The following is a 57671-nucleotide window of genomic DNA, read 5'->3' on the forward strand; positions in this document are numbered from 1 at the left end:
CGAGCCTTGGGGGTCGAGCGCTTCGGGCAAACCGGCACCATTGCGGATCTCTACCGACACTACGGCATCGACGCTCAAGGGATCATAGCGGCAGCGCAGGCGATAAGCGTTGGCAAACCAATCCGATATTTGCAGGCGCAGTGATTGTTGCGGGCGCTGGCCGACGAAGGCCGGCCGGTTGGCGGCCTTCATCGGCCCGCGCTTGGATGGCGGACTGAACGAGCTCGAAGCGCGTGGCGACTGGTCACGGGCCAAAGGCTCTCGCGGCAAGGCTGGATTTGCGGCCTAATGCATGTCGCCCAGAAGTGTGCAGCGGTTCTGGGACAACGACATGCATCAAAACAAAAGCTTAAAGCGCGTCGCTTGAATCCGTTTCAGCGCGACGCGCTTTAGCTTCTTGCGAGTGATTGGTCTTCCAGGGCGTAGCCACCAAGTCGAACAGTGCGGATCACGTCAGCGTGCAGGAACTGCCTGAAGCATCGTCGCAGTCGGCTGATATGAACGTCCACCGTTCGCGGCCCGACAAAGACGTTGCGCGGCCAGGCGATTTTGATCAGCTCTTCGCGGCTGATCACTTTTTCCGGATTCTCGAGCATGTAGCGCAGGAGTTTGAATTCGATCGGCCCGAGAAGAATTTCCTCGCCCTTGCATCGCACGTGATGGGTATCGATCTGCATTTCAATTCCGCCGTAGCTGAGTGACAGACCGGCCTCGGAGCGAACCGGATTTCCCAACCGTGAGCGTAGGTAGATCAGCAGTTTCGCCGGCGCCGTTGGCCTTACGAAACACTCGTCGATCCCTGCCTTCAGCAGACCGATGTGCTGGTTTTGCGCGTCGGGTGCTATGAGCGCGATGACCGGCAGGCTCTCGGTCCGCGGATCCTGCCTCAGCCGTCCGCAGGTGACCGCCATCTGGTTGGCGGCACGGCAATCCAAAATCCATGCCTGGACGGTGGTCGCCTCTGCCAGCTCAAGCGTTTCGTCATCGGTGCTGGCCAGTGTGCTGGAGAAGCCGTCCACCTCCAGAATATGGCTCAGCATAAGGTAAAATTCGACGTCCTGGGAGCATATTGCAACAAGAGGCTTCAACGGCGCTGTCGTGGCCTCGCTGGGTAATATCGCACAATTCATAATCCTCGCCCGTTTGCTGTTCTCGCCGCTTGCCCGCCGCCGCTGGAAAAACGCCTGTGAACAAACATTGTCCGACAATGCAAGAAAGTGTCAGGTTAAATTACGAACGCCAAAGCTTACAAAATGCCACGGTCCCGGCTAGTTTATCACCGGGATTTGCTCTGGAGACAGATCACTCAAGAATTCGATTCCCTTGTCACCGACATAAATTACCTCTTCAAACTGAAAGACCGCCCCGTCTTTCTCCAACTTGGGCTCGAGATGGAGTATCATTCCGGATGTTAAGACCTCGGGATTGTCTTTTGAAATAGACGGCGGCTCCGTCACGTCCAGGCCACCGCCGTGTCCGATGCGCGAGACAAGTCCATATGCCGGTGGCAGGCCCGCATCGCGCCAGAGCCGCTCGAAATCCCCGAACAGGTCCCCGCACGTCATTCCAGCCTTCACGCCTTCGGCTAGCGCGATCGTCAGCGCGCGGGTGTTTGTGTAGGCTTCGATCTCCCAGGACTCGGGCTCGCCGCCACGGGCGATCCGGTTTCTGTCCGCCGGGTATCCGCCATAGGTGGACCGAAAATCCGTCCAGGCATATTCGCCAACTTCCAGCGGCCGCATCGCGGGCGGCCGCGCGTAATTGAACTGTCCTCGACAAAACGTCATGGCGATGGGGTCGGCACGCTCAGCGCCGTATTCGAATATCCGGGACTGGATCCGGCGGCAGAGCTCGACCTCGGTGATGCCAAGCCTGGCATCAGCGACAGCGTCGTCGAACGCGGCGTTGACGATCGCAAACGAGACGCGTTTCAGCTCCGCCTCGAAAGGCGATTTGATCATACGGGTGCGCCACAGCAGATTGGTCGCGGGGCCGAGCTGTGATTGCCCGCCACGGGAGCGTATGCCGTCTACGAGCTCCAGGGAGCCGCGGCCATGCATATCCTGGCCGTAGTCGATTGCCGTCTTTGCCTTCGCGGCCGGGTCGCGGAGCCAAAGCAGTTGAACGATCGCGCGTGCCCCCTCAGCCAGGTAGCCGTCGTAGTAGGAAATGGAAAAATCGCGCGATCGCGATTCGAGATTGCGCGATTCGATCCGGTTGGCGACGGCTGTGATGTCTTTGTGGTCTATGAGCAAGAACAGCGGCCGAGAGTGATACCCCCAGGACAACGTGCGATAGTCGGTGAAATATTCGACATTCTTCTGATCGGTAAGAACCAGGAATTGCGCATCTTGCGCACTCATTTCACGCCGGACGGCGGCGAGGCGCCGGCAGAGTTCGTCCTGGGGGACGTCCGGTGACGGCGGGGCTGGAAGCATGGTTCCTCCTGGATGGTCGCGGCGCTTGTTGCCGTTCCGCAGTGTTGGCGCGTCGGCCTAGCTCGCCTCGAGCTCAACCGTGCATGCCAACCTGTCAAAGGGAGATTCCGTTACACCGAAGATCGAAAACGAGCTGTCGGCTGTGCTGAGGCGATAAAGGCGCCGCAACACTGGATAACCGTTGGGAATGGAAAAAATCTGCTGCGCCTGCTCGGACGCCGGCGCGGCGTCGATGAGGAGCTTTGTCTTGGTAAATTGCGTTCCGCGCTCACGCAGTGCGTCACCGATGAATTTGTCCCCGAAATCATTGATGACCTCGTCATCGATCGAGCGGGGCAAGTAGGAGGTGTCATACATGACCGCAATGTCGTCGGCCGAAATAACCTTGCGCACACAAAGCATGAAACCAGCTGGGGGATCGAGCACCTCGAACGCGGGATCGGCAATCTTCTCCTGGGTGAACGACTGGAGCCGGATCGAGGGTTTTAGACCAAGACGCAACGCGTCCGCGTGCGAGGTCAAGGAATAGTCGAGATCACGAATGAACCGCCGCTGCTCGCGAACGAATGTACCGAGCCCCGGCACCGAGCGTAGAACGCCAGCCGGCTGCAGGTCGCGCAACGCGCGCTTTATGGTGATTGAGCTTACACCAAACTCTTCGGCCAAAGCGGCAGCGGAGGGCAAAGCTTGGCCGGCTGCGTACTCCCCCGTGTTCACTCTGCGCATGATTTCCTGCCTCACTGTCTCGTGAAGTGCATTCGCGCTTTGTCCAACCATTGACCCGCTCAACTTCTGGTATACTAGGGATACCTACATGACCGAACCCGGATTGTCCATCCCTGGGCCGCATTTCACAAAACCGGAATATGAACTTAACAAAAATTTGACATACCTGTTATACTTGGTCTACCTTATAGGCCACGACAAACGTCACAGGAGGAGAAATCGATGCGGAGCAGAGCGCGCGTTTGTAGCCGAACAGCGGTTCTGGCGTTCGTGGCGGTTTTGACAGTCGCAGCGGCCGGCCGCGCCGAAACCACGCGAGAACGGGTCCTGCGAGAAGGCACTATCGTGATCGGAATTTCGAATGGCGCCCCATGGGGCTTTCGCGGCAAGGATGGCGAGCCAATCGGCTTTCACCCGGATCTCGTCAGGGCCGCTTTCGCCCGATTGGGGGTATCAAAGGTCAACATGGTAATTGCGGAATTCGGCGCCTTGATACCAGCGCTAAACGCCAACCGCTTCGACGCGATCGCTGCCGGTCTTTATATCTCTCCAGAACGCTGCAAGCTCGTCGCGTTCAGCGACCCGGACCTCAAGCTCGCCGATGCGGCGCTCGTGATGAAGGGAAATCCCAAGAAGGTGCATAGCTATGCCGACATAGCGGCGCGTGAGAACGTCAGGTTCGGCGTCGGCCGAGGCAGCACCACCGCAAAGAACGCCTCCGCCGCCGGAGTTCCACAGGATCGCACGCAGCTGTTTCCCGACATCCAGTCGAACGTGTCGGCATTGCTCTCAGGCAGGATCGATGTGGCGGCATTCTCAGCGCCGACGGTGGCCCGTATCCTCTCCGACGCGAACATCAGCGGCCTGGAGCGCGTGACGCCCTTTCAGGGTGCTGGCGGGCAAGATCGTTTCGGCTACTCAGCGATCGCATTCCGCACGGACGACAGCGACCTTCGTGATTTGTACAATGCACAGCTTCGGGCGCTAAAGTCGGACGGCACCGTGGCCAAGATCATGGCGAAGTACGGGTTCAGCGACGAAGAAACAGCACCAGACCTCAAAAGCGATCAGCTCTGCAACGGCAACTGATTCCTCGTCGCCGCGCGCAGGCCAGAACTGTTCATGGGACGACCGGTGGTCAAACGGTCGTGCGACCTTTTGGGCTTCAGAACGTGACATTCCTTGACATCTTTCTTGGCATTCTTGGCGGGCTCAAGGTTACCGCCATGGTGACGGCATTCGGGCTTTTGTTTGCAGTGCCGTTCGCTTTGGCATTCGGCGTCGCGCAGTATTTGACCAAGGGCGCTGCGCATTTCGCCATAACCTTGATCATTGAGTTCTGGCGCAGCTCGGCCGTGATCATTCTGCTTTTCGTCTTCTATTACGCATTGCCGGGCTTCGGCATCCATCTGCCGGCAACGACGGTGGGCGCCATGGTTCTGGGGCTCAATGCGGGAGGGTACGGCAGCCAAGCGGTGAGGGGTGGCTTGGAGGCGCTCGACAAAGGCCAAAGGGAGGCCGCGTCGGCCCTCGGTCTGGCGCGTCACCACACCCTGCTGCTGATCGAGCTCCCGCAGGCGCTGATGGCCATGGCACCGACTTTTGTCAACCAACTCATTCAGCTGATCAAAGGCACGGCCCTTGTTTCGCTGATCACCCTGTCGGACATGACATTCCAGGCCAAGGAGCTGGCCGAGGTCGAATACAATCCCCTCGGGATCTACACGGCGCTTCTGCTTGCCTATTTCGTGGTCTGCTACCCGATCACGATATTCGGCCGCTGGCTGCAGTTGCGGACGGGCGCGGCAAGGAGCCTGTCCGGTGAATTTTGATCCTGCCTTTGCCCTCTCGACCGTCCCGACGATTGCCAGCGTGATCGGAACGACCGTCGAGGTGACGGTGCTCAGCTGCATCGGCGCCTGCGCTCTCGGCTTCGTCTTCGAAATCGCGCGACGCTTGGGGTCGGTCCCAGGATATGCGTTGCGCTTCGTGATCGATTTCATCCGCTCCACGCCGGCGCTAGCCTGGCTCTACTTCCTCTATTTCGTGCTTCCCCACTTCAACGTCGTCCTGCCGGCGATGGTCGTCGGCGTGCTTGGCCTCAGCATTTACTTCAGCGGCTATCTCGCCGAGGTGTTCAAGGCAGGGATCGATGCTATTCCAAGGGGTCAGTCGGAGGCCGCGAAGGCCTTGGGCCTCTCGCGCGCGGACACGATCGCCTTGGTGCTGGCCCCGCAGATGGTCCGCAACATAGCTGCGCCAGCGGGCAACTACTTCATCTCCATACTCAAGGCCACGCCCTATCTCGCCACCATCGCGGTGCCAGAAATGCTCGGACGCGCATTCGACGTCGCGTCCGAGACCTACCGCTACGCCGAGCCGCTGGCGGTCGCTGGAATTATCTTGCTGGCATTGGCGCTGGTGGCAGCAAAGCTGGTGCGTCTTCTTGAGCGCAGGCTCGCCCAGCCTTCTCAACGTTAAACGGAGAAAGCGAACAGATGGCGCACGCCATTTCCTTGTCAGACGCGAATTGGAATCGAAGTGATGTCGTTGCAAGCGATGAGGCAACCGCGATCGAGATCGTCGGTCTGAACAAATGGTACGGCGCTTTTCACGCGCTGAAGGATGTCAGCCTTGCGATGCCAGTTGGCAGGCGCATCGTGATCTGTGGTCCATCCGGCTCGGGCAAGTCGACACTCGTGCGATGCATCAACAGGCTCGAGACCTATCAACGTGGAACGATCCGGATCCGCGGCAAAGAGGCTGCGAGCACCCCGGGGCGCCCCGCAGACGGACGTCCAGAGGTCGGGATGGTGTTCCAGCAATTCAACCTCTTCCCGCATCTGACTGCGCTTGCGAATTGCACCTTGGCACTAAGACGTGTCCTGAAGAAGCCGGCGGTCGAGGCTACCGAGATCGCGATGCGCCATCTGGAGCGGGTAAGGATACCGGAGCAGGCGCAAAAGTATCCGGTCCAGCTCTCCGGGGGCCAGCAGCAGCGGTTGGCGATCGCGCGGGCCTTGTGCCTCGACCCGCGGGTCATGCTTTTCGACGAGCCGACGTCGGCGCTTGATCCTGAAATGGTTAGGGAAGTCCTGGATGTGATGATCGACCTGGCCAAAAGCGGAATGACCATGATTTGCGTCACTCATGAGCCGGGCTTTGCGCGAGCGGTAGCCGACGACGTCGTCTTGATGGACGAGGGCAGGGTGGTCGAAATCTCTCCACCCTCGATTTTCTTCACGGCTCCGCGACACGAGCGCACGCGCCGCTTCCTGGAGAAAGTGCTGCGATGAACAAGCAATCCGCCATGTCTGCAAAAACCCGGATATGGACGCCAATCAACTATGCTGCAGAGGGGAAGCAGTCGGATTGCCTTCGACTGCCGCATTCGACCGACCTGTCGGCCTATGGCTGGATCCCGATTCCGCTGGTGTGCATCAAGAACGGCTCGGGACCCACTGCATTGCTGATCGCGGGAAACCACGGCGATGAATATGAGGGGCAAGTGGCACTCTCCAGTCTTGCCCGAGCAACGCAAGCACATGAGGTTTCGGGGCGGCTCATCATCATCCCGGCTCTCAACTATCCGGCGGTGGAGGCCGGCCGGCGGGTGTCGCCACTCGACGAAGGCAACCTCAACCGCGTCTTTCCGGGCGCCGCGCTTGGAACGCCGACCCAGATGATCGCCCACTATGTCAGCGAAGTTCTGATTCCGATGGCTGACCTTGTCGTCGATCTTCATTCGGGCGGACGCTCGCTCGACTATATCGCGAGCGCGCTGGTGCGCCCTGGGCGTACCGCACAGGAGCATCAACGTCTGCTTGGGCTGCTGAAACTATTCGGTGCGCCGATAAGCTTCATAAGCGACGGGACCGGCGGCGGCGGTCTCACCACGCTCGCGGCCGCGGCGGAGGCGCGCGGAGCGCTGGCGCTCACGACGGAATTGGGGGGAGGAGCGACCCTATCGCAAAACGGACTGGAGCTAGCCCTGTCGGGCCTGCGCCGGGTTCTCAGCGATCTCGGCATTCTGCGCGGCATTTCCGTCGAACCTGCCCCGCCAACGCGTCTGATGACGGTCAGCGGCTACGACGCATTCGTCTATGCGCGCGAAAGGGGGATCTTCGAACCTGCCGCCAAGGTTGGTGACGAAGTCACCAAAGGGCAGCTGGCTGCCCGCATCCATTTTCCCGATGATCCGACGCGCGAACCGCAAACACTATATTTCGGATCCTCGGGGATCGTGGCGTGCCGCAGAGTGCCGTCGCTGACACAGCGCGGCGACTGCCTCTTCAAGCTGATGGCGGATGTCGGCCCTAGACTTGACCATTCTCAGGCTCTCCATGCTTAGGTCCTCACGAGCGCTCAATCCGCTGGCGCTCGGCCTGCGCTGCGTGCGCTGCGGGACGGTCTTCGCGCTTGGAGACTACCATGAAGGCTGCCCGGTTTGTCACGACCGTGGCGTGCCTGCCAGCCTCGCCATCGAATATGCTGAATTGCCCAAATCCCTGGATCGCCTCGCGGACTGGCAAATCTATCCGGACCATCCCACGCTCGGCGAAGGCGATACCCCGCTCGTTCGGATGGACGGACTGGCCAGGGAAATCGGCGTTCAAGATCTTTTCGTGAAGAACGAGGCTGCCAATCCTACAGGATCGCACAAGGACCGCATGAGCCGATTTGTTGTCCAAAGAGCACTGGATGCGGGCGCGACCACGGTGGCGGCAGCCTCGAGCGGCAACGCCGGCGCGTCGCTTGCCGCCTATGCAGCTCATGTCGGGTTGGCCTGCGTTGTCGTCACGACGCCGGATATGAATCCCAACTGGCGCCGTGCGATCGAAGTGCACGGGGCGACGCTGATGGCGGCCGAAACGCCCGAACGGCGCTGGCAGGCGATGGTCGGCCGCGTAAAAACAGGACAATGGTACCCGGCCACAAACTTCATTTTGCCAGCGGTCGGCAGCAATCCGTTCGGAGTGGATGGTTTGAGGTCGATTGCACTCGAGATCTTTCGCGATCTTGGGGGGCGTTGCACCGACATCGTGGTTCCAACCGCCAGGGCCGATCTGCTGTGGGCAATTGCGCGCGGCTATTGCGATTTGCGGCGGGCAGGCTTTCTCGTCGACCCACCAAGGGTTCATGCCGTGGAGCCGTTCGCCCGCCTGTCGAAGGCGCTTGCCGGAGAAGACTATCGTGGCACATTCCCGGGCCGTACAACACTCGTCTCGATCGGCGGGTCGACAGTGACTTACCAGGCGATAGACGCGATCGCGTCCTGCGGCGGCAAGGCAGTCGTCACAGACGACATCGAGGTGCGTGAAGATCAGGACCGGTTGGCGCGTTGCGGCCTCTATCTGGAACTGTCGAGCGCAGCTGCGCTGACCGGTGCAAGGAAGCTGATCGCCGAAGGCGCGATGTCAGCGGATGCTGTTGTTGTTCTCGTCGGAACGTCCAGTGGGCTATCCGAATTTCATACCTACACGGAGGCCATAGCTACAGTAACCTGATCCGCCGCTTCGGCGACGAGCCTTGGGCCGAAACGGAATGGCAGCTTCCGATTTCACAACGAAGGTATCAGATTTCAGCCTGTGGGTCGGAATCGTGACCTGATCAATCGAGACGTGGTTTCATCAGCGGTCCCGCCTTGGGGTTACCTGCCACGAGCGGGAGCACCATCATGATGCTGTTGGACGTCGAGCACGGCTCCAGTTCGGCCCTGAGCGCTTCGGTATTCGCGCGCATCTCGACGGCTTCGCTCCGGTCCGAGAGCGAGCTGGAATTCGATGGCCTGGTCGAGGTCGCGGCCGACAGCTTCGAGCAGGCGTCTGACGACGTCGGGATCGGCCATCGAGAACGGGGCCGGACCGCAGGTGTGTGGGCATTTTCGCTCCGTGGAAGCCATTGCCGAACGGTCCGTGGCTCCTATACGGGAGCGGCCCGGTGGCCGTCGGGTTTGGTGGCGCGCCGCCGGGCCTAACCGGCGGGGGCTCGGAAACGAAACACGGCACCGGCTGACGACAAATATACACCTCCGCCGAAATGATCGGCACGCATCCATAAGGACGAAGCTGGAGTAGCCAAGGGCAGGGTATCGCCGGAAGCACCAGAGACGTTAGTTGCCTCGCGGTTTGGCTTTTGATTCCGGCAAGCTATCGCACGGATTTGCGGCCAATCTGGCCGTTCGCGGGTCTCTTAGCCACAGAGATTTCTTTCTTCTTTCCAATATCTCATTACGGCCTACATCAACGGCCCGCAAGCCTTTCGTCGCGGCGATCAAGTAGTCGGCTCTGTTCGTTCGATAGTCTTCTTTTTGGACGGACATCGTTTTCCTCCCGGTCTCCGGGCTTTTCTCTCCTCTAGCCTGGACGGAAACACTAGCTGCCGATGCATCCCAGGAGTCTACAAATTGAAGATTGTATTAAAATGATACAGTCCGCCCCCCGCCCTGCATCACAAACTCGCGCGTCGGCTGTCACGTATGGCCTCCACGCGGAGCCCGTGCAAAAAAACGCTTTCATCGTGACGAACGCTTTTTGGCAGTGCTTTTCGCCGGCTTTGCCGCGGGCTTGCGGCCGAGCCCACTGGACTTTGCCAATGCCGATCGATGAGCCGCATAGTTCGGCGCCACCATCGGATACTCCGGCTTCAATCCCCATTTCTCGCGATACTCATTGGGCGTCATTCCGTAGTGCACGCCAAGATGGCGCTTCAGAGATTTGAATTTCTTCCCGTCTTCAAGACAGATTATGTAGTCAGGAAACACAGACCTCTTCGGATTGACTGCGGGCTCCTGATTTGGTTTTTCGGCCGCATTTTGGGTGGCCGATGCCGCCAGTGACGAATGAATAGACGCAATAAGTTCGGGCAATTCGGAAATGGGGATGGCGTTCTTAGCGACGTAAGCTGAGACGATATCTGCTGTCAGACCGACCAGATCGACGTTTTGAGCCTCATTTTGTTCAGTCAACGTATTCACTCCCAGAATAGCAATTTAGCCCAACCCCTGTGCTGCTGCTTGTAATGCACCTTTGACGACTCGCCAATGCTCGGTGGTCCGTTATCCAACGGAGAACAGGAAAATACCATCCGTCGTTGTCATGTATTAGTGGCTTCTGTTGGATCCATTCGAAAGATAGTTGGGCTTTATGTACATCCCGGCTTTTGCCCGCTGTCTGGCCAGCGCCAGGGCCGTGCGTCGCCTGGCTTCCTTGGGATTCTCCGGCGGCAAAGGCGTGCCATTTTCTTGGGTTTGCTGTCTCGCCAATTCGGCCTGCGCGTGTCTCAGTTTCTTGAGATGTCGACGGCGCCCTGGCGGACCTGCAGACCAACTGGCTCCGTCAAAAGATCGCTGGCGGCTGCCCGCGCGCGGTGTTTGAACGCGGCGGAATCAATGACGCCTCCAGGATGCGACGAGCAGCCATCCGGCCCAAATCACATTCAGGACCTCGGCCGCCTCTATACCGATTACGTGCGTTGACGAAAAGCCTTCAGACCCGGCGGTCCAGCCTTGCAGCCAGTAAGCGAGACCTGAGAGCGCCATTAGGTAGGCGATGGGCCGCGGGATCTTCGCCGCTAAGGCTACCGCGACAGCCAAGAGGACCAACGCGAGGCCCAACGCGAAGGCCTCGTAGCTTCTCGTCCCCCATTCCAGCCAACGGACGGCCTCTGCTGTTGCAAAGCGCGCCGCCTTCTCGGCCTCGGGAGCGTTCACCCAAGCGTTCACGGCTTGCTTGAGCGCGACACCGTCGACCGCCAGCACCACTCCGTACAGTGCAAAGCTCACCACGGTCAAAGCTGCTCCAAATCGGCCGGTCCACTTGGCAGTTCCACCCTGAACGTCAAGGCCAAAGAACAGGGTCAACAGGCCCGCCAGCAAAATGGCGGTGCACGCGAACTGGGCTACGTGGACCATGGTCCATGTGCCGCTGGCGGCATAACCTTCGAAGATGACTGGGTGGTTGTTGGCATCCCCGCCGGCATGGAACAGCGTAACGATGACGTAGAGAATTTGCCCCACTAAGAGCAACCAAGCCGAAAGGCGCAGCGCCAGTTGTCGGTCAGATTCTGTGTTGTTTTCCACGACGGTCCTCCCCTCGAACCATGCGGCAAATTTAGTGTGTCTGCGCCTTGGCCAGCGAGTCAAGAGAGGAAAAGTCGAATGCCGTCGGGCTGCGGTATGATTCACCGATCGTGTTTCGCGACCGCGACAAATGGATCCGATGGGACGGCGACTTTTGCCATCGATCTCGGATGTTCCATCAAGGGCTCCTTGCCAAGGAGCGATCCGCTCAATCGACAAGGCGAAAGTTCGAAGAGTCCGCGGCGAGGCCTGGAAGCAGTCAGCTAGGATTCACGTGCTCATGAGCACCCGACGCGAATGGCGCTTCGGATAGTCGCCGGAGATGTCCCGCTCATAGTCACATTCGCCGGCGCCAGCACAGGGCGGAGCGTAGCTTCCAATCCCAAGGCTGACCGCCTGAAAAAATTTCGATTGCAATGGAACTTTCCGGCTGGATCGAGGTTCGAGCGCCATAGGGAACGACTGGGGCTATTCCGGCCTGTCGCGCGCTTTGCTGCAGGCAGAGCGGCCCGCGAACAGGAGACGGCCATGAGACACCAAACACTCGAAGAGTTGCAGGCGGTCGCGGAAGTCGATGCGGCCTGCTCGGTGATGACGCGAAGCCAGCGACTGGAACATTGGGCAGCGCTTCTCGAGCAATTTCCCGACCGATGCCTCGGAGCACTCCCCGGCACCGAATACATGCGCCTCGATGTACGAGACAAAGCGCAATGTCTCGAATCTCCACTGAGCATTGCTTTCGCCGATCCGATGTTGCGCGCGCAGGGACTGAGGAATGAAACCTACGGTGAAGCCAGACGCTTCTTCGAGCTATCGGACTGGCAATTGCACGCCATTGTTTGCCATTGTCATGTCGGCGCGACCATGAAAGCCGGCTGGGTTGCTGTTCAGGTGCGGGCCGCGACCAAACAAGATGGAAAGCTTTTCGGTAAACTTCGGGAAGCAATCACCCACTGGCCGGCAATCCGCCTTTTCACTCATGCCAGAGAATAGGCGTGGCGACGAACGACATGGTGCTTAAGTACGTCAGGAGCGTCGAGAGCGGACGCATAGGGTGTGTATAGCGGATCAGTCGCTACCGCGAGTTCGCTTTCACCCTGAAACGCCCAGGATACATGATCTGCACATCCGACGTGAAGGCATCATTCTTTATGAACTCAATGAGGAGCCGTTGGCCCAGCCCAAGGCGCTTAAAAAACAGCGGCTTTTCTCCTGCACCAAGCCATCGAGCAAACTTATTCTACCGTTCTGCTCGTGACCACCAACTACAGCCCACTATCCCGTAAGCTCACTTTTTTGAGGTCTCTGGCTGAGGATCAAGATCGACGACTAGCACAGGCCTGGCCTCGGGAGAAGCAGCGCCATCGCGCCTGGTTCAACACACTGAATGAAGCCTACGTGAAGGCGCGGTATTCGAAGCACTACCAAATAAGCCAGGAGGGCGCTGGTTTGGCTGGGCGAGCGGATTTCGAAACTACAAACATGTGCTGCAGAAATTTGTCGAGAGCATCTGGCGCGAATTAAGGAACCCAGCGAACCCTGGCGCTTCTTGGTTGGGGTTCGAGGCCCTCAGCGACTAGCATAATCGTTATTTGTCAATAGATTACGACGCGGTTCGCCAAAGTCGATTCAAGGAGCTGCTCCAGCCACTCGCCGATCGCATCTATATTCTATGGCAACTTTGCGTCTCATCTCGGTTCGGCGGGAACCGAAGGACGTTCAGCGCTCTCTCGTCTGGGAATGCGTCCTCGATACCAACGGAAAAGTAATGAGACGCACCCTCGCCATTGCAATCATGATCGCGTGCCCAATCCTCGCGAGCGCGGGCGAATTACGCGTGATTGCTAAACAGGAAAAGAATGAACCTTGCCAGGCCGGTGACACGCCGGTCTGGGGCATCAAAATATTGTAAGAGCGGAGGAACGGGACTGGCCCACTGCGATGATGGCAAAGTTGTCATCGATATCGATGCCCAGCCCTATTGCCGCATCACGATTTACGAACATTCGCGATGAGTTTCATTATACGCGATCGCGTATAATTAACTTTTCCATCTCTATTGGACAACATGCACTGATTATAGTATACGACTTCGCAGCGGGCCATATAACGTTCAAGAGATCACTATAGTGACTGGATTGACAACGGACCTTCGCATTCCGGCTGCTCAGTACATTCGCATGTCGACAGAGCATCAGCGCTATTCTCTGGATAATCAGACCGCCGCAATCGCGGAATTTGCCGAAGAGCGAGGGTTCGCTATCGTCCAAACCTATGCCGATGCCGGCAAGAGCGGCTTAAGTCTAAAAGGAAGAGACGGACTCAAGCAGTTATTGGCCGATGTCGTCACCGGTCAACATGGATATTCCGCGATTCTGGTCCTGGACGTAAGCCGATGGGGCCGATTTCAGGACACGGATCAATCAGCACACTACGAGTTTCTTTGCCGAGATGCCGGGGTCGCAGTGGAATATTGTGGCGAGCCCTTCGAGAACGACGGCAGCATTGTTTCGACTATCGTCAAAAATCTAAAGCGGGTGATGGCTGGTGAATATAGTCGCGAACTGTCGGCGAAAATCTCAAGGGCCAAGAAGCAGCAAGCCGGTCTAGGGTTCAGGCAAGGCGGCGGTATGCCATATGGCGTCCGGAGACTGTTGGTTAGCAAGTCTGGCGAGCCTCGATGTCTCCTCGGAGCCGGCGAACAGAAGGGGCTTAGTACCGACCGCGTTGTCTTCGTGCCCGGTCCGCCTGAGGAAATTGCGATAGTGCGGCGCATTTTCCGGCAGTTCGTAACTCAAAAGCAAAGCATGACCACCATCGCAAAGCGGTTGAATGCCGATGGAGTGCCTTCAACAAACGGCAGTTCTTGGACAAGGGAGCGCGTCAGGACCGTGCTGAGCAGCGAACTGATGATCGGCAACTATGTCTATAACCGGACGAATGCGCGAATGAGAGGGCCGATTCGGCCCAACCCACCGGAGCAATGGGTCAGAGTTCGGGTGTTAGATCAACCGGTCGTCGACATCAAACAATTCGCGAAGGCTCAACGGGAGATTGGCGACATCCGCAGGTACACTTTTGCGAAGCCTGACATGATTGCGAGACTTAGACGGCTCTTAAGGGAAAAGAAAAAGCTGTCTTCAACAATCATCGACAATTGCCCTTACACTCCCTGCTCGTCGTCGTACGGCGTGCACTTTGGAGGCCTGCACGCCGCATACGAAATTATCGGGTTCAAGTGCCGTGCGATTGCCAAGCGGGGTCGTGAATACTCCGATGAAGAGCTCCTCGATGGTATCCGACGCCTGCATGCCAAGTTCGGGTACGTCTCGATCGCATTGATCAACGCAGACCCAGAACTTCCGATGTGTCGTGTTTTCGTGGAGCGATTTGGCTCCATTATCCGAGCGTATGGGCTGGCAGGATTCCCGTCTACCAGAGCGGGAGTGATCTCCGCAGTGCGGAAAAGAGCCAGTCAACGGGTTCGAAAATACTCCGACGACGAGCTGCTTGATGGTATCCGGCGGCTACGCGCCACTTTCGGGCATGTCACTATTGCGCTGATCGATGCGGACCCAGAACTTCCCAAGTGTCGTGTTTTCGTAGAGCGATTTGGCTCCATCGTCAGAGCTTGCTGCCTCGCAGGCTTCCCGACCACCAGAGCAGAAGCGGTCTCGGCAGCGCTGAAAAGGGCCAGGGTAAAAAAGGACCAAAGCGAAGAGTTGAACCAAGGCTCATGATGAAAGAGCTAGCCAAAGCGCCACAAGCACGACCCCGATCCGCCGTTTTTTGCTTTGCGGTTCGACAATGATGCGAGTTTCCGAACGGCCCAGGCCGATACAGTCTCTCGACGTCCTTTTGGCTAACAGAAAGATTGGCACGATCCTACGAAGCCCCGTCTACGCATTCACCTTTGAGCAGGACTATCGCGAGAGGGGCGGTGTCCCAATTCTCAGCCTCTCGTTTCGGTCGGCAAATGGTGAACTCAGGCAAGACCCGAAGCCGCTTGCGGGTATTCTTCCCACGTTCTTCGCCAATCTCCTGCCGGAGGGAAAGCTGCGCGAAGCAATGGGGAAGCATCACCAGGGGCGTGTAAGGCAACGCAACGACTTCGATCTCTTGGCAGTGCTTGGTGCCGATGTATCCGGAGCGGTGCAACTCGTGCCTAGCGATGGCTCTGTCCTAATGGAAAAGCCCAAAGCCTACTTCTCGCTGGCCGGCATGCAAATGAAGCTATCGGTTGCCAAGAACAGGCGAGAAGGCGGCGGCCTAACGCTGCCGATGGATGGCGAACTGGGCCTTTATATCGCAAAATTCCCGTCCGCGACCTTTCCGGGGGTCTCGGAGAATGAGTTCGCCAATCTAGCCCTTGCGGCAGCGATAGGGATGGATGTTCCTCACCACGAGTTGGTCGAGAGGTCCGACCTGGAGAGCATTCCCGAGGAACTCAATACCCATTCCGGGGGACCGCTTCTTTTGGTTAGGCGCTTTGACCGAGGCGCTGACGGCCAGAGGATACACATTGAGGACTTTGCTCAAGTCTTCGGGGTCCAACCCTCGCGCAAATATGAGGGCGCTGCCTTCCACATCGCGGCAACATTGAACAACGCTGTGTCACCCGAAGCGGCTCTGGAATTCGTCCGTCGCTTGGCCTTGGCTGCTTTGACCGGCAACGGCGACATGCATCTGAAGAATTGGTCGCTGATCTATCCTGGAGACGGCGATAGACCGTCTCTTGCTCCGATCTACGATGTGCTATCGACCGTGCCCTACATACCAGCCGACGCCATGGCGCTCTCTCTCGGTCGGGAACGGTCGTTCAGGGCTCTTACGGCGGCGCGGTGGAAGGCATTTGCAAACCGCGCAGGGCTGCCTGAGACGGCCGTCTTGGAAGCGGTGGTGGAGACAGTCACGCTCGTCAACGAGCGATGGCGGCGTCTGCCTGAGCGCGAAGTAGTGCCTGCAAACGTGCGTGGGCGCATCGACGAGCATCTCAAGGTCATGACACCTATCCTGGGAACGTGCGCCCAAAAGGGATAGTGCCGTGGCTCATGCTCCGATCGTAAAACCCGGACCGACGCAAATTCCTGTGACGGCTGCCGAGACGGCCAGCCGAACCGATTAGCCGTTCACTACCGTGCTAATTTCTCCACCTACCCTGATAGGCGGGGGACCCTTACGAACCGCTGTGCGACCCCAGCGGAGAATGGCTGGTTTGGGATACTTTGCGGGAGAAAGTGGCCGAGTTCGACGGCTACGTTTTTCAGGGCCTCACGCAGAAGAGGCCTTAAGGTTCTCGACGCTGATGAACGATCTGGTCAGGCCTTCGGCTGGCAAGGATTCACGATACCGACCTGCGCAGCAGGCGTGAGATGCTTTCCCATCGGAGGGCCAGTGGCGGCAGCCCTGACCCCGGCGTCCAAAATCATCGGCCGCCCTGCGGTCCGTTTGCGACCCTTGCGAGCAGGGCAATCAGTTCCGCCTGTCGATGGGTGTCGGTCTTGGCGAAGATCGCCTTGAGATGGTTGCGCGCTGTCTCGTAGGAGATCGCCAGTTCATCCGCGGCCGCTTCCAGGGCTTCGCCAGATGAAACGTGGCAGGCGAGCCTCGCTTCGGATGCGGTAAGCCCAAAACAGGACCGCAGGACAGCTTCAGGCGGCCGCGGGCGGGAATCCGGATCAAGCAGCACGACGGCCGCCTGGCAAGGCGCGAGAGCGTTCGGCGATACGGCTGGCAGGCGCATCGGATATGCCAGCAAGGGACGGCGGCCGACGCGCGGCAGGGCCACCGGCGGCGTGGACGATGCTGGTTCCACGGCATGCAGGAGTTGCCAGAGTGATTTATAGTCCTCCTCCTGCTCGTTGGGTTCGCCAGACCATACGAGAGAATATGAAGGAAACGGGTTGGCGAACCACCCGCTAAAGTATTGATTTCCTGCCGAAAACGATGACCCTCCGGGCCCACCAGAATACTCCATTAAGCTATTCAAATTATTAAATTTTTCCGAGCGGGCCCAAAACGTGGACTCGAACCCCCCTCGGGTTTTATGAATCCGGTCGCAAAATATCTCTGGGAGTGCCACAGAATCGGAAGGGTAGGGAGGAAGTTAAATTCAGCCTCGCTCCCGGCCTCTCGAACGGCAACTTTGCGCCTCATGCACGAACATGACGTAATCGCGGGAGCGGTGGCTACTGAGATGTGGCGGCGATGTTCGAGCACTAGCCGGCTGGCTGTCCCCCGATAGGATGAAGAACGGGCTCACGATTGGCACCGGGCCCAGGCATCGAACGGAGGACAGCCATGGCGCAGTATATCGGTCTCGACGTATCCATGAAAGAGACGGCAATTTCGATCCGGCAGGACGGCAAGAGGATCTGGCGGGGCAAGTGCGCGTCCGACCCGCAACTGCTCGCGGCGGTGATCCGCAAGCGCGCACCACATGCCCGACGGGTCGTGTTCGAGACGGGGCCGCTATCGGTCTGGTTCTACCATGCGCTGACAGCAGAGGGCCTGCCAGTGATCTGCATCGACGCGCGGCATGCCAAGGCAGCCCTCGACATGGCCGCGAACAAGACCGATGCGAACGATGCTGATGGCCTGGCACATCTGGCCGAGGTCGGCTTCTACCGAGAGGTTCGGGTCAAAGGCTTCGATAGCATGCTGATCCGCACGCTGATCACCGCGCGGCGCCAGCTTCTCAAAATGCGTTTGCAGATATCCAACCAGATTCGTGGGCTGATGAAGACGTTTGGCCTCGTCGTGCCCAAGGGCGCCGGCAGCGTGTTCGAGCGCAACGTTCGCAACCTTTTGCAGGGAGAAGAAAAGCTGGCACGGATCGTCGTCCCGATGCTTCGGGCCTGGAGTGATATCCGGCACCAGACAGCAGAGCTGAGCAAGCAGCTGGCTGCGATGGCCCGTAAAGACCAGCACTGCCGTCTGCTCATGTCAGTGCCCGGCGTAGGCACTGTCACAGCCACCGCCTTTGTCGCAGCCGTGGAGGATCCGGCGAACTTCAGGAACTCTCGCATAGTGGGCGCATGGGTAGGCCTGACCCCAAGGCGCTATCAGTCCGGCGAGGTCGATTATGACGGCCATATCTCGCGCCGTGGCGACAATCAGCTGCGCGGACTTCTATACGAGGCGGCCGCAGTCATCCTGAACCGCTCGTCGGACACTAGTGCCCTGCGCACCTGGGCGTTGGAGCTGAAAGAACGCCTTGGCTTCAAGCGAGCGGCCGTGGCCCTGGCGCGCAAGCTGGCGGTGATCATGCATGCGATGCTTCGGACGGGCGAGCTGTTCAATCCGCACGGAGGAACGCGAGCCGCCGCCTGATACTCCAGCCACTCACCTGCGGCGATTCCGTCATACCATTCCACCAGTTCTTACGAGCTGTCCCTGCCGGGACGTGGCTGAGATCATTCCGCGAAGCGGGAAGCAACTGCCTCGTTAGGCAGATTGCGCAACGAACATAGGAAGATCTCACCTGCGAAACTCATCCTGCGGCGATTATTGCATCGACCGCGTAGACGACCCCCTGTACCCGGCATACGGACGAACGAACGAGCATCAGCAGAAAGGTCGGCTACCTTGCACTCACCCCCTTGACGGCAAAGCGATTAGACGACCCGCTGCGCGGGAGAGTCGCGTGGTTCTGAGATGACGCATATTCATAGGCTTTGAGCGGTTAAAGCCTGCGATCTGACGATGGAGTTCCCTTCAACGAGGGGAACTTGCCATGGCTACCTTGTCGACCGATGCTCCGATCACGCCACTTCGCTAGCGATGCAACAAAACATGCTGATGCGGGGCCTGGGACCGCATACGCAGCAGGACGACGTCGGCATGTCCGGCGCTTTGCCGCGTTCCTTGGCCGGACTCCCGACACCGCGACGACCGAGGACATTCGGCGCTTCCAGCTGCGTTGCTGACAGGCAATGTCGCGATCGCGCTCTGATCGTCAATCGTCAGACGGACCGTACGCCTCCGACCGGCCGGCTCGCCTGCGCAATTGTACCAGTTCGTTCAGGGCCCGAAGCTCGAGCATCTTCGCACCCTGGCTACGGGCAGTCTCTACCGCGCGTTCAAGCGCCTCAGTGGCTGCCTTGGGGGCACTTCCCGACTGTAGAAGAAGGGCCGCTTTGATCCGGTAGAGTTCCGCGTCGAAGAAGTGCACGTTTACGGCCGTGCTGCTGACGACCGCTTGGTTGATATGGCGAAGCCCCTCGCTTGGCTTCCCTGCTTTGCCGCAGGCCTCGGCGAGAAGGCCGAGCGCATAGCCACGAAACAGCTCCGCACCTGTTGCGGCGTACGCCTCGATTCCCTCGTTCAGTATGTTGATCCCTGCATCGGTTGAGCCTTGCTCGGCAACGGCCCAGCCCCGAAGAATGGTGCCCCAGGACATCCAGTACAAAAGGTTATTCTCGGTAGCTATCGCAACGGTGCTCGTTGCAAGCTCCTCAGCAATTTCTGGCTGACGGAGGCCTTGATGGACGGCTGCCGACATACAGAGTGCATAGGTGAGGCTGAGCGGATGCGCGAGCGTTTCTGCCAGACGGATTGCTTCGCGGCTTCGCTCAACTGCACACTCGGAGTTACCCACGCACCATTCGAGCCAGGCAAGATTGGCAAGGCCAGCGACACCCGCATCGGATCCGTATGCAACGACGTTTCTGGGCGACAACGCTGGATCGTAGTCGCCGATGGCAGCCTCGAGCTGCTTTCTACTTGCTGTGAATTCGCCGAGGCAGAAGAGACACCAGCCGAGAGCGCGTCGAGCTTCGACTCGAATTGACCGGTCATTACCCCGGTCTGCCACCTCAAGGAGTTGTTCACCGATTTCTCGTGCCGCTTGAACAGGTCCTCGCACCTGGTAGTACGACTGCAAACCTCGAAGGGCAGCCGCGAGCTGTGGGGTATCTCCGATTGTCTGGCACAGCAAACGCGCCCTCGCGTAGATGTGCTCAGCCTCCGAAGCGGCCCAACCTCTGATCGCGGTTAGCGCAGTGCCAAGCCCGATCAAGAGCGAAGCCTCCTGTTGCTGGCGCTGGCGCGAGGAAGGAAGGCTCATGATCGCAGCCAATGCTTTTCGGAAGTGAGCTTCTGCCTCGAGGTTTGTATAACGGCTCAGTGCTCGTTCGCCGGCTGTTTGCCAGTAGTTTATGGCGCGCTCTGTATCTCCCGCGAGGTTGAGATGCCCAGCTATCAGCTCCGGTTGCCGCTCGGCGAAATCCGGGAACTGATCAACCAGCGCCTCGGCGGCCCGCAGATGATAGCGGCGCCGTGAGCTTCGAAGCAGAGATTGGTAGGCTGCCTCCTGAATGAGTGCATGCTTGAAAGAATATGAAGCCTGCGGAGGAATACCACGCTGTAACAGAATCTGACGGTCGACCAGCTGGGATAGAGCGCTCAGCAGCTCTGTCTCAGAAGCCAACGTGACTGCCTTCAGCAACTCGAACGGAAACTCGCGGCCAAGAGTTGCCGCGATCTGCGCGGTCGCTTTGATGGAATTCAGCCGATCCAGTCGGGCCATCAGGGAGTCGCGCAGCGTTACAGGGATGGCAGTCTCGTCGAGGAGGGCGGGAGTCGCCGCGCTTTCGGTGGCCTGCGCAGATTCAATAACGGTCTTCGTTAATTCCTCCACGAATAGCGGCACGCCGTCAGCCCGTTCAATCAGCTGGCTGAGCAACGCCGGTGATAGCTCGGTGCCTTTGGTAAGGTTGGCAATAATCTCGTTAGTGTCACCAGAGGAGAGGCGCGAAAGCGTAAATCGCATCGCGTACGAGGGATCGACCCAAGGTTGCACGAACTCCTTGCGAAACGTCAGGAGGAGAAATAACTTCGCGGTTGGAACAAGCTGAAGAAGTTGCTTGATGACGTCGAGCGTCGAGGGATCGGCCCAATGGAGATCCTCTACGACAAGAATAACTGGGCGACGCTCGGTCTCTCGAAGCAACCAGGCCAGCAGGATTTCAATCGTCCTCTCCCGCCGCCTCCGAGGCAGCAGATTGGTCGTGTCCAATCCGGCAGGGGTCGGGAGCGACAGCAGAGAGGCAATCAGAGGCAGCGCTTCTTCCACCCGAAATGGCGATTGCTTTAGTGACGTTTCAAGTTTCGCGAGTCTTTCGGCCGCGCCATCCGACGAGGTAATTGCAAGATGCCGATGCAGCAAATCAATAATCGGGAGGAACGCGCTGTCGGACGAATGCGGCATGCAGTTACACGCAAGCATGGAATGCTCGTCGGCTATGCTGGCGTGAAAAGCGTGTACGAGGCGTGACTTGCCAAATCCTGGGTCGCCGCAAATCAACGCCACTTGACCCTTGCCCTGCAGTACGCGCTCCCAGCCTTCTCTGAGGTGTGCCAGCTCGCGTGTGCGTCCAACGAGGGGGGTAAGGTTCCGAACTTCAAATGCATCCTGCCACGTGAAGGCTGATTCAACCAACGGTACATAGACCCGAATCGGACGCGAAATGCCTTTGACGTGGCGCTCTCCCAAAGCGCGACATTCAAATCGATGCTTGACCAGAGCGTATGTGGCATCGCTGATGAGTACCGTCTGGGGCGCAGCGAGCGCTTGCAGACGAGCTGCCAGATTGGGGGTTTCGCCGACGATAGAGTAGATCTCCCGTTCAGAACCGCTAGGGAGATCGCCAGCAACCACCAATCCGGTATGAATGCCGATGCGAACCTGCAAGCTGGCACCAGCGCAATCGACCATTTCAGCGCTACGTTGCTGGAAACGTGAGATGATTTCAATCGCAGCGCGCACAGCCATTACCGGATCGTCGTCGCCTGCACCGGGATAGCCGAAGTAAATGAGAAGACCGTCCCCGAAGTATGAAGCTATCCACCCGCCGCAATGGCGGACCACCTCATCGCAAGTGGATCGATAGGTAGCAAAAAGGTCGCGGAGATCCTCGGGGTCGAGTTGCTCCGATAAAGCAGTTGACCCGACGATGTCACAAAACACGACGGTGATCTGCCTGCGCTCTGCGGAGGCGAGTGTGGCGGCGTCGGACAGAGGCGAAGGTACGTTCGTCAGCGGTGCTCCGCAGTTGCCGCAGAACCGCATACCAACCCCGTTCTCGAACCGACACCGAGGACAGCGCATATGGAGCGTCTCCAGCTTATAAACCTGTGAGTGCCCGTCCCGAGAAAGGGGTTTGTGGCCGGGGTTCGTGCGACTCCAAAGGTTGTCGAAGCCTTCTTGGAACCACGATGTGGATCCGGCGACATCATAGCCGCGGTGTCTTACGTTAGAAACTCCGAATGGACTCTGACCGAGCCGTTTATGCCGAACCGTGTGAACGCGCGACCACGCGCCTGGTCGCCGCGTGAAATCATCAACGCGATCTTCTACGTCGTGGAATTGCATGGCGACTTCTCCCGCGCGACCTGCCGTCCGCACCGTCTATCCTGGTTCAGCCCTATGGCGCGACGCAGGTCTGCTGGCCCTTCAACGACCCCGAGGCCACCCTGGGTTTCCGCTGCGTTGCCTCTGTCATGCTCCTTACGAAGGCTGACTCGACCCTCAAGAATTTCGGACCATGCTCTGAGCCGAAACCAGGCTCGGTGCACCGATTGACGCAAAACGAGGCACTGTCTCCAGGGCTGCCGGTCAGAGCGCTTGCCGGCAGCGCGTTGGATTTCCCCAACGAGAGGTGCTATTGTTGCTGAGGAGGACTTAAGTTGCCACCCGTCCTGAACTCACCCCTAAGCATAACACTGTCGATAACTCAGACGTGCAATCTAGAGTGCAAGCATTGTTATGCAGATTGCCAGGTCAGCGAAGCGTCCGCTGAAGTCACTACTGATGAATGGCAGAGGTTCCTCGACTATTTGGTTAGAAATGATTTTATTTCCGTTTACTTCGAAGGCGGGGAACCTCTTTTCCGGGAGGATTTTCTTCAAATTTTGGAACACTGCGCTCGCCGCATGATGACCATGTTGCGGAGCAACGGAACCCTCATCAATCGCGAGATGGCGCATCGCCTAAAGCAGATCGGCATAGGACGTGTGCTCATTGACCTGATGGGAGCGAGAGCCGAGACGCACGATTATTTCACCGGAGTTAGCGGGAGCTTCCAGAAAGCCCGCGAAGCGGTTCGCTACCTGCTCGAGGCTGGCATCGATACTGATGTGCTCACGATCCTGAACCGGAGAAATATGCACGAACTGCAAGAGTATTTGGAGCTTGCACACGAGCTCGGTGTTCCCCGCGCAGGAATTCTGCGCCTCTATCCTCTGGGACGAGCTAAGTCCCGCTGGGATGAGTTGGCGATGTCCCTGCAAGAGCAGATGGCTGTGCTCAACTCGCTTGCACCACCACCTGGGCTTACCGTGATGAAGTCGTGGCATCCCAATGACCGGAACTGCTGCTGGCAGGCTGCTGCGGTAGATCCATTCGGCCGATCAATTGGTTGCGCTTATCTCCGCGAGTACGTCGATTACGGCAATATTCGCGAGGTGCCGTTCCTCGACACTTGGGAGCATTCCCTCTACCGAGAACTGCGCTCCGGTGTGGTCGAAAAGTCGTGCCCGACCTGCGATGCCGTTGAAGGAACGCGCGGAGGATGCCGTTCGGCGGCCTATGCCTTTCATGGTCGTTGGGGGGCACCTGATCCGTTCTGCTCGACATTGAATGACGGAGTCGACTTACGTGTCTTACCGTCGCGTCTCCTTTCGAAAGGTCGCAAACCTACGTATTCGCCCCGTCGATGAGATGGGTATCTGCATCGTGTTCACCCCAGAGAACCCGAGGCTATACACCCTCAATTCGTCTGCGTGGCTTATAATGGAATTGTGCGACGGGCGGAGTTGGAGGTCGCTGGAGCGTAGCTATTTTGCTACAATCGAACCTTCGCGCTCGCGCGAAGTTGCACGGCTTGAACTGCGCCGGGGCATTGAGGATCTCATTCAGCAGGGCGTCATAGAGCTTGTAGAACCGGCTTGAAGCGCCGGAGAAACCATTCGGCGACCAGGAGGACTGGCTAGTGGCACGCAATCCGACTATCGAACAGGTCAAGCGCTTGGTACGTCGGCAAGGCATTCCGGCGCCACCGGCGGTCGAGCCAGTTGTCGTTGAAGTTCGCACGCACGGGGCTATTTCATTTACACCGTGCGAGCCGGCTATTCCTTACGCCCTGGGTTGTATTCTGATTGAATGGACATTTGGTATCCCCTACCAGGATGTGCCCGCATTCCATCAATTCCTGGAAGACAACGAGGCTTTTATTCGGCAAAACGTGGAAAAGGTTGAGGGTGCGAGGTACTTGGGAACGTATTGGTCAATTGGCTACCGATATCATTACAGAACCTTTTGGTCATACGATTCAGAATCGGCGATAGCTGGTCTGAATGACGCCATACGAAAGTCGCCTAACCTTTCCGAAGCGATCGCAAAGCTTCGAACTTACTGGTCGAAAGATCCATCCCGGAGCGAGTTCAAATACCAGCCTGCGTCCTTGATTACTGCCAAGAAGCTTGAGGATTACGCTAAAGAGGATCCGGTGGTCGGTATGGGACTGGTCGCACCGGCACAGGCGCGAAAACGACCGAGAAGTAAAAAATAGATCACGGACGTTTACTAGGGCGTGGACTCATCGATGCCAAGCTTTTTGTAACGTTACTGACCCGCTAGGCTGAGTCAACGAGAATCGTCAGCCAGGACCGCAAACCCTCAAATGCACGGCGTTCAGATCATTGCTGGACTCTCACCACGAGCGCCAGTGCCGCGCGAGCGGCTTCGTCCATGGGTCAGGTCACGACGATGTTCGCGACGGCCTGAATGTCCGCCTCGTGTATCCCGGCCCAAAGCGGCCTGTCGGCAATCGGCCCAGTAGAGACCTACCCAGTGCCGATGCGCGGCATCTAGCGCGAAGCTGGCATAGATAGCGATTTCGTCCGACGACGGCCGCGGAACCATACGGATACGGGAAGTATGTCTGCCTTGTGCCCACGAAAACGCAAATCAAATCAACAATTTGAGGATACCCTCCGGGCCCACCATAATATTAAGTCACTGATTTTATTGCATTTTTTGACTCGCATTGCTTTTGCATTTTGGACTCGAACCCCTTCGGGCTATTTCGAAAACCGAAAGTTCCACAACACGCGAATGGTGGGTTCTTCGTGATAGGTACCAGTCTCAAAAGCCCTGAAAGGCTGAACGGGACCACCCAGGTACTAGATCGCCGCGTCGCCTGAGGAACGGACGGCTCGTCGGTCTAGTTGGTCTTCAATTGACCAACCCGGTTCTCCGCGATCCACCGGGCTGCGAGCACCAGTGCGCCCATGCTGAAATCCTTGCCATGCTTGGCAACCATTTCTTCCGACAAATTGGCAAGCCGTTCAAAGAATTCGTCCTTGCTCTTGTCCTCGGGGGTGAGTTCGGTTTGCATATTCTCTCCTGTCGATTGCGGCCTGCATTGGCCTATTTGAACATCTGGGCGGGAAAGGTGATGATCGCGGCGGTACCGTTGACCGCGCCCACCGCCAGGTGCCGTCCGTCGCCGGACCAGGCAAGCGCGGTCACCGCGCTGCCCAGGGGCCTGACGAGGAGTTCGTCCGGCGCGCCGATCTGGGCGATGGTGATCCGACCATTGGCATAGCCGGCCGCAATCAGTCTTTTCTCCGGGTGCGCAGCCACCGTCTCGACCGGAACCAGCCCAGCGCGACCAGTCTCCAGCGCGCCAGAGGTTTCGCCCTCAAGTGGCGGCGCGGTCATCGACCAGCCGGCAATCCGGAAGGCACCCGATGCAAACAGCGCGTTCTCCGGCTGGCTCCAGCACACTGTCCGGACCGGCGTTGGAAATCCCGCGACGATCTCGGCTCGGCCATCGGTCATGCTGACGAGAGCAAAGCCTCCGGTTTCGAGTCCGCAGGCGAGCCAGGTGCCATCGCCAATCCAGCGAATCGATATCGGGCGCGCAGGGAAGGCGAAATCGCGTATCGGGGTGGCGTCGCCTTCGATCATCCAGATCGACAGCCCGTGCTCTAGGCCGCAGGCGAGGCGCCTTCCGCCTGGCGAAAAGGCAAGCGCATTGGTGAATGGTGTCGCACCGCAACGCAGTCTCAATGCGTCGCCCCCGCCGCGCGACAGGAAGATATCCTGCCCATTGCTGACAGCTGTCATGGCCGTCCGAGGGCTGTAATCGATGGCGACTGTCGGTCCGTCAATCTTGACCAGCGTCTCCATCACAGTGCCGTCCGCGGCCAGATGCACCACTTCGCCGGCCGCCGTTCCGACGAGGAAGCCGGACCCAAGGTAGTTTGCGAGCGGGACATCGCCCTCTCCCAGCGCGGCGGTGGTTATCAGTGGTGCCGGTGCTTTTTGCCTTGGGCGGATCGTCGTTTGGCCAAGGTCGCCGCTCACCCTGATCCGCGACTCCGGCGGCTCCTGGTCCGCGACCGCGGCTAGTGCGACCGTTCCATCAATGCCGGTGAAGGCGACAGTCGAGCCATCGGCGCTGAAGCGCAGGTCGGCGACCGCCGACGGGCGGCGCCAGCTTCTGGCCAGCAGGTCGAACAAGGTCAGGTTCTGTATCGCGTGCTGGTTCATGGCCTTTCCCTTCGTCAGTTTCCGGTCTCCGCCAGGCTGCGGTCGACGTCGTCGATGTCGCCTTCGGCGGCGGCGATGCGTTCCTCGCACGTCGTGCATGCGTGTCTAAGTGCCGAGGCGCTCTCCTCGGCTTCATGCAAGTCTCGCACCAGTTGCGCGTTTGCGCCGCTTCGGCCGATCTCGAGCTCCAGGCGCAGCACATCCATCTCGATACCGGAGAGTTTCTGGTTAAGCCGCTGCACCTCCGAGGTGAGCGCGGAGACCGTGGCGACAAGATCGAGGCGGCGGGCGAGCAACGTGTCGCGCCTTTCGGGTTGGCCCATCGGAGCCTCCTTCATTTTTCGTTTCCGGGCATCGGTCCTGGCGGTTGCTCGAACGCCGCCAGCAATCCGGGCAATGTGCCGGCCTGCGACCGGAACTGCTTTTCGGCGGTCTCGATGTGGCTCTTGAGCTGATCCCAGATGTCGACGCGCATCACCGATGTCGTGTCGCCGGTGAGGCGCTCTATCTCGTCGACACGGAACTGGCGCGACAGCGAAACGCCGGAAAACACGAAGTCGCGCAGCAGGATCGCGTGGTTCTCGATGAACAAATGGATCATCGGATGGGTTTCCGCGGTGACGCCGTCGGCAGCAAGTTCGGCCCGGATGAAATCCTGAAAGTGGCTCTGGAGGCGAAATTGGCTCTCGCCGAGGAAGCGCATGACGAAGACCAGATCGCGAGGCATCAGCCTGACAAGATCGCCGGCGATGTCGTCTGGCGGTCGGGATACTGGCGATGGCAGGCCTTGGCTGTCCTTTTCGTTAGGCATTGCTCTCTCCAATGCTGAGCCGCATGGGGCGCCTCTTCGAAATAATAGAGAGAGGATCGAATTGAATAGATGAAATCTGTTTTATAAATGCTGCGCGTGCTAAGTAGGTATTTCGCAATTGCGAATAGAGTATGAATATTACAGGCGTAATTTACATCTGTAAAATAACGTTACAGTTGGCTGCCGCGTTTAGCGCCGAAGTGAACTGCGATTGGTTTCGAGCGGCCGGTATGGCTCCTTTCTCAGAACTGGCACGACGCTTGCTTCGTTCATTTCCATAAGAAGCCCATCGCGTTTCGGTGCGGTGCCAAAAGAACGAAGGACGGAGGAGACAGGTCAGGTCCGGTTCGGTACGCCCATCGCAAAAGTGGTTGGCGCCGGAAGCCTGCCGACACCTCGGAAACCTTTGCCGCGATCCACTCGAACAGTCCGACCGCGAGTCGCGCCTGAACGCGCAACCCTTTGTCGTGCCGTTCGCACTTTCACTGGCGGCGTTGATTGCCGTCTTACGCCCGGATCAAGGGATCCGCGGCTCAAACCTGGTGGAGGCTTATGACGATGTCGTCTTTGACGCTCAACAAGATTACCTCGCAACGCGGCATTTCCGTCGGCGAGGCTACGAAGAAGATTTCCGACCTCGGTTGGAACCCGACCTATGTCCAGGAAGCGATGACGTTTCCGACCGACTACAAGATCGCCAAGGCGCCGCGCGATCCGATGAAGCAGGTGCTGCGCTCCTATTTCCCGATGCAGGAGGAAAAGGACAATCGCGTCTACGGCGCGCTCGACGCGGCGCTGCGCGGCGACATGTTCCGCAATGTCGAGCCGCGCTGGGTGGAGTGGATGAAGCTCTTCCTCGCCATCATTCCCTTCCCGGAGATTTCCGCAGCCCGCTCGATGGCGATGGTGGCGCGGCTGGCGCCCGGCGAGGACCTCAGAACCGGCTTCACCATGCAGATGGTCGATGAGTTCCGCCACTCCACCATCCAGATGAATCTGAAGAAGTGGTACATGGAGAACTACATCGACCCGGCCGGCTTCGACATCACCGAGGAAGCCTTCGGCAAGTGCTACGCGACCACGATCGGCCGCCAGTTCGGCGAAGGCTTCATCACCGGCGATACGATGACGGCTGCCTGCATGTACCTGACCGTCGTCGCCGAGACCGCGTTCACCAACACGCTTTTCGTCGCCATGCCCTCCGAAGCGGCCCGCAACGGTGACTATGCGCTGCCGACCGTGTTCCTGTCGGTGCAATCCGACGAGAGCCGTCACATCGGCAACGGCCACTCGCTGCTGATGGCCGCGCTGAAGGAGCCGGAGAACCATCTGCTCTTGGAGCGCGACCTGCGCTACGCCTTCTGGCAGAACCACGCCATCGTCGACGCCGCCATCGGCACCTTCATCGAATACGGCACCACCAACCGCGACAAGAACAAGGAGTCTTACGCGGAGATGTGGCACCGCTGGATCTACGAGGACTATTATCGCACCTACATGCTGCCGCTCGAAAAGTACGGCATCAAGGTCCATCACGACGACGTCCAGGCCGCCTGGGAGCGCATCACCAAGAAGAACTACGTCCACAAGGTCGGCCAGTTCTTCGCGGTCGGCTGGCCGGTCAATTTCTGGCGCATCGAGGCGCAGACCGACAAGGACTTCGAGTGGTTCGAGCACAAGTATCCGGGCTGGTATGCCGAGTTCGGCGACTTCTGGAAATGGTACGCCAAGCTCAGCCGCAAGGGCGAAAAGGTGCTGCTGTTCAACAGCGACGTTGGCTACGTCTATCCACACCGCTGCTGGTCCTGCCTGGTGCCTTGCCTCATCCGCGAGGACATTGTGGTCGACGAGATCGATGGGCAGTTGCACACCTTCGCCCACGAGCTCGACCGCTGGACTGCCGTCGAGGCTTTTGCCGACGAGTACCAGGGTCGTCCGACACCCGCGATGGGCCGCTTCAGCGGCAAGCGCGAGTGGGAGACGCTCTATGACGGCTGGGACCTCGCCGACGCGATCAAGGACCTCAACTTCGTCCGTTCCGATGGCAAGACGCTGATCCCGCAGCCGCATCTTCGCTTCGAGGCCGACCAGCAGTGGACGCTCGACGACGTGCGCGGAAACATCCTCGGCTCGCCGCTCAAGGCGCTTCGCGGCATGTCTGCGGCCGATCGGGAGAAGCACCTCGCCGAATATCGGGCCGGCTTCACGATCACGCCGTTCAACTGACCATCGTTCGCGGGGGCCGGGTTCCGACCCCCGCGACATTCCAGAGGAAGACCATCTCCTGTCCTGCGGACGGGCCGGAGAGGAATTGGGAGGTTATCGATGACTGGTGCTCACACCGTGCGCCTGGAGCCGGTCGGCGTCGAGTTCGAGGTCGAACACGGCGAGACGGTTCTGAACGCGGCATTCCGCCAGGGCATTGCGCTGCCGCATGGCTGCAAGGAAGGGCAATGCTCGGCCTGCAAATGCGTGCTGCTCGAAGGCGAGGTCGACATGCTGAAATACTCGACCTTCGCCCTCAACGACATGGAGAAGGACAGCGGACACGTCCTGTTGTGCCGGTCCATCGCCTATTCCGACATGCAGGTCGAGCTCCTCAACTACGACGAGGAGGTGCTGGCGAAATCGATCGCGGTGAAGAGTTTCAAGGGGCGAATCTCGAAATTCGAACATCTGACCCATGACATCCGCGGCATCGAGATAGAGCTCGGCTCGCCGATAAAATTCTGGGCTGGGCAATATGTCGACATCACGGTCACCACGCAAAAAGGGGAGACGATTACGCGCTCGTTCTCCATGGCAAATACGCCGGACCAAACCCAAAAACTTTCCTTCATCATCAAGAAATACCCCGAAGGAAAATTCTCCGGGGAGCTCGATTCCGGAGGCATCCGCGTCGGAGCCGAGGTCACCGTCGTCGGACCCTATGGAACCTGCTTCCGGCGGGAGGAACGGCAAGGTCCCCTGATCCTTGTCGGCGCCGGTTCCGGCATGTCGCCGGTCTGGTCGATCCTCAACGATCACCTGAAGAGCGGCGAGAAGCGGGACGTCTACTTCTTCTACGGCGCGCGTACGCCAAGCGACCTGTTCTACCTCGACAGGATCGCTGAGCTCGCCGGAGGCCACCCGGAGCTGAACTTCATCCCGGTGCTTTCGCACGTCAACGGCGAGGCGTGGGACGGCGAGCGCGGCTTCGTCCACCAGAGCGTCGATGCCAAGCTCAAGCAACTGGCGGTCGACGGGCAGGGCGATGTCTACGCCTGCGGTCCGCCGCCCATGATCGATGCGCTGCAGCCGGTCCTGTTCATGAACGGGTTCGAGACCGAACGCATCTTCTTCGACCGGTTCACCACGTCGTCCAGCGCCACGCCGGCCCATTGAGACGGGCCGGAGCCAGCGACACCAAAGCAACTGCAACAAGGGAGTGAAGACAATGGTAGCAACGTCGAGTTCAGTCGGATCGGGAGCCGCGGGAGCCGCGATCTTCGCCGATTCGGACAGCCGGAAATATCGGTACTTCGAGCCGAAGGGCCAGCGCGCCACCCACTATGAGGATGTCACGGTCGACGTGCAGCCCGACCCCGAGCGCTACCTGATCCAGGACTGGATCATCTCCTTCTCGAACGGCAAGGGCGCCTACATCAAGGATAACACGGCCGCCAAGAGCTCGAACTGGCATGCCTTCCGGGCTCCCGATCAGGAGTGGGAACGTACCCACTACCAGCGCCAGTCGAAGATCGAGACGATGGTGCAGAGCGTCATCACCAATGCCCGCCGCGCCGGCGCGCCGAAGACCTTCGACAAGGTCTGGGCCAAGCTGCTGCAGGCGCATCTCGGAGCATGGAAACATGCCGAGTTCGGCCTGGGCACCTCGCTCATGCAGGCCCAGCGCTACGGCTACACGCAGATGATCAACAATGCGACGCTGACCAATTCCTCCTACAAGCTCCGGCTGGCTCAGGACATCACGCTCTATCTCGCTGAGATCGGCATGGACATTGCCGGATGGGACGACGAGCTCGGCAAGAAGCACTGGCTCGAGGACGGCGTCTGGCAGGGCACCCGGGAAGCGGTCGAAACCATCATGGGGACGACCGACTATCTGGAGCAGTACTTCGCCATCAACATCGTGTTCGAGCCGCTGGTTGGCGAACTGTTCCGCTCCGGCTTCCTGATGCAGGCGGCGGCGGCCAACCACGACTTCATCACGCCGCCGGTGATTTCGGCGGCCGAAGCCGACTACGAGCGCAACCTCGCCAACACCATCGACCTGATCTACCTGCTCGCCAACGACGAGAAGCACGGCGCGGCCAACAGGAAGCTCTTCCAGGGTTGGGTCAACAAGCACGGCGCGCTCGCCGACAAGGCAGCCATCGGCCTGCAGCCGATCTGGTCGATGCCGCATTCCAAGCCGGTTTCCTTCACCGATGTTCGCGCCCAATCCGAGGAACGGATTGGCCGGATCCTCGGCGAACTCGGCCTCAAGCGCTGAACAGGGAGAAGACATCATGTCAGTAGCAGCACGCGACGCCTCGCAGTCCAACATCTTCAAGTCGATGAAGGACATCACCTTCGAACAGACGATCTCGCACCAGTGCGGCGTCACCATGAACGACTCGGTCGAGGCACGCGCCATTGCCGAATTCATGGGCAAGAAGCCAGGTGTCATCGTCACCTACCAGCCGGCCATGATCCGCATCGACGGCAACGGCAAGCTGATCTTCGAGATGGACGAGATCTCCGAATATCTCGGCCGCGAGATGACTGCCGAAATCTTCGAGGTCAACACCTCCACCCACTACGGCCGCATGGTGCGCATCGACGACAACACCGTGATCCTGTTCGGGAACATGGACGAGGTCTTCGAATACATCTGAGCAAGACCAGGACCCGGCGCGCTTCCTGAACGCGGCGCGCCGGCCCTCATCAACACGACGCCCCATCAACAGGACCGACTTCGGAGGCAAGAATGTACAGGACACCTGAAGGCAAGGACATCTTCGTGGTCGATGGCCACACCCATTTCTGGGACGGCAGCCCGGAGAACCAGAGGAACATCCACGGCAAGCAGTTCATTGACTGCTTCTACGCCTATCACACCAACCTAAGCCCGAAGGAGCAGCTGTGGCCGAAGGGCAAGTTCGAGAAATACAGCGCCGACGATCTTTATCGCGACCTTTTCATCGATGGCCCGGATGACGTTGCGATCGTCCAGTCCACCTACCTGAAGGACTTCTACAAGAACGGCTTCAACACGATCGAACGCAACGCCGAGGTCGCCAAACGCTACCCGGAGCGCTTCATCGTCAACGGGTCGTTCGATCCGCGCGATGGCGAGAAGGCGCGGGAATACATCCACTTCATGAAGGAGACCTATGACATCAAGGGCGTGAAGATGTACACGGCCGAGTGGAACGGCGCCTCCAAGGGCTGGAAACTCACCGATCCCGATGCCTACAGGTGCTTCGAGCTCTGCGAAAAGCTCGGCATCAGGAACATTCATGTACACAAGGGCCCGACGATCATCCCGCTCAGCAAGGACGCGTTCGACGTTCACGACGTCGACCACGCGGCGACGGATTTTCAGGGCCTCAACTGGATCATCGAGCATTGCGGCCTGCCGCGCCTCGACGATTTCTGCTGGATCGCGACACAGGAAACCAATGTCTATGGCGGCCTGGCGGTGGCGCTTCCCTTCATCCACTTGCGCCCGCGCTATTTCGGCGAGGTCATCGCCGAATTGCTGTTCTGGCTCGGGCCGGAGAAGCTCCTGTTCGGTTCCGACTACGCGATCTGGACGCCGCGCTGGCTGATCGAGAAATTCTGGGCCTACCAGATCCCGCAGGACATCGCCGCAGAACGCGGCGTGCAACTGACCGACGAGATCAAGGAGAAGATCCTCGGTCTCAATGCCGCGCGCCTCTACAACATCGATATCGATGCCAAGAAGAAGGCGCTCGCAAGCTCGCCCTTCAGCATCGCGGCGGAGTAGGGGCTATGGCAACTGCCAGTGTTTCCGGCAGCCGCGAGAAGGAGCTCTGGCGGCGCCTTGGCGAGGTCAATGACCCGGAGCTCGACGAAGCGATCACCGAGATGGGCTTCGTCGAGCGGGCCGAGGTCAAGGGCGATGGCAACGTGGAGGTCGACTTTCGCCTGCCGACCTACTGGTGCTCGCCCAACTTCGCCTTCCTCATGCTCGACGGTGTCCGCAAGGCGCTCGATCAGCTCTCCTGGTCGCCTGCCTATCGCGTGAAACTGCACGACCACATGTTCGCCGAAGAGGTCAACCGCGGCATCGAGGTGGGCAGGACTTTCGGCGACATCTTCGCCGAGCTTGCCGAGGACAAGGATATCGACACCTTGCGTGAAACCTTCAGCATGAAGGCGTTCAAGCGGCGTCAGGAGGCGGTCTTGCGCGGTCTGCGCGAGCACGGCCTCACGGATCACGAAATCCTCGGCACGGACCTGACCGCATATGATGCCGTTAGGTTCGCGCCGGGCGAGGCGGCCGTGCAGAAGCCGCGGTACCGGGCGGCTCTGCTCGAGCGGTTTCCCGAGCGCCAGGCCGGCGATCCGGTCTTCGTGACCTGGGAGGGGCGGCAAATCGCGCCCGCCGCGCTGAGTGCCTATCTCGCCGAGTTGCGCGGCGTGCGCGTCAACATGGAGTTCAACGGCGCGCTTTGCCGTGGGCTGAAACAGACAAGATACAAGGAACTGGATGTGGTCGACGGCGAACCGACGCTGGTCGACTTCATCATGGACCGCGTGCCGGCGCGAAGCGCTCCGGCCGTCTAGGCAACGTCGAAAGCAACGGCCTCCCTCGCACGAGGCCCCCAACCAACAAGCCGCCCGTAAGGCGGAAGGAGGAGTCATGCCTAAAATAATGCTTCACAATTCGCAGGCCCGCCGGGCCCTTGCCCGCGGCGTCTTCAGGCTGGCGGCAGCGGTCGAACCGACGCTCGGCCCCAAGGGTATGAATGCCATGATCGACCGGCCGATCGGAACGCCGATGGTGACCCGCGACGGCGTCAGCATCGCCTCCGAGATCGAGCTGCACGACCGTTTCGAAAACATGGGCGCGCAGGTCGTGCGCGAAGTGTCGATGCAGACCAACGAGGTCGCCGGCGACGGTACCACGACCGCCATCGTGCTCGCCAACGCGCTGATCCAGGGCGGGATCGAGGCGAATGAGCGCGGCGCCAAATCGGTCGATCTCTGCAAGGGCATCGACCGTGCGGTGGCGGCGGTGGTGGCCGCCCTCAAGGCTTCGGCCAAGCCCGCCAAGGGCAACGGCATCCTCGCCTCGGTCGCCAACATCGCCGCGACCGACGCCAGGCTTGGCGCGCTGGTGGCGGAAGCGCACGAGCGCGTCGGGGCGGAAGGCGTCATCACCACCGATTTCAGCGTCACCACCGAGACCACGCTCGACGTCGTCGAGGGCATGTCCTTCGACCGCGGCTACCTCTCTCATCACATGGTCACCGACCAGGAGAAGATGGAGGCCGTGCTCGATCGGCCGCTGATCCTGATGACCGACCTCAAGATCAAGGACCCCAAGGCGCTCGAGACTGCGCGCCGCCTCGCCGATGAGGCCGGGCGGCCGCTGCTGATCGTGTCGGAGGAAGTGTCGCCGGAGGTCGTGGTGACGCTGCTCGGCAAGCAGGGGCCCGGGAAATACCTCATCGTCCATCCGCCGGAATACGGCCATTGGCGCAAGGCGATGATGGAGGATCTGGCAATCATCACCGGCGGCAAGGTGATTGCGCGCGATCTCGGCGGCCGGCTGGAGGACATCACCGCCGAGGATCTCGGGACGGCCGAGCGGGTGAGGACCAGCGCGTCCTACACCTCGATCATTCGCGGCGGCGGCGACCATGCCGCGATCGCGTCGCGCCGCGCCCAGGTGCAGCGGCAATATGAGGCCGCGCCGCCGAACATCGAGCAGGACAAGCTGCGTGAACGCCTGGCGAAGCTTTCCGGCGGCACCGCCATTCTCTATGCCGGCGGCGTCACGCCGGTCGAGCAGAAGCGCACCATCCAGCTGATCGAGGATTCGCTGAATGCCGTGCGCGCCGCTTGCGAGGAAGGCGTCGTCGCAGGCGGCGGCTCGGCGCTGGCCCAGATCGCGCCCCTGCTCGACAAGGTGGCGGCCGAGGCGGACGGCGACATCGCGGAAGGCGTGCGCCTGGTGCGCTCGGTGTTGTCGCGTCCGCTGTGGCGCATCGCCGTCAATGCCGGCGCCGATCCCGAAACGGTGGTGGCCGAGGTCACTCGCGTCAATGGCGGCCATGGCTACAACGCATCGGCCGGCAGGTACCAGAACATGTTCGAAGCCGGGATCATCGACCCGGTCCGCGTCACCTACACCGCGCTCGCCAACGCCGCCTCCGTGGCGACGCTGATCCTGACCACCGAAACGCTGATCGGCGATCTCGCCGAGGACGAGGACCCGACCGCCGGTCCGGCTCGCGGCGGCGGTTCGGAAAAGCTTGGCCGCGCCTGACGCGGCCTTCCACCAGAATGATTTGAAAGGACACGACGATGAAAGCCGCCAGACTCCACGAATACGACCCGCATATGAACGTGAAGCTCAAGATCGAGGAGGTCGCCGCACCGACGATCACGGCCCCGGACGAGGTGATCGTGCGGGTCGGCGCCGCCGGGCTGTGCCGCACCGACCTCCACATCATCGAAGGGGTGTGGAAACCGACGATGGATCCCGATGGCAGCCTCCTGCCTTACATCATGGGTCATGAGAATGCCGGCTGGGTCGAGGAGGTCGGCAGCGGCGTCCGATCGGTCAAGCGCGGCGACGCGGTGATCTGCCATCCGTTCCGCTCCTGCGGCATCTGCCTCAACTGCCGGCATGGCGAGGATATGTACTGCGACAATGGCCAGTTCCCCGGCCTCGGCATGAATGGCGGCTTCGCCGAATATTTCATCACCAGCGAGCGCTCGCTGATTAAGCTCAACGCCAACGTCACGCCGATCGAAGTGGCGCCGCTGGCCGATGCCGGCATCACCGCCTATCGCGCCGCCAAACGGGCCGCGAAGCTGTTGCGGCCCGGAAGCTACTGCGTGCTGCTCGGCATCGGCGGGCTCGGCCACATCGCGCTGCAATCGCTGCACGCGATTTCGGGCTGCCGCATCATCGCCGTCGATCGCGAGCCGGCCGCGCGCGTGCTGGCCAAGGATCTCGGCGCCGATTTCGTCCTCGACGGCGGGCCGAATGTCATCGAGGAGGTCCAGCAGATCACCGGCGGCGGCGCCCATGTCGTCATCGATTTCGTCGGCGAGCTCGGCGTCGAGAACATCTGCTGGAAGATGGTGCGCAAGGGCGGCCAATTGTTCGTCGTCGGCTATGGCGGCGCGGTCAACGTGCCGACCGCGCATCTGGTCATCGAAGAGATCAACATCGGCGGTAGCCTGGTCGGCAATTTCACCGAGCTCGTCGAGCTGATGGAGCTCAACGCCGACGGCAAGGTGAAGATGCATTACACCGAGTACAACCTCGCCAGCATCAACACCGCGCTCGACGACTTCAAGAACCGGCGCTTCACCGGCCGCGGCGTGATCGTGCCCTGAAACACATTTGGACCGGACTTCGCGCGGACGAGTGCACCGTCCGGTCCCCACCATCATCCAGAGGGAGAGAAAAATATGAACAAATACATCTGTGAATTCGTCGGCACCTTCGCGCTGGTCTTCTTTGGCTGCGCGACGGTTCTATTCATGCGCTCCGAAATCGGCTTGCTCGGAGTCGCCATGGCCTTCGGCCTGTCGGTGGTGGCGATGGCCTACGCCATCGGACCGATCTCAGGCGCGCATCTCAATCCGGCGGTGAGCCTCGGCGTCTTCGTTTCCGGCCGGATGAAAGCAAATGACCTCGTCGGGTATGTCGTCGCGCAATGCCTTGGGGCGATCGTGGCGTCGGCAGCGCTCTACGTGATGGCGCAGGGCAAGGGTGGTGGCTATGACGTGGCCGCGAATGGTTTTGCACAGAACGGCTGGTCTGCCTATTCGGCGACTTCTGCGTTCCTGTTCGAAGCCGTCGCCACATTCCTCTTTCTGCTCGTCATCCTGCGCGCCACCGCCGAAGGCGGCGCGGGCGCTCTGGCGGGCCTGGCGATCGGACTGACGCTGGTCATGATCCACCTCGCCGGCATTGCTGTGTCAGGATCCTCGGTCAATCCGGCGCGCTCGCTCGGGCCTGCTTTGTTTGCCGGTGGAACCGCGCTGTCGCAGCTCTGGCTCTATATCCTGGCCCCTTGTCTTGGCGCCGCCGCAGCCGGGCTGGCGCAGCGCGCAGGTGTGATCGGCGCCGGCGAAACGGTGCCGCAGCCGGCCTGACCGGCTGCCGCCTGCGGCTCCCTTTTGGCTGAAATCCTACCAACCCATGGCGCGAATGCCATGGGTTCTCTTTTCCGCTCGTTAAACGAACTCACGTCGGATGCCGTATTGCTCGAGCTTGCGGTAGAGCGTCGGCCGAGAGATGCCGAGCCGCTGCGCGACCCGGCTGAGATTGCCGCCCTCCGCGGCCAGCGCATTTTTCAATGCCTGCCGTTCCGCCTCGGCGAGTGTGCCTTCAGGCACCTCCGGCGAAATGACCGCATTGTCGCTCGACTTCGCGCTTTGTCCGGAAGCGGGGGCCGTGATTTCCTCGGGAAGATCGTGAAGTCCGATATCGCGGCCGCGCGCCAGGACATGCAGACGCCCGACAAGGTTCTTCAGCTCGCGCACATTGCCCGGCCAACGATACGCGAGCAGCGCGGCAAGCGCTTCGTGCGAGAACTCCAGCGGCTCCTCGCCTGAGGCTGCGGCGATCTTCTGATTGAAATGTTCTACGAGCAGAAGCACATCCTCGCCGCGGTCACGCAACGGCGGCACCGTGATCGAGACCGCGCCAATTCGGTAATAGAGGTCGCGGCGGAAGCGGCCCGCGGCGACTTCCTCCTTGAGGTCGCGATTGGTCGAGGCGACCAGCCGGACGTCCACGGGTCGGCCTCGGCTTTCGCCGATGCGATGGACTATGCGTTCTTCCAGGACGCGCAGCAGGAACGGCTGGATCTCGAGCGGCATTTCGCCGATTTCGTCGAGGCTCAGCACGCCACCATTGGCAAGCTCGAAAACGCCGGGCTTGCCGTCGCGCGAGGCGCCGGTGAAGGCGCCGCCGACGTGGCCGAACAACTCGCTGCCGAACAATTCCTTTGTGATGGCGCCACAATTCATCGCGATGAACGGATCGTTTGCCGTGCGCCGGCTGCCGGCATGGACAAGGCGAGCAAACAGCTCCTTGCCAACGCCGGTCTCCCCTTCGACCAGCAGCGAGGCGACGCTGTTCGAGCGGGCGACGCGACAGGCGACATCGACGGCAGTAAGCAGCGCCTCGCTTTCGCCGACGATCATGGCGGCCGCGTCCTGGAGGTGCTTGTCCGCTTCCCGGTGGATCACGGTCACGCTGGAGACTGCAGACGCCGACGGGAACACGAGCGCCGCGCCGCGCAGATCGCCGTCGAGCTTGAGCGGCGTGATGTGGCAGGAACGCAGATGGGCCGGCAGCGCCCTGGCGATATCGGCCTCCGAACCGGAGGACGGAAGGTTCATCAGCCAGCGCCCACGGCCAGCCTCAATCCGGCCGTCCGTCTTTTCAGTGGCTTCGCCATCGGGCACGTTGTTGCGGAAGATGGCGCGGCCGCGATGATCGAGGATCACCAACCCGTCTTTCCGGCGGTAGCTGGAAGCCGAGGAGATGAAAGCCTCGAGCAGGCGCGTTCGTTGCTCCGCCTGCTGCTCGGCCAATGCCTTTTCGATCTGCCGGGCCGTTGCGGCGACCAGAGCGGTGTTATGCGGCCGGAAGATCGGCGAGTAGCCCGACAGGTCGACGACACCGATGATCTTGCCGTCGAGCGGATCGCGGATCGGCGCACCGGCGCAGGTCCAGGACTTGATGCCGGCGCAGAAATGCTCCGCCGCATGAACGAAAGTCGGCTCCCCGGTCCACAGTGCCGTACCGATGCCATTGGTTCCGACAGCGCCCTCGTTCCATTTGCCGCCGATGGCGAGGTGGATATCCATGCCGTTATGCAGCGTCTTCTTGTCGCCGATAGCGTCGATCAGCACGCCGTCGCTGTCGGCAAGAACCAGCATTGCGCCTGTACCCTCCAGCAGCTGGCCGATGGAGGCGAAAGACCGGCGCGCCGCCGCGAGCAGTTCGGCATTGGCCCGGGTCAGAAATTCGATCTCGTCGCGATCGCTGTTCAGCGGGGCTTCATGCCCTTGCGCGTTGATGCCGCCGGTTGCGCTGCGATACCAGGAGTCGTGAATGAGCGAGCGGACGTGGCTTGGCTTGATTGGGTCGCGGGCACATTTGGGTTCGTCGGCCAGAAAATCTTCCCAGGCGCGCATGGTGGCGCGCTCGTCATAATCGATGTTGCCCAGAACCATTTGCCTGCCGGCTAACGGCGCCCGCGCCGGAAGAGCATCGATCTTCATCTGACTGGGACCCGGATCGCGTTTCATACAGTCATCACGAAACCTTTGAGGCGTGCAATTGCTGTCTCTTGTCGCCGATCGGACGTGGCGTCCAATCGGTTAGCCGATGCCAAGTTTAACGCCGATGTCGCCGGCAAGCTGTTCTTCGGAGTAGGCGCTGGTGAGGCGTATCCCGTCCATGTCGGCAAGCTTGGCGGCAACGGTTTCGTCGACCGGCGCGAAGTAGCCATTCTGCTTGGTCGCCAGCACGAAAATCTGTTCCCCGTCGCGATCGCGTATATCGCCTATGTGATGAAGCTGGCGGCCCGTGTTCTGATCCTTCGAGACCACGCGACCGTTGATGCTGACATGGACAGAGGGCCTGGCTTCCGATGCCGACACCGGGCCACCACCAACGTGGATGATAAGGCCCTCCGCTTTTGGCTGCCGGCGTGGCTTTTTGGAAGCTGAATAACCGCCAGCGCTGAGCTGGTCGGCAAGGCGGACGATGGTGGAGCGGTTTTGCTCGATCAGTCGTTTGACCTGTACGTCCTCGCGCCGCGGGCCATCCCGCTTTGAGATGATCTCGACCATGAATCCTCCCAGATTCGTTGGCAGTGCTGCTACGGCAATTTTTCTTCGTTGCAGCGAACCTTACACTGCCACAGTCGGGTCCGCCATTCATATTAGATAGCGCCGAAATTGGCGCCGTTGGTAGCAGGTGGCTGCTACACGGGAATTTCCAGCATTCGTACGTTTGAGCAATTCCCGTATCAGGCCGCCTTGTTGGCCCATTCCGGGGGTTCGCTGTTCAACGGGTGCCTGTCGCGCAGGTAGAGCGCGCATGTGGTGCGCAGCATCGAGGCAAAGTTCGGGATATGGCCGTTAATCTCGATCGCTTCATCGTAAAGCGTCGAGAGGAATTTCGGCGCCGTCATCCCCTGTCCATGGGCGATCTCGTCCAATAGCGTCCAAAAAGTGGCCTCGAGCTGGATGCTCGTCGAATGGCCGCCTATTCGAACTGAGCGATTGATTAACCTATATCCTTCCGGATCTTGCCCGGCAAAGACCTTACACATGCGAAGACCTCCCGTTTGATGTTTGGTTTTCGGGCGAAGACCTTCCAGGTCCATTGTCCGGGATGATACCAACCCGGTGCGCATTTTCCCCTCAATTTGTAGTGACTGCAATCGGATCTTGGTCGCAGCCTGAAAGCCTCTCGACGTGGTAACCGGCTGCTACCCCTTTTGCAGCGGTCGGCGGTATTCCAGACCACACGCTAGGCGGGAGGCTTCTTTGGCGAAAGCAATACATTCGATGATCCGGGTGGCCGACGAGGGCCTATCGGTCAGTTTCTACAAAAGCGCATTCGGATTCGATGTTGCGGACCGGTTGGATTTCGACACGTTCACATTGGTTTATCTGCGTGGTGCAGAATCCGATTTCGAGCTTGAACTGACGATCAACAAGGGCAGGAGCGACCGCTATGCGCTTGGCGAAGGCTATGGCCACTTGGCCTTTTGTGTCGACGACCTCGAGGCCGAACACAAGCGTTTGGCTGCTGCGGGCCTCAATCCGCGAAAAATTGTCGAATTCAACCGAGAAGGCGCGCTGCTTGCGCGGTTCTTTTTCTTGGCAGACCCAGACGGCTATCAGATCGAAGTGCTGCAGCGTCTTGGACGCTATCAATAGGGGCGCTGCGCTCCTGAGCTAAGCGTCCAATTCTAATCAGATTCACGCGCTTGAAGCTTTCCAAATCAGGGCGGAGAAGCTGGTTCTGGGCGTGCCCAGCTCCCGGCCCGCCGACGGTCGAATCAATTCAGCGCTTTGGATGTGATCGTTGAGAGTTCAATTCAACGGATTTGACGCTCTGGGGCCTGTCTCATGTAACCGTTGTTCCGGCCATGGAGGACGCCAAACATGTGGCCCGAAGCTTCCAGTTGTTGGTAGGCGTTGCGCTTGCACAGAAGTTCGGGGGACCTTGCAGGGAGGCGCCTGGGTCAGGCCTCCGGCGAAGGCCGTGCAAGGTCGGCAGCCGAGGCTGCGATCGCCGATCCGCTCCTCGACGAAGCCTCCACGACAGGCGCCAAGGGCCTCGATCTGCGGCGGCATGGACATGACACTGTTCGAGGTCGATGAAGCCGCGACACGGATAAGGGAAGAGGTCGACGCCGATGCCGACATCATCGTCGGCGCCATCTTCGACGAGGCACTGGCGGGAAAGTTCCGTGTGTCGGTCGTCGCAACGGGCCTGCGCAAGAGCGTGGACGTGGCACAGCTAGAGCAAAGGACCGCATGAAGTCGCGGCGATCCCTGACGCGGGTGCCCTGATGGCATGGTAGCCGGGAAGCCTACGTCCACGCGAAAGAAGGCTTGCTGTTTCGCGGGGGAGGGCAGCTAGAAATGGATGTCTGCGAACGCTGAGGTCAGTTCGTCGTCATCATGCGGTTGCAGAGGATTTAGTAACTCCGACGATTCTTGCTCAGCCTGCATCGGCAACGCCTTGGCTGATGCCGCTTCTGGCGCTTCAAATTACTCTCCGTTCTGGTCATTCGGTTCGCCAGACGATACGAGAGAATACGAGAGAAAGGGGCTGGCGAACCATCCGCTAACATATTGTTTTTCCGTAGAAAACGATGACCCTCAGCGACTAACATAATCGTTATCCCTTCAATAGGTTACGAAGCAGTTCGCCAAAATCGATTCAAGAAGCCGTTCCAGCCACTCGCCCATCCCTTTTGTCTTCTGCGGAATGGCAGCTTTGCGCCTCTTGCACTAACCCGCTTCGCGGGAGGGGCGCCTCGTTCTGAGATCGCGCGACAGGCATTGGTCTTGAGCGGATAGAAGCTGCGATCTGACCATGGAGTTCCTTCAACGAGAGGAACTTGCCATGGATACCCTGTCGACCGATGCACCGATCACGCCACTTCGCCAGCGCATGCAGCAAGACATGCTCATGCGGGGCCTAGGCTCCCATACCCAGCAGGACTACGTTCGTCACGTCCGGCGCGCTTCGCAGCCTTCCTCCGACGCTCTCCCGATACTGCGACGCCCGAGGACATCCGCCGCTTCCAGCTGTATCAGCATGAGAACGGCGTCGGGCCTGCGACCATCAACGGCGCGGTCTCGGCGTTGCGGTTCCTGTTCCTGGTGACGCTGAAGCGGCGGGATCTGGCCCGTGTGTTGGTGATCATGCGCCATCCACGCAAGCTGCCGGACGTGCTGAGCGTGGAGGAAGCGGCGCGGCTGCTCGAAGCAGCACCTGGCATCAAGTACAAGGCCGCGCTCGGTGTCGCCTATGGCGCGGGACTGCGCGTATCGGAGGTCGCGCATCTCAAGGTCGACGACATCGACTCGACACGCATGCTGATCCGCGTCGAACAGGGCAAAGGACGCAAGGATCGCAACGCCATGCTCTCGCCGCAACTGCTCGAACTGCTGCGGCTGTGGTGGCGCGAAGGCAGGCGTCGCGGGGTGATGCTTCCGCATGGCTGGCTATTCCCGGGGCGCAGTTGCACCGATCCGATCTCGTCGCGGCAGCTCCATCGCGCGGTTCAGGAAGCCGCCGAAGTCGCCGGCATCCGCAAGCGCGTCAGCCCGCATACGCTGCGGCACAGCTTCGCCACCCACCTGCTCGAGCAAGACGTCGACATCCGCGTCATCCAGGTGCTGCTCGGGCACAGCAAGCTCGAAACGACAGCGCTCTACACCAAGGTCTCGACCCGGGCGATCCACGCGGTCGCAGGGCCGCTCGACCGGCTGATGGCGCTGATGGAGGATAAGTCGCCTCCCGGCTGAACCGGTGAGGGCGGACCTGGAGGTTGCCGATATCTTCCGTGCTGCCGGCCCCGGATACCGGGTCGCCCATGCAGGGCATCTGAGCCAACAGCAGCTCAAGGTGATGTCGGCGATCGAGAACTGCCGCACCGCGGCCCTTGGCGGGCATGTCGAGGCCTGCGAGGACTGCGGCCAGTGGCGCATCGCCTACAACAGCTGCCGCAACCGGCACTGTCCCAAGTGCCAAGGTGCGGCCGCACGTACATGGCTCGCCGAGCGTGAAGCCGACCTGCTGCCGGTCGGCTACTTCCACGTCGTGTTCACGCTGCCCACCGAGGTCGCCGACGTCGCCTTCCAGAACAAGGCGCTGGTCTACGACCTGCTGTTCCGCGCGGCATCGGAGACGATGCTGACGATAGCAGCGGACCCCCAGCATCTCGGCGCGCGCATCGGCATCACTGCCGTGCTCCACACATGGGGCTCGGCAATGACGCACCATCCCCATGTCCACATGATCGTGCCGGGCGGCGGCATCGCGCTCGACGGGAAGCGCTGGGTCTCCTCGCGCCCGGCCTTCCTTCTTCCGGTGAAGGTGCTCGGCAAGCTCTTTCGCCGCCTGTTCCTCACCCGGCTGCTCACGCTGCACGACGCTGGGCGGCTCGCCTTCTTCGGATCGATGGCGCACCTCGCCGAGCGACGGGCCTTCCTACGCCACCTGGCGCCGGTCCGGAAGAAGCGCTGGGTGGTCTACGTCAAGCCGCCGTTCGCCGGTCCGGAGGCGGTGCTCGCCTATCTGTCGCGTTACACCCACCGGGTCGCGATCTCGAACCGCCGTCTGATCTGCTTCGACGAGAACGGGGTTACCTTCCGCTACAAGGATTATCGTCGCCCTGACGCCGACCGCCAGCGTGTTATGACGCTCGCGACCAACGAGTTCATCCGCCGCTTCCTGCTCCATGTCCTGCCACGCGGCTTCCATCGCATCCGTCACTACGGCCTGCTCGCAGGCGGCTCTCGCAAGGACTGCCTCGCGCTCGCCCGTCAACTGCTCGCGGCCGCGCCTCCCGTCACGAACGATCCCCCGGCGGAACCAGACGACTTCCGCCCGCCGTGCCCGTGCTGCGGCGGTCGTATGATCGTCATCGAGGTGTTCGAACGCTGCAGGCAGCCGCGCGGACCGCCGAGCCAAACAGCAAAAAACCGGGAGAACGCTCCCTGACCCGGCATGGCCCGCTTCCTCGCACGACCGCGCCACGCCGGCGCGGGTCAATGGGAAGGCATGCGCGCATCGCTATGGCGCCGGTCATCAGGCACGTGAAGCCCGTCGGCATCACCGCAAGAAGCTCTCCGACCTGGCCCAGAAGCCGCATGCTCGACCAGCCACCAGCGCCCCATGCGGACGTCAGCGACAGACGCTGGCACACCCCGAGACACAAATCCCCATAGCTCACCGCCTGCTGCCCGCGGGTTCCTGCATGAGAGGCTTTCGTACGCCTGACGGCACCCGAAACCCTTCAGCATGTCGGTCATTCCGACCGACTTGACCGCCTACCACAAGCGGACATTGCTGATGCCACGCTGAGGTCGCGGTTGCGCCAACAGCTGACGTGCGAGGCGACATCTGTGAATGCCCGGTGCCGATGATGCCAAGCGGTCGTTCGTTCTCCACCAGGCGAACCGTCTCTTAGTCTAGAGCAGCGCTCGAAAAAGTGGTCACCGGCTTTTCGAACAAAGCGATGCGCAAACAAGAAGTTACAGCGGTGCGCGTGATCTCGTTTTCACGCGCACCGCTGTAGGCGCCGGATCAGATCACGAAAAAATCGTCGGCGAGCAGCGTCGGCCAGTTCGTCAGCGTCGCGAGCTGTGTCACGCCACCTGCTGCAATTCCGTTGGAATCGTAGAACAACTCACCCGTAACCTTGTTATAGATGATGTGGTCGTCGGCGTCGTGGGCGCTGGTTCCAGCGAAGAAGTAGTCTGGGTCGAGGGCTCCGGTGGCTCCAAGCGCCTGCATTACCGAATTCTGGAGCATGAATGTATCGGCCGTATGGTTGAAATCCGTGATAATGTCGCGGTTGGCCACTGAGAGCGGCGCGCTGAAAACGAAGGAATCGTTGCCGGCGCCACCAGTAAGCTGGTCAATACCCAGGCCGCCCGTTAGTGCATCGTTGCCACCCCGCCCAAGCACGGTATCATTGCCTCGGCCGCCGTCCAGTTTATTGTCGCTGTCGTTGCCGTCGAGCACGTTGTCGAGGGAATTTCCCGTGGCTCCGACGTTGGCGTTTCCGGTCAGACGCAGATTTTCTACCAGCCGGCCGTCGGCCGCCAGTGAGTACGTGACCGAGCTGAAAATCTGGTCGAGGCCCGCTTCGTCGACGACGTTGTCCAGTACATTGTCCACATAATAGGTATCGTTGCCGGAACCGCCATTCAACAGGTCGGCCCCGGTCCCGCCATCGAGCCGGTCCGCGCCATCATAGCCAAATAACCGGTTGTTCCCATTGTTCCCGGTCAGCTCGTTGTCGGAAGAATTGCCTTGGGCGTTGATGTTGGCGAGGCCCATGAGAGTCAGATTTTCGACATGGCTGGGCAGTGAATAGGTGATCGAGCTGAATACCTGGTCGCTGCCCGCCGCGTCGCCCTCGACCACGCGGTCGAGCGCATTGTCAACATAGTAGGTATCGTTGCCGGCGCCGCCCTCCATCTTGTCGATTCCGACTCCGCCGTCGAGCCGATCGGCTCCGGCGCCGCCCAGCAGGGCGTCGTCGCCGGACAAACCGGAGAGCAGGTTCCTGCCGGCGTTGCCGACCAGCGTGTTGTCGAGTTCGTTACCCATCGCGTCGATGTCGGCAACGCCGGTGAGCGTGAGCTGCTCTATTTGCTGGCTGGACAGCGAATACGTCATCGAGGTGATGACCAGATCGATGCCGGCGCCGGCAGACTCAATGACTACGTCGAATGCGTTGTCGACGCGGTAGGTATCGTTGCCGCGACCGCCGGACATTTTGTCGGCACCAGCTCCCCCGTCCAGAACGTCATCAAAATTGCCGCCGTTCAGGACATCCGCCGCATCCGTCCCGGTCAGGTGCTGCTCCATCACGTCCGGCGCGGCATAGGCGCGCACGTAGTCGATGACCATCTTGTACGTGCCGGACGCCTGCTCGACCTCTTTGGGATTCATGGCCAGCGAGACCAGCATATAAAGTGGCGTGCGGAAGGACTCGCTCATTGGAAAGCGACTCAGCTCCTTGCCGTCATAGTACACGGTGATCCAGTCCGTCGTGATCCTCGCGCCGTAGGTGTGAAACGCCCCGTCAAACATCGAACCGGCGAGGCCCGTATAGTTGCCTTTCGAAGCGTGGCTTTCCTTATTGCTCAAGTGCACCGCCTGGTGATGACCATCGGGATCGCCGCCATACGCTTCAACGATGTCGACCTCGACGCGTGGCACAGTCTGATCGGGCGACAGCATCCAGAAAGCCGGCCAGGCTCCCGCCCCGCCGTCAAAGGCGGCGCGCATCTCGAAGTACCCGTACTCTTGCGCGAAACCCTGGCCGGCGCTGTTGACCGTTTGCATCGTTCCCGACTGCCAGCCGCCGTCCACCTGCTTCATGGTAATGGTCAGCTGCCCGTCAGAGACGGAGAACGGGTTCGTTGCTCCCTCCGGCGACATGAACGTGGCGGCCCCATAGGGGGCATGCACAGGCGCGAACCACTTGCCGGTGCCGTTGTTCGGCACGACATCCATTGTGTTGAACTCGTCGGAAAAGGAGAGCTTGAAACTGGAGAGGTTCAGCTCCGATCCTTTGTACTGTCCGGTCCAATCGCCAGGAAGAGCAATCGCAGCCATTGATGGGGTCCTCGTTCTCGCAACACTTTCGCGGTTGACCCCCCACCAAGGCTTAATCGTGTAGTGGACACCCATTCCGCCGCAAATGGGGTCAGTACGTCATAGGACTCCTCCCAGGATATTCCCAGGACTTGCAATGTTCGTCCTAAGGCGACCTTCACCGTAGGCATACGTTTGTCAACATTTGTTTAATTCGATACTCGACTGTGGCGGAGGCGGCCTTCGGTCGGGGTATCAAGAGGCTCACGGGCGTCTCGCCAATGGGGTGGCGCGACGGTCGGCGCAGATAGCATGGCCGAACGTCCGTTTTCTCAAGCCGATTCGGACCTGCAATCTCGCCTCCGGAATGACCATTAGGGGTCAGGTCACGACGATGCCCCAGCCGGCCTGAATGTCGGCTCTTGAAGATCCACAGTTCAAAACTGCCGGTCAGCTTCCGGCCCAAAAGGCGACATCCGACATTTGCTCTGCAAAGTCCGTTTCTGGCGCCTCTGCGACGTTCGCTGGCACCCCAAGGTGGCAGGCTCCATCGCGCTGTCCGCAGCAGTCGACAACCAAAACAACAGGGAATGCGCGCACGCAGCAGACATCGCGTTTCAGAAACGTTCCGACAAAGATGTCGACGCTGCGGGCCGGGGCTGATCGGCCGCGTGGCGAGGAAGACTTACGGCACGCGTGACTGCAGGGCCGAAAGTCTTGATTGCACTGCGCACAAAAGTAGGCGTCAATGGGCCGTCAAGGAAGGAAGGACGCGCCACCGCAGTGTTGGTACCGACAGACCTGCAACCTGCAGCTGTTGAGACAGTGATCGATCCGTCCCGCAGGCGGCGGCTGATCGACCCTTCCGAGCTTTGGCGATATCGGGAGGTTGTGTTCTTCCTGGCCTGGCGCGATTTCAAGGTTAAATACCGCCAGACTTATCTGGGTGTGCTTTGGGCAATGTTGCAGCCGCTCGTTGCCATGTCGGTCTTTAGCGTCTTCTTTGGCCGACTCGTAGGCATCTCATCAAATGGCGCGCCATACCCACTGTTTGTACTGTGTGGGCTCGTGCCATGGAATTTTTTTTCGCGAGCGGTTGGCAGCATGACGGTCAGTCTTGTCAGCAACCAGGAACTGGTTAGCCGCGTCTATTTCCCGCGTCTGATCATCCCCATGTCCGCTATGGCCACGTGCCTGACTGATATGATAGTCGGCCTCGCTCTTTTGTTCGCCGCGCTGCTTGCATTTGGAAGCTGGCCGGCACCGCAGGTGTTCTTCCTGCCATTGTTCGTGCTCGTCATGGCAGCGTCGGCGACGGGGCTTGGAGTGGCACTATCTGCGATCAATGTCCGCTTTCGCGATGTGGCGTATCTCGTGCCATTCAGCCTCCAGATCGTTCTGTTCATGACCCCTGTTGTCTATCCGGGCAATCTCGTGCCCCAATTCTGGCGGCCGCTCTACAGCCTGAACCCTATGGTCGGGATAGTCGAAGCCGTGCGCTGGAGCGTGCTGGGCACGCCCGCCGATTGGGTAATGATCTCGATATCCACCCTCTCCTCACTGGCCCTTCTCGTTGCCGGACTGGCTATTTTCTCAAAGTCCGAACGCGCGTTTCCGGATCTGATCTAAGCAATGACCGACACAGTGATTCAAGCCACCAATATCTCCAAGGCCTATAGACTGGGCGTGGCGAACGACAGCTTCCCTACCCTGCGGGACGCACTGGCCAGCGGCGCGAGGCGAGGCCTTCGCTGGAGGCCCGATTTGGCCCGGCGCAACGGTGGAGACGAACGGTTCTGGGCCTTGAGGGACGTCTCCTTCGAGGTGCGCGCAGGCGAAGTCCTTGCCGTGATCGGACCCAACGGCGCGGGAAAGAGCACCATCCTCAAGATACTGGCCCGGATTGTGGAGCCGACTTCCGGTCGCGTCACAATACGCGGACGGCTGGGAGCTTTGCTGGAAGTCGGCACGGGGTTCCATGCGGAGTTGACCGGCCGCGAGAACATCTATCTCAACGGAGCGATACTCGGCATGCGGCGCGCCGAGATTGCCGCCAAACTCCACGAAATCGTGGACTTCTCCGGCGTGGAGCAGTTTCTCGACACGCCTGTGAAGCGCTATTCCAGCGGCATGTACTTGCGGCTCGCCTTTGCCGTGGCGGCGCATGTCGAGCCCGACATCCTTGTCGTAGACGAGGTGTTGGCGGTCGGCGATGCGGCATTCCAGAAGAAGTGCATCGGCAAGGTGGGGCAGATCGCGCGGACTGGCCGCACGGTCGTCTTCGTCAGCCACCAGTTGTCCGTGGTCCAGAAACTCTGCAACCGGGCGATCCTTATCGGCGACGGCACGATCAAGGCAGACGGCCCCACTGCAAAAGTGATCGAAACTTACCTTGGGATGATCACGGACCAGGCCGTAGAGGATCTCGCCATCCGCGCGGTCCGCTCCGGTCGCGGGCAGGTTCGTTTGACTGCGATCGAGATCGAAGGCGATGCGGGCGCCTTGACCTCCGGCCAGCGCGCTTGGTTTCGCTTTCGTGCCGCTGGCGACCAGTCGCTGGTCGATTGTTCTTTCACAATCTACGACGAGTTCGGTGTTGCCGTGACCTCATTCGACTCAGCCGTGCATTCTGACGGCGAGCTCGTCGGCGACAGTTTTGTCTGCGAGTTCCAATCCTTCCTGCTGCGTCCCGGCCGCTATCGCATCAATGCCGCGCTGACATCGCGGGAGGGTGTGCTTGAGGATCACGTCGAGGGTGCGGCGACTTTCGATGTGCAGTCGGGTGTCCTCGGCGGGCGACTGGTCAATGCAGAACCAGGGTACGGTAGCATGACGATGCCCCACCACTGGACCAGGGGAGCGTAGACCGGGATATCGATGAAGATACTGGTGGCCGGCTGGTTCAGTTTCGCACGCGGGCATGCAACGGCCGGTGACCTGTTGTCGCGCGACGTTCTTTGCCGATGGCTCGACGAACGATCCATCGCCTACAATCTGGCGACCGATCCGCCCTTTGCCGGGGGCTTGAACTGGCGACTGGTCGATCCTGCCGACTATTCCCACGTGATCTTCGTTTGCGGTCCGTTTGGCCGCGGCGAATTTGAAGCGGAATTTCTCGGGCATTTCGCGAGATGCCGGCTTATCGGGCTGAACTTGTCGATGGACCTCCCGTTGGACGAATGGAACCCGTTCGATCTGCTGATCGAGCGTGACAGTTCAGCTGGAACCAATCCGGATATAGTCTTCGCCGCGCGGCAGGAACTCCCTCCGGTCGTCGGCGTCTGCTTCGTCGAGGAGCATCCGGGCGCCGAAGTCGCTCGCGCCAACGCGGCGATCGCGAAACTGATCGCAGTTCGCGAACTTGCTGTCGTTGGCATCGACACGCGTCTCGATGTCAATGAGGGTGGTCTGCGCACCCCCGGAGAAGTCGAAGCGCTGATCGCGCGGGTAGACGTCCTTATTACGACGCGCCTACACGGCCTCGTCCTTGCCCTGAAGAACGGGGTGCCCGCACTTGCAATCGATACGGTGCCGGGCAGTGGCAAGATCACCAAGCAATGCACACGGGTAGGGTGGCCGAGCGTGCTCACGCTGGACCAGATCGACGAGCGGCAATTAGCGCAGGCGCTGGATTTCGCATTGAGCCCGGAGGCAAGGCGGTTGGCCCGAGCGTGCGCGTCGGGCACCGAGAATCTCCTGCTTCAAACCCGCGAGCGGCTGTTGAACAGCTTGGCTTCTGACCAGGTCGAGGCCTCGTTCCGCTCCCGTCAATTGCCCGAGCAAATGGAAGCGTTCAGGGCCGGCCTTCAGCCAGTCGGCGATTTGCCAGCCGAACGGAACGATGTAGAGACGCCGAGCATGGCCAAGTCGTGGAGACGCAGGATTGTCCGGGGAGCTTTCACCATGCTTCGTCGTGGATGAATGAGCCTCGGGGCGATCGCTGACGCACTCACCACTTGGCGGTCACGATCTGCTTGCGGTCCCGTTCATCAACCGGTAGAGGCGAGCAAGTTTTCGTGCAAAGCGATGACGAAGCCGCGCGAGCCGCATTGCGGCTTTCAATGACAACCGATCGGCCTTGTTTCGAAGGGTCGGCTCGCGGGTGTAAGGCGATCGCGCGAGGCGAATTGCGCGATCGAGCTTCGGGTTCCTTACGCCGCTTTTGACAACGTATTCGGCGAGCCAGTCGAGAAAGGGTGCGCGGGCCGGATGCGAGCCCATGCCGTCATAAAGGCCACGCTTGGCCGCATCCGCCGACACCGAGCCGGAGTGCTGCCGGTAACGCGAAAGACAGATTGGTGTGACATAGGCCGGGTAGCGCAAAAGCAGCTTAACCCACAGCACCTGGTCCTCGTAGAGTCGGAACTGTTCCTCAAAGCCGGCGACAAGTTCGATGGCACTCCGGCGCACCAACACGGAACAGGTACAGGGGACGTGGCCGTCCTGCATCAGCAGGAGTCGGCTCAATAGGTGCGGGGGTTGATGCAAACGTCCGGCGAGCCCGTCCGTCGGCTCGATCCAGTCGGGGCGCTCACCGTCTGGATACCACCATCTGGTTGGCCCGAAGATCATTGCGGCTTCCGGGTTGGCATCAGCAGCGGCAAGGACCGTCTCGAGCATCCGCGGTTCGTACAGATCGTCTGCATCCAGGAAGGCGAGCATATCTCCGCTGCCGGCCGCTATTCCGGCATTCCTCGCTGCCGCCGCGCCACGCTTGGATCCGGGAGGCCTGTTCAATACCTTGATCCGAGGATCGGTTGCTACAACGTCATTGGCGATCCTTACACTGTCATCCGTCGAGCCATCGTCGACCAGCAAAAGTTCCCAGTCCGCAACTGTCTGGGCTTGGACGCTAGAGATCGCTTCGCCCAGAAATGCCTCCGCATTGAGGAAGGGGGTTATGATCGTCACTCGCGGCAGGGAAGCCATTGCCGAAGCCATCTCTTGATACTTCGCTCGCTCACCTTGCGGGTCTCGCGCGCAAGCGCTTTCCAGATTGCTGCACGAATGCGGAAAGAGGCGCCCCTATCCGCCATCGTGCGATTTAGCCATTTGAGAAACGTGATACGCGCGGCCCCCTCGGTGCCTGCCTCTGCGCAAGCAACAGAGCAACTTTCAGAATGCTGGCGGTATTTTGCCCAGGCCCGGCCGGACACATACGCGGGCGCGAATGCGAGCGCCTTGGCAAAGAACGTCTGGTCCTCGAACATCAAGCGAAAGCTGTTCTCGAACCCCCCAAGCGTTTCGAATAAGCTTGCACGCATCAGGGCATTGCAAGTTGTCGGTGTCTGGACCTCGTTCTGAAGCAGCAGCTCAAACAGCAGGGGCGGCTCGTATCGGGCGTCTGGTTCGACGCCGAGCGGGTAGTAAAAGTCCGCGCGGTCGGCAGCCTCTTGCCAGCTATGCCAGATCAGAGTCCGGCCATAGATCATGCCTAGCGCCGGATCGCTTTCCATAATGGAGACTTGTTCGGAAAGCTTTTCGGGCAGCCATGTATCGTCTGCGTCGAGAAACGCGACATAGGCGCCGCGCGCCTCCGCCAGCCCACGGTTGCGCGAGGCACTGATACCATGATTGCGGTTGTCGTGATGAGACAATAGCCGCACCTTGCCCGGCAGGCGCTGCTCATAGTCGCGTATGATGACGGCTGACTGGTCGGTCGAACCGTCGTCGACAACGAGAAGTTCCCAGTCGGTCAGGCTTTGGCCTATAATGCTGTCAGCCGCTTCCCGGAGGTATCTCTCGCCGTTGAACACGACGATGATTGCCGTGACGCGCGGCTGTCCGGGTGCATTGTCAGCCATGGCACAGTACCCTACGCCGGAAATCAACCTCTCCCCAATCAGCAACCATGAGGCGCGGCAATCGGAAAGGGTCGACTTTGGACCCAACTTCGCGCGGCAGGGTGGTTACCGCATAGTCCATGCCAGCAGATCTTACCGCATTGGCGGTGCTGTCATCAAAGTCTCCAAAGGGGTACGCGAATCCCACCACCCGCCGTCCTGTAATCTCCTCGCATTGTTTGCGGCTGCCAGAGATCTCGCGTTCAAGATCGTCCTGTTTCAGCAGCGGCAAAGATGGATGCGTGCAGGTGTGAGCGCCGATCGAAACGCCATCGGTGTCGGCGAGCTGGCGCAACTCCTGATGCGTCATGGCGCGATCGCTCTTTCGGGGACCGGCGTCGGTTCGGGCCCATCTTGCCAGCCGCTCCAGCGCCTTCTCGCGTTCCTGTACCTGCAACGGCTTCAGCAGTGCGTGCAAGTCGAAATGGAGCCTCGTGCGGTTGACCGCGTTGCCGGATTGCGCGTGCATAGCGTCCCCCGTCACCCGCCAATCATAGTTTCGGCCTGCGAATTCGATCGCCAGACTGTCCGGGAGGGCAGTCGTCTCCAAAATGATGCGAGATAGAATATCCCACCAGAATACCGCCGGATCGGTAATCGCAGTCGTGGTGACGAAGACGGTGGCAAGACAGTTCATCCGTCGCATGATCGGCACCGCAGTTTGAAGGACATCCGCATAGCCGTCGTCGAAGGTGATTGCCGCGGCATTTCTCGGCGGCCGTCCGTCGCAAAGCCGTTGCACCAGCCATTGCAGGGGAACGATATCGCGCGTCTCTCCCAGGATTTCGATCTGGCGCGCAAAATTTTGCGGCGAGACTGAAAGTTGCCAAGGGTCGACGAGCGGTTCTCCGATGCGATGGTACATCAACACCACTGGCCGATTGAAATGGGCAATTAATCGGCTCCACTGCAGGAATTTGCTGGCAGTTTGACGCATCGCGATGGCGCCGCTCATCGCCTGAAAGCTCGCGCGGCGGCTATCACCGGACAATTGGGGTCATGCACGTCGAGCATGGCCGAATCCAGCTCATGTTCTGCCAAGCCGTAGAGAAAGCCCGTAGCCGAATACGGGTTTCCGTAGTGGCTGACTTCGACGTTCTTGGCTCCGAACCTGTCCGACAGAAGCCGGCGCAGCGCGGCAGGCGTTATCGACCAGAACCAACTGTCGCCCCATTCTCCCCGGTCAATCGGACTGACCCAGGGCACTGTGACCAGGAGCACACCCCCCGGCTTCAATATCCGCCACAGGGTTGCAACCGCAGCAGGCATATCGAAAAGGAGGTGCAGGGTCTGGGTGAGCACGATGCAGTCAAAGGCTTCGGACGGCAGACCGTCGCCTTTCGCCAGATCGCCCACGAAGGTGGTCGACGGGTGGCCGTCATAACGGTTCAGAACGTCACTTGTGGTAACCCGGCTACCTCCAAAACGTATCGTATAGGCATTGTCGCCGATCTCCAGAACCCTTCCGGATATGTTCGACGAACAGGAGGCGAGGAATGTCTCGATATAGCGGCGGTCGACTGGCCTGCCGCGATCAAAACCGAACTCGGCGCTGAAGGGTGCTGTGCGCTGGAGATCACCGAACCAGACAATCGAGCGGTGCCGACTTGACCAGCGCCTGAAGCGACGCCGAAGCATCATGGCGGTCTGCAATGGCGCTACAAGCGAAACGGCAATCGTGTTGCCGAGTTGATCGGCGAGTGAAGAACGCAACCGAAGCGCGGTTGCGACCTGTCTCAGTTGCATGTCCGTATAATAGCACTTCCATTTTTCGACACCCTGACGGTGGGCGGCCGCCCAATCCGGATTGGTCTGCGCGATGTCCCGCTGCCGGCGAAGGACCTTCAGCGCCGCGCGCAACATCATCGGATTGTTGTTCGACATATTCGTTGCGTGCCGACGGTAATCCGCCAGGCATTCCGGAGTGCAGGCCACCTTGTTCGCCCGAGATAGCCGAAGGTAGACGTCGTAGTCCTCGCAAGCCCGAAGTGACCGGTCAAATCCGCCGGCAGCTTCCAATGTCCTGCGGCGATAGAGTACCGTCGCGTGCATTCCAATCAGGTTGTCGGTCAGGAATCCCGCATAGGGGTCCTGGCCCGCCGGCCTCAGCGGCACATTGTTCCTGATTGCACCGGTCTCGTCGATGTCGCGGAAGGCGCCGTAGACAAACGCGTAATTCGGATTGTCGCGAAACAAGGCAAGATTGGTGGCGAGCGCCATCGGGCGCAGCCTGTCGTCGGCATCCAGGAAGGCAATGAATTCGCCGCAGGCTGCCGTCATCCCCGTGTTACGTGCAGCGGCCAAACCTTGGTTTTTTTGGCGGATGTAGCGGACGTCCTCATATTGACGAACAACACTTTCGGGATTGTCCGACGACCCATCGTCCACAACGATGATCTCATCCGGCTTTACGGTCTGATTGCGGACGCTGTCGATGGCTTCGGCAAGGAACCGCGCATGATTGTAGGTTGTGATGACAACTGAAACGCTGACTGCAGCCGGGCTGGTGGTCATCTCTCGCCGGCTCCGTTTCGACAGGTCGGGTAGCCGGCAAAGGTCAACCAGCCGACCGAACGCCGACATGCTTCCTCGAAGCTGACAGCCGGCTGATATCCGAGTTCATGTTCAGCCTTGCGCCATGGAAGTTTCGTCCGGCACTGGTGCAAAAGCGCACGCTCCTGCGATACCAGGATCGCTGGGCCCATGATCGTGCCGGTCGCATTTTGTCCTGCCTTCTGCCACTCGGCAAAGCCTGCCTTCAGTCCGCTGCGAACAGGTCTTGGCAGGCTTCGGACAAGCCGCCGATATCCTTGGCTTTCCTTCAGCCTTTGTTTCCAGCTCGGAGCAAATGACAATGGCGCCGATGCCGAAATCGCGGTCAGGTCGAACCCCAGCGCCTCGGCGATCGGTCGGCAAAGATCTGCCCAACTGATCTCCTCCCGGTCTCCGATCAGATAGGTTCGCCCAGACGCCTCGGGCACTTCAATGGCAAGCTTGATCGCCTGAATGACATTGTCGACATAGGCGCTGTTGCAAATACCACGACCACCATCCACCAGGTAGGCGGAACCGTTGATGAGCTCGTCGGCAAAACCACCGGTCCAACTGGAACGTGGACCAAAGACAATTCCGGGCCGCAGCACCACCACCTGCACCGCGCCGTCGCGTGACAGTTGCCCGAGATGGCGTTCGGCATGAACCTTCGCATTGTTGTATTCAATCGGCTGATCGCCATGCAGCGCGCTCATTTCGTCCGTCCCAGGTGCGGGCGATTGGCCATGAACGGAAGCGCTGCTAAGATAGACCAGACGAAGCACGCCGGCAGCGGCGGCTGCACGATAGACGGGCTCGATAGCATCGACGATCGTGCGTGTGTCGCCGGCAACTGCATGTACGACGTACTGACAACCCGCAAAAGCTGCTGTGAGAGCCTGTATATCACGCGCATCCGCCAGCATAGCGTCAATCGCAAAGCGAGACAGACTGGCGAAAGCATCCGGCCTGCGAACGATCGGCCTCACATTCGCCCAGCCGGAAAGATACAGCAACTCTACGGTGCGGCAACCTATGAAGCCGTTGGCGCCAAGCACTGCAACGGTGTTGGTCATTGCTTGGTCCTGGCGCGAGCAGCGACGTTGCGCAATTCTTCCGGACCGAGCCAGGGCATTTCCATCAGTTTCCTTCTGGCATAGCATCCTTCGACCAGATCTAGCACATTGCGGCCAGCACTGGCCGGCACGGAGAGCGGAGCCCCATTTCGGACCGCATCCACCAAGCCCGAGATCTGATCGCAAAATGCATCGACAAAATCGCGCGACGGGCCGTCGGCATTGGTGAAGGAAACGACGCCTGTGGTGCGACTTCCATTCAAGGCGACGTTCACAATCTCGGTCTCATTGACTGTCCATGAAATCGAGCCACGTTCGCCCTCAAGCCGGTACAGATTCGGGCGAGCCCAATCGCGGCTCAACCTGACCGTCGCTTCGAAGCCGCCAAAACGGAGCCGGACAAGGCAGTTCGCCTCGACGCCGCCCATTGCGTCATCGGCGTAGTGGATTTCGTCGGGTTCTCCGAACCACCAGGTCAGGAGGTCAAGGCAATGCGTGCCGATATCTTGAAGGACGCCACCACCGG

At 60.1% G+C, this 57671-nt stretch carries 50 protein-coding genes and 3 pseudogenes (1 of these 53 running past the window's edge); 31 read left to right on the forward strand and 22 right to left on the reverse strand.

Features of this window, described 5'->3' with window-relative positions; translation table 11 throughout:
- From ABID26_RS18630 to ABID26_RS18645, 4 genes are all read right to left on the reverse strand, one after another.
- Positions 1 to 192: hypothetical protein (locus ABID26_RS18630; RefSeq protein WP_354416179.1), on the reverse strand; the 192-nt coding region annotated here is incomplete at its 3' end.
- Between the two features lie 197 nt (positions 193 to 389).
- Positions 390 to 1040, reverse strand: coding sequence for a response regulator transcription factor (locus ABID26_RS18635; protein WP_189521488.1), 651 nt, complete (start codon positions 1038 to 1040; stop codon positions 390 to 392).
- A gap of 228 nt (positions 1041 to 1268) precedes the next feature.
- On the reverse strand, positions 1269 to 2438 hold the full coding sequence (locus ABID26_RS18640) for a M24 family metallopeptidase (protein WP_354416029.1): 1170 nt from the start codon (positions 2436 to 2438) through the stop codon (positions 1269 to 1271).
- Between the two features lie 57 nt (positions 2439 to 2495).
- Positions 2496 to 3215, reverse strand: a complete 720-nt coding sequence (locus ABID26_RS18645; RefSeq protein ID WP_126098628.1) for a GntR family transcriptional regulator — start codon at positions 3213 to 3215, stop codon at positions 2496 to 2498.
- Between the two features lie 171 nt (positions 3216 to 3386).
- Between ABID26_RS18645 and ehuB the strand changes: the two genes are divergently transcribed.
- The 7 genes from ehuB to ABID26_RS18680 all read left to right on the forward strand — a co-directional run bounded on the left by ehuB (position 3387) and on the right by ABID26_RS18680 (position 9141).
- Positions 3387 to 4253: an ectoine/hydroxyectoine ABC transporter substrate-binding protein EhuB gene (ehuB, locus tag ABID26_RS18650; RefSeq protein WP_126098629.1), complete on the forward strand. Its 867-nt coding sequence runs from the start codon at positions 3387 to 3389 to the stop codon at positions 4251 to 4253.
- A gap of 83 nt (positions 4254 to 4336) precedes the next feature.
- Complete coding sequence (locus tag ABID26_RS18655; protein WP_126098630.1) at positions 4337 to 4996, forward strand: amino acid ABC transporter permease; 660 nt, start codon at positions 4337 to 4339, stop codon at positions 4994 to 4996.
- On the forward strand, positions 4986 to 5645 hold the full coding sequence (locus ABID26_RS18660; RefSeq protein WP_320274546.1) for an amino acid ABC transporter permease: 660 nt from the start codon (positions 4986 to 4988) through the stop codon (positions 5643 to 5645). Before ABID26_RS18655 ends, ABID26_RS18660 begins: the two co-directional genes overlap by 11 nt.
- A gap of 17 nt (positions 5646 to 5662) precedes the next feature.
- The gene (locus tag ABID26_RS18665; RefSeq protein WP_354416030.1) at positions 5663 to 6460 is read left to right on the forward strand and encodes an amino acid ABC transporter ATP-binding protein; all 798 of its coding nucleotides are present in this window, start codon (positions 5663 to 5665) and stop codon (positions 6458 to 6460) included.
- Positions 6457 to 7515, forward strand: coding sequence for a succinylglutamate desuccinylase/aspartoacylase family protein (locus tag ABID26_RS18670; RefSeq protein WP_354416031.1), 1059 nt, complete (start codon positions 6457 to 6459; stop codon positions 7513 to 7515). The genes ABID26_RS18665 and ABID26_RS18670 overlap by 4 nt, the downstream gene beginning before the upstream one ends.
- A complete protein-coding gene (locus ABID26_RS18675; RefSeq protein ID WP_354416032.1) occupies positions 7487 to 8671 on the forward strand; it encodes a pyridoxal-phosphate dependent enzyme in 1185 nt (394 codons plus the stop codon). Before ABID26_RS18670 ends, ABID26_RS18675 begins: the two co-directional genes overlap by 29 nt.
- Before the next feature lie 170 nt (positions 8672 to 8841).
- Positions 8842 to 9141, forward strand: a complete 300-nt coding sequence (locus ABID26_RS18680; RefSeq protein ID WP_292375016.1) for a hypothetical protein — start codon at positions 8842 to 8844, stop codon at positions 9139 to 9141.
- 537 nt (positions 9142 to 9678) lie between these two features.
- Here ABID26_RS18680 and ABID26_RS18685 read toward each other — a convergent pair.
- Together ABID26_RS18685 and ABID26_RS18690 are read right to left on the reverse strand one after the other, a co-directional pair.
- Positions 9679 to 10131, reverse strand: a complete 453-nt coding sequence (locus tag ABID26_RS18685; RefSeq protein WP_292375018.1) for a Ros/MucR family transcriptional regulator — start codon at positions 10129 to 10131, stop codon at positions 9679 to 9681.
- Between the two features lie 420 nt (positions 10132 to 10551).
- Positions 10552 to 11244, reverse strand: a complete 693-nt coding sequence (locus tag ABID26_RS18690) for a hypothetical protein (RefSeq protein ID WP_292375019.1) — start codon at positions 11242 to 11244, stop codon at positions 10552 to 10554.
- A 528-nt stretch (positions 11245 to 11772) separates the two neighbouring features.
- Between ABID26_RS18690 and ABID26_RS18695 the strand changes: the two genes are divergently transcribed.
- The 5 genes and pseudogenes from ABID26_RS18695 (at position 11773) to ABID26_RS18715 (ending at position 16284) form a co-directional block, all read left to right on the forward strand.
- Positions 11773 to 12237, forward strand: coding sequence for a hypothetical protein (locus ABID26_RS18695; RefSeq protein WP_292375021.1), 465 nt, complete (start codon positions 11773 to 11775; stop codon positions 12235 to 12237).
- Between the two features lie 133 nt (positions 12238 to 12370).
- Positions 12371 to 12829, forward strand: a pseudogene (locus ABID26_RS18700) (HEPN domain-containing protein); the annotation flags it as partial.
- Positions 12830 to 13012: 183 nt separating this feature from the next.
- Positions 13013 to 13156 (forward strand): hypothetical protein, encoded by a 144-nt coding sequence (locus ABID26_RS18705; RefSeq protein ID WP_292375022.1) that lies wholly within the window; start codon positions 13013 to 13015, stop codon positions 13154 to 13156.
- A gap of 217 nt (positions 13157 to 13373) precedes the next feature.
- Positions 13374 to 14984 (forward strand): recombinase family protein, encoded by a 1611-nt coding sequence (locus ABID26_RS18710; protein WP_292375024.1) that lies wholly within the window; start codon positions 13374 to 13376, stop codon positions 14982 to 14984.
- Positions 14985 to 15051: 67 nt separating this feature from the next.
- Positions 15052 to 16284, forward strand: coding sequence for a type II toxin-antitoxin system HipA family toxin (locus ABID26_RS18715; RefSeq protein ID WP_292375026.1), 1233 nt, complete (start codon positions 15052 to 15054; stop codon positions 16282 to 16284).
- A gap of 385 nt (positions 16285 to 16669) precedes the next feature.
- On the opposite strand, the gene ABID26_RS18720 is transcribed toward ABID26_RS18715, so the two are convergent.
- Positions 16670 to 17221, reverse strand: a complete 552-nt coding sequence (locus ABID26_RS18720) for a helix-turn-helix transcriptional regulator (RefSeq protein ID WP_292375028.1) — start codon at positions 17219 to 17221, stop codon at positions 16670 to 16672.
- 323 nt (positions 17222 to 17544) lie between these two features.
- Here ABID26_RS18720 and ABID26_RS18725 point away from each other — a divergent pair, with 323 nt between their 5' ends.
- A complete protein-coding gene (locus ABID26_RS18725; protein ID WP_292375030.1) occupies positions 17545 to 18576 on the forward strand; it encodes an IS110 family RNA-guided transposase in 1032 nt (343 codons plus the stop codon).
- Between the two features lie 625 nt (positions 18577 to 19201).
- Here the strand turns inward: ABID26_RS18725 and ABID26_RS18730 are convergent.
- The gene (locus tag ABID26_RS18730; protein ID WP_354416033.1) at positions 19202 to 22618 is read right to left on the reverse strand and encodes an adenylate/guanylate cyclase domain-containing protein; all 3417 of its coding nucleotides are present in this window, start codon (positions 22616 to 22618) and stop codon (positions 19202 to 19204) included.
- A 314-nt stretch (positions 22619 to 22932) separates the two neighbouring features.
- Between ABID26_RS18730 and ABID26_RS18735 the strand changes: the two genes are divergently transcribed.
- Complete coding sequence (locus tag ABID26_RS18735; protein WP_292375034.1) at positions 22933 to 23964, forward strand: radical SAM protein; 1032 nt, start codon at positions 22933 to 22935, stop codon at positions 23962 to 23964.
- A gap of 272 nt (positions 23965 to 24236) precedes the next feature.
- Complete coding sequence (locus tag ABID26_RS18740; RefSeq protein WP_292375036.1) at positions 24237 to 24815, forward strand: hypothetical protein; 579 nt, start codon at positions 24237 to 24239, stop codon at positions 24813 to 24815.
- A gap of 654 nt (positions 24816 to 25469) precedes the next feature.
- Here the strand turns inward: ABID26_RS18740 and ABID26_RS18745 are convergent.
- Genes ABID26_RS18745 through ABID26_RS18760 form a run of 4 tightly spaced genes read right to left on the reverse strand, consistent with a single transcriptional unit; the run spans position 25470 to position 27614 of the window.
- A complete protein-coding gene (locus tag ABID26_RS18745; protein WP_292303408.1) occupies positions 25470 to 25643 on the reverse strand; it encodes a hypothetical protein in 174 nt (57 codons plus the stop codon).
- A gap of 32 nt (positions 25644 to 25675) precedes the next feature.
- Entirely contained in the window at positions 25676 to 26803 is a 1128-nt protein-coding gene (locus tag ABID26_RS18750; protein WP_292303410.1) for a WD40 repeat domain-containing protein, read from the reverse strand.
- Positions 26804 to 26817: 14 nt separating this feature from the next.
- Complete coding sequence (locus tag ABID26_RS18755) at positions 26818 to 27126, reverse strand: hypothetical protein (RefSeq protein WP_292375040.1); 309 nt, start codon at positions 27124 to 27126, stop codon at positions 26818 to 26820.
- An 11-nt stretch (positions 27127 to 27137) separates the two neighbouring features.
- Complete coding sequence (locus ABID26_RS18760) at positions 27138 to 27614, reverse strand: hypothetical protein (RefSeq protein WP_292303414.1); 477 nt, start codon at positions 27612 to 27614, stop codon at positions 27138 to 27140.
- A gap of 552 nt (positions 27615 to 28166) precedes the next feature.
- On the opposite strand from ABID26_RS18760, the gene ABID26_RS18765 reads away from it, so the two are divergent.
- From ABID26_RS18765 to ABID26_RS18805, 9 genes are all read left to right on the forward strand, one after another.
- Complete coding sequence (locus tag ABID26_RS18765) at positions 28167 to 29840, forward strand: aromatic/alkene/methane monooxygenase hydroxylase/oxygenase subunit alpha (protein WP_292375042.1); 1674 nt, start codon at positions 28167 to 28169, stop codon at positions 29838 to 29840.
- A 99-nt stretch (positions 29841 to 29939) separates the two neighbouring features.
- Entirely contained in the window at positions 29940 to 30998 is a 1059-nt protein-coding gene (locus ABID26_RS18770; protein WP_128165745.1) for an NADH:ubiquinone reductase (Na(+)-transporting) subunit F, read from the forward strand.
- A gap of 52 nt (positions 30999 to 31050) precedes the next feature.
- Positions 31051 to 32109 (forward strand): aromatic/alkene monooxygenase hydroxylase subunit beta, encoded by a 1059-nt coding sequence (locus tag ABID26_RS18775; protein WP_292303420.1) that lies wholly within the window; start codon positions 31051 to 31053, stop codon positions 32107 to 32109.
- A 16-nt stretch (positions 32110 to 32125) separates the two neighbouring features.
- The gene (locus ABID26_RS18780) at positions 32126 to 32494 is read left to right on the forward strand and encodes an MmoB/DmpM family protein (RefSeq protein ID WP_292303422.1); all 369 of its coding nucleotides are present in this window, start codon (positions 32126 to 32128) and stop codon (positions 32492 to 32494) included.
- A gap of 92 nt (positions 32495 to 32586) precedes the next feature.
- Positions 32587 to 33609 (forward strand): amidohydrolase family protein, encoded by a 1023-nt coding sequence (locus ABID26_RS18785; RefSeq protein ID WP_292303423.1) that lies wholly within the window; start codon positions 32587 to 32589, stop codon positions 33607 to 33609.
- Positions 33610 to 33614: 5 nt separating this feature from the next.
- Entirely contained in the window at positions 33615 to 34412 is a 798-nt protein-coding gene (locus ABID26_RS18790) for an iron-sulfur cluster assembly protein (protein WP_354416034.1), read from the forward strand.
- 76 nt (positions 34413 to 34488) lie between these two features.
- Positions 34489 to 36120, forward strand: a complete 1632-nt coding sequence (gene groEL / locus ABID26_RS18795; protein ID WP_354416035.1) for a molecular chaperone GroEL — start codon at positions 34489 to 34491, stop codon at positions 36118 to 36120.
- A 38-nt stretch (positions 36121 to 36158) separates the two neighbouring features.
- Positions 36159 to 37202, forward strand: a complete 1044-nt coding sequence (locus tag ABID26_RS18800) for an NAD(P)-dependent alcohol dehydrogenase (protein ID WP_292301990.1) — start codon at positions 36159 to 36161, stop codon at positions 37200 to 37202.
- Between the two features lie 75 nt (positions 37203 to 37277).
- The gene (locus tag ABID26_RS18805) at positions 37278 to 37967 is read left to right on the forward strand and encodes an aquaporin (protein WP_354416036.1); all 690 of its coding nucleotides are present in this window, start codon (positions 37278 to 37280) and stop codon (positions 37965 to 37967) included.
- A gap of 81 nt (positions 37968 to 38048) precedes the next feature.
- Here ABID26_RS18805 and ABID26_RS18810 read toward each other — a convergent pair whose 3' ends face one another.
- The 3 genes from ABID26_RS18810 to ABID26_RS18820 all read right to left on the reverse strand — a co-directional run bounded on the left by ABID26_RS18810 (position 38049) and on the right by ABID26_RS18820 (position 41167).
- The gene (locus tag ABID26_RS18810) at positions 38049 to 40136 is read right to left on the reverse strand and encodes a sigma-54-dependent Fis family transcriptional regulator (protein ID WP_354416037.1); all 2088 of its coding nucleotides are present in this window, start codon (positions 40134 to 40136) and stop codon (positions 38049 to 38051) included.
- 72 nt (positions 40137 to 40208) lie between these two features.
- Positions 40209 to 40682 (reverse strand): hypothetical protein, encoded by a 474-nt coding sequence (locus ABID26_RS18815; protein WP_292301984.1) that lies wholly within the window; start codon positions 40680 to 40682, stop codon positions 40209 to 40211.
- Positions 40683 to 40861: 179 nt separating this feature from the next.
- Complete coding sequence (locus tag ABID26_RS18820; RefSeq protein WP_292301997.1) at positions 40862 to 41167, reverse strand: ribbon-helix-helix domain-containing protein; 306 nt, start codon at positions 41165 to 41167, stop codon at positions 40862 to 40864.
- Between the two features lie 217 nt (positions 41168 to 41384).
- Here ABID26_RS18820 and ABID26_RS18825 point away from each other — a divergent pair, with 217 nt between their 5' ends.
- From ABID26_RS18825 to ABID26_RS18840, 4 genes and pseudogenes are all read left to right on the forward strand, one after another.
- On the forward strand, positions 41385 to 41780 hold the full coding sequence (locus tag ABID26_RS18825) for a VOC family protein (RefSeq protein ID WP_292374023.1): 396 nt from the start codon (positions 41385 to 41387) through the stop codon (positions 41778 to 41780).
- A gap of 306 nt (positions 41781 to 42086) precedes the next feature.
- Positions 42087 to 42363 (forward strand): annotated as a pseudogene (locus tag ABID26_RS18830) (cell division protein FtsZ); the annotation flags it as partial.
- Between the two features lie 615 nt (positions 42364 to 42978).
- Positions 42979 to 43886: pseudogene (locus ABID26_RS18835) on the forward strand (tyrosine-type recombinase/integrase).
- Between the two features lie 4 nt (positions 43887 to 43890).
- The gene (locus tag ABID26_RS18840; protein ID WP_435528585.1) at positions 43891 to 45084 is read left to right on the forward strand and encodes an IS91 family transposase; all 1194 of its coding nucleotides are present in this window, start codon (positions 43891 to 43893) and stop codon (positions 45082 to 45084) included.
- 585 nt (positions 45085 to 45669) lie between these two features.
- Here the strand turns inward: ABID26_RS18840 and ABID26_RS18845 are convergent.
- On the reverse strand, positions 45670 to 47715 hold the full coding sequence (locus ABID26_RS18845; RefSeq protein WP_292374025.1) for a family 16 glycosylhydrolase: 2046 nt from the start codon (positions 47713 to 47715) through the stop codon (positions 45670 to 45672).
- Between the two features lie 675 nt (positions 47716 to 48390).
- Between ABID26_RS18845 and ABID26_RS18850 the strand changes: the two genes are divergently transcribed.
- From ABID26_RS18850 to ABID26_RS18860, 3 genes are read left to right on the forward strand one after another with little or no spacing between them, the layout of a single operon-like run.
- Positions 48391 to 49323 carry an ABC transporter permease gene (locus ABID26_RS18850; protein ID WP_354416038.1) on the forward strand — a complete coding sequence of 311 codons (933 nt, stop codon included), beginning with the start codon at positions 48391 to 48393 and terminating at the stop codon, positions 49321 to 49323.
- 3 nt (positions 49324 to 49326) lie between these two features.
- Positions 49327 to 50559 carry an ABC transporter ATP-binding protein gene (locus ABID26_RS18855; protein ID WP_292374029.1) on the forward strand — a complete coding sequence of 411 codons (1233 nt, stop codon included), beginning with the start codon at positions 49327 to 49329 and terminating at the stop codon, positions 50557 to 50559.
- Between the two features lie 12 nt (positions 50560 to 50571).
- Positions 50572 to 51615 (forward strand): polysaccharide pyruvyl transferase family protein, encoded by a 1044-nt coding sequence (locus tag ABID26_RS18860; RefSeq protein WP_354416039.1) that lies wholly within the window; start codon positions 50572 to 50574, stop codon positions 51613 to 51615.
- Positions 51616 to 51657: 42 nt separating this feature from the next.
- Here the strand turns inward: ABID26_RS18860 and ABID26_RS18865 are convergent, their stop codons facing one another.
- The 6 genes in view from ABID26_RS18865 to ABID26_RS18890 are tightly spaced (each overlapping or abutting the next) and all read right to left on the reverse strand, a layout consistent with a single transcriptional unit that may run on beyond the window.
- On the reverse strand, positions 51658 to 52623 hold the full coding sequence (locus ABID26_RS18865; RefSeq protein WP_292374035.1) for a glycosyltransferase: 966 nt from the start codon (positions 52621 to 52623) through the stop codon (positions 51658 to 51660).
- On the reverse strand, positions 52602 to 53498 hold the full coding sequence (locus tag ABID26_RS18870; RefSeq protein WP_292301967.1) for a glycosyltransferase family 2 protein: 897 nt from the start codon (positions 53496 to 53498) through the stop codon (positions 52602 to 52604). Before ABID26_RS18870 ends, ABID26_RS18865 begins: the two co-directional genes overlap by 22 nt.
- A complete protein-coding gene (locus ABID26_RS18875; protein ID WP_292374037.1) occupies positions 53491 to 54492 on the reverse strand; it encodes a polysaccharide deacetylase family protein in 1002 nt (333 codons plus the stop codon). Before ABID26_RS18875 ends, ABID26_RS18870 begins: the two co-directional genes overlap by 8 nt.
- Positions 54489 to 56051, reverse strand: coding sequence for a glycosyltransferase (locus tag ABID26_RS18880; protein WP_292301964.1), 1563 nt, complete (start codon positions 56049 to 56051; stop codon positions 54489 to 54491). The genes ABID26_RS18875 and ABID26_RS18880 overlap by 4 nt, the downstream gene beginning before the upstream one ends.
- On the reverse strand, positions 56048 to 57145 hold the full coding sequence (locus tag ABID26_RS18885; protein ID WP_292301962.1) for an NAD-dependent epimerase/dehydratase family protein: 1098 nt from the start codon (positions 57143 to 57145) through the stop codon (positions 56048 to 56050). The genes ABID26_RS18880 and ABID26_RS18885 overlap by 4 nt, the downstream gene beginning before the upstream one ends.
- On the reverse strand, positions 57142 to 57671 hold the 3' portion of the coding sequence (locus ABID26_RS18890) for a Gfo/Idh/MocA family protein (RefSeq protein WP_292374039.1). The gene runs 571 nt beyond the window's last position; the window shows 530 of its 1101 coding nt (coding positions 572-1101); its start codon lies beyond the right edge, outside the window — the gene reads right to left on this strand; its stop codon occupies positions 57142 to 57144. The genes ABID26_RS18885 and ABID26_RS18890 overlap by 4 nt, the downstream gene beginning before the upstream one ends.

Origin of the sequence: Mesorhizobium shonense (assembly GCF_040545255.1) — a bacterium.
GTDB lineage: Bacteria > Pseudomonadota > Alphaproteobacteria > Rhizobiales > Rhizobiaceae > Mesorhizobium > Mesorhizobium shonense.

Excerpts from the sequence above, each read along its gene's own strand:
- ABID26_RS18635 (WP_189521488.1), bottom strand. The coding sequence starts at position 1,040 with ATGCTGAGCCATATTCTGGAGGTGGACGGCTTCTCCAGCACACTGGCC.
- ABID26_RS18640 (WP_354416029.1), bottom strand. The coding sequence starts at position 2,438 with ATGCTTCCAGCCCCGCCGTCACCGGACGTCCCCCAGGACGAACTCTGC.
- ABID26_RS18645 (WP_126098628.1), bottom strand. The coding sequence starts at position 3,215 with ATGGTTGGACAAAGCGCGAATGCACTTCACGAGACAGTGAGGCAGGAA.
- ehuB (WP_126098629.1), top strand. The coding sequence starts at position 3,387 with ATGCGGAGCAGAGCGCGCGTTTGTAGCCGAACAGCGGTTCTGGCGTTC.
- ABID26_RS18665 (WP_354416030.1), top strand. The coding sequence starts at position 5,663 with ATGGCGCACGCCATTTCCTTGTCAGACGCGAATTGGAATCGAAGTGAT.
- ABID26_RS18670 (WP_354416031.1), top strand. The coding sequence starts at position 6,457 with ATGAACAAGCAATCCGCCATGTCTGCAAAAACCCGGATATGGACGCCA.
- ABID26_RS18680 (WP_292375016.1), top strand. The coding sequence starts at position 8,842 with ATGATGCTGTTGGACGTCGAGCACGGCTCCAGTTCGGCCCTGAGCGCT.
- ABID26_RS18695 (WP_292375021.1), top strand. The coding sequence starts at position 11,773 with ATGAGACACCAAACACTCGAAGAGTTGCAGGCGGTCGCGGAAGTCGAT.
- ABID26_RS18705 (WP_292375022.1), top strand. The coding sequence starts at position 13,013 with ATGAGACGCACCCTCGCCATTGCAATCATGATCGCGTGCCCAATCCTC.
- ABID26_RS18715 (WP_292375026.1), top strand. The coding sequence starts at position 15,052 with ATGATGCGAGTTTCCGAACGGCCCAGGCCGATACAGTCTCTCGACGTC.
- ABID26_RS18720 (WP_292375028.1), bottom strand. The coding sequence starts at position 17,221 with ATGGAGTATTCTGGTGGGCCCGGAGGGTCATCGTTTTCGGCAGGAAAT.
- ABID26_RS18725 (WP_292375030.1), top strand. The coding sequence starts at position 17,545 with ATGGCGCAGTATATCGGTCTCGACGTATCCATGAAAGAGACGGCAATT.
- ABID26_RS18730 (WP_354416033.1), bottom strand. The coding sequence starts at position 22,618 with ATGCAATTCCACGACGTAGAAGATCGCGTTGATGATTTCACGCGGCGA.
- ABID26_RS18745 (WP_292303408.1), bottom strand. The coding sequence starts at position 25,643 with ATGCAAACCGAACTCACCCCCGAGGACAAGAGCAAGGACGAATTCTTT.
- ABID26_RS18750 (WP_292303410.1), bottom strand. The coding sequence starts at position 26,803 with ATGAACCAGCACGCGATACAGAACCTGACCTTGTTCGACCTGCTGGCC.
- ABID26_RS18755 (WP_292375040.1), bottom strand. The coding sequence starts at position 27,126 with ATGGGCCAACCCGAAAGGCGCGACACGTTGCTCGCCCGCCGCCTCGAT.
- ABID26_RS18760 (WP_292303414.1), bottom strand. The coding sequence starts at position 27,614 with ATGCCTAACGAAAAGGACAGCCAAGGCCTGCCATCGCCAGTATCCCGA.
- ABID26_RS18765 (WP_292375042.1), top strand. The coding sequence starts at position 28,167 with ATGACGATGTCGTCTTTGACGCTCAACAAGATTACCTCGCAACGCGGC.
- ABID26_RS18770 (WP_128165745.1), top strand. The coding sequence starts at position 29,940 with ATGACTGGTGCTCACACCGTGCGCCTGGAGCCGGTCGGCGTCGAGTTC.
- ABID26_RS18775 (WP_292303420.1), top strand. The coding sequence starts at position 31,051 with ATGGTAGCAACGTCGAGTTCAGTCGGATCGGGAGCCGCGGGAGCCGCG.
- ABID26_RS18780 (WP_292303422.1), top strand. The coding sequence starts at position 32,126 with ATGTCAGTAGCAGCACGCGACGCCTCGCAGTCCAACATCTTCAAGTCG.
- ABID26_RS18785 (WP_292303423.1), top strand. The coding sequence starts at position 32,587 with ATGTACAGGACACCTGAAGGCAAGGACATCTTCGTGGTCGATGGCCAC.
- ABID26_RS18790 (WP_354416034.1), top strand. The coding sequence starts at position 33,615 with ATGGCAACTGCCAGTGTTTCCGGCAGCCGCGAGAAGGAGCTCTGGCGG.
- groEL (WP_354416035.1), top strand. The coding sequence starts at position 34,489 with ATGCCTAAAATAATGCTTCACAATTCGCAGGCCCGCCGGGCCCTTGCC.
- ABID26_RS18800 (WP_292301990.1), top strand. The coding sequence starts at position 36,159 with ATGAAAGCCGCCAGACTCCACGAATACGACCCGCATATGAACGTGAAG.
- ABID26_RS18805 (WP_354416036.1), top strand. The coding sequence starts at position 37,278 with ATGAACAAATACATCTGTGAATTCGTCGGCACCTTCGCGCTGGTCTTC.
- ABID26_RS18810 (WP_354416037.1), bottom strand. The coding sequence starts at position 40,136 with ATGAAACGCGATCCGGGTCCCAGTCAGATGAAGATCGATGCTCTTCCG.
- ABID26_RS18815 (WP_292301984.1), bottom strand. The coding sequence starts at position 40,682 with ATGGTCGAGATCATCTCAAAGCGGGATGGCCCGCGGCGCGAGGACGTA.
- ABID26_RS18820 (WP_292301997.1), bottom strand. The coding sequence starts at position 41,167 with ATGTGTAAGGTCTTTGCCGGGCAAGATCCGGAAGGATATAGGTTAATC.
- ABID26_RS18845 (WP_292374025.1), bottom strand. The coding sequence starts at position 47,715 with ATGGCTGCGATTGCTCTTCCTGGCGATTGGACCGGACAGTACAAAGGA.
- ABID26_RS18855 (WP_292374029.1), top strand. The coding sequence starts at position 49,327 with ATGACCGACACAGTGATTCAAGCCACCAATATCTCCAAGGCCTATAGA.
- ABID26_RS18860 (WP_354416039.1), top strand. The coding sequence starts at position 50,572 with ATGAAGATACTGGTGGCCGGCTGGTTCAGTTTCGCACGCGGGCATGCA.
- ABID26_RS18865 (WP_292374035.1), bottom strand. The coding sequence starts at position 52,623 with ATGGCTTCCCTGCCGCGAGTGACGATCATAACCCCCTTCCTCAATGCG.
- ABID26_RS18870 (WP_292301967.1), bottom strand. The coding sequence starts at position 53,498 with ATGGCTGACAATGCACCCGGACAGCCGCGCGTCACGGCAATCATCGTC.
- ABID26_RS18875 (WP_292374037.1), bottom strand. The coding sequence starts at position 54,492 with ATGAGCGGCGCCATCGCGATGCGTCAAACTGCCAGCAAATTCCTGCAG.
- ABID26_RS18880 (WP_292301964.1), bottom strand. The coding sequence starts at position 56,051 with ATGACCACCAGCCCGGCTGCAGTCAGCGTTTCAGTTGTCATCACAACC.
- ABID26_RS18885 (WP_292301962.1), bottom strand. The coding sequence starts at position 57,145 with ATGACCAACACCGTTGCAGTGCTTGGCGCCAACGGCTTCATAGGTTGC.